This is a genomic window from Faecalibacterium sp. Marseille-Q3530, assembly GCF_017377625.1.
Lineage (GTDB): Bacteria > Bacillota > Clostridia > Oscillospirales > Ruminococcaceae > Faecalibacterium > Faecalibacterium prausnitzii_E.
The window spans coordinates 1-57,671 of the sequence record NZ_JAFREH010000007.1; the positions used below are offsets into that span (position 1 = coordinate 1).

Consider the following 57,671-nt stretch of genomic DNA (forward strand, 5'->3'; position numbering starts at 1 on the left):
CCGTTGCCGGAGCATCTGCCGGGCCGACAGGCCGTGGCCGCCCTGCACAGCCGCTGGGCAGCCGAAGAGGCAGCGCTGCGGCAGGTGGTGCCGGAGTTCTCGCTGAAAGCGGAGCTGCAGCACCCGGAGATGCGCCGTCTGATGCAGCTGCCGGGAATGCGGATGGCGGACGCCTACCGTCTGGCCCACTACGAGGACGCGCTGCGCCAGACCGCCCACGCCGTGGAGCAGGGCGTCGTGGAGCGCATCCGGCAGCGGGCGTCCCGCCCGGCAGAGAACGGCACCCGCCCCGGCAGCGCTGCCGTGACCGGGGCAGATGTTTCCCGCATGACCCGCGCCCAGCGGGAAGCGCTGGAACGCAAGGCCCTCCATGGGGAAGTCATCACGTTCTGAACGCAGCTCCTCTGGCAGGGGAGCGCGAATCGAAGAAGTCCGTATGTTACACCGCAAGAAAGAAAGGAAAACCGTATGAACGACACTGCAATGAAGTTCGACCTCCAGCTGTTCGCCGACCCTTCCGCCGCGCTGAACAATACCTCCGGCACCATGACCGCCGAGATGAAGACCTTCTATGAGAAGCGCCTCATCGACCAGGCCGAGCCGCGCCTCGTCCACGACCAGTTTGCGGATTACTACCCGGTGCCCCAGAACGGCGGCAAGACCATCGAGTTCCGCAAGTACGACAGCCTGCCCAAGGCCACCACCCCGCTGACCGAGGGTGTGACCCCCAACGGCCAGACCCTGAACGTGACCACCATCACCAGCGACCTGCACCAGTACGGCGGCTGGACCCCGCTGACCGATGTGCTGCAGATGACCGCCATCGACAACAACGTCGTGCAGGCCACCCGTGTGCTGGCCAGCCAGGCGGGCCGCACCATGGACAGCATCACCCGCGATGTGCTGGCGGGCGGCACCAACGTTCTTTACGCGCCCAAGCAGAGTACCGACGGCACCGAGACGGCCGTGACCAGCCGCGCCGGTCTGGACAAGACCTGCACCCTGACCCCGAAGCTGTTCTTCCAGGCGGCAGCCCAGCTGGGCGCGATGAACGCCGACCCCATCGGTGACAGCTACATCGCCATCATCCACCCCTATGCCGCCTACGACCTGAAGACCAGCCGGGAGTTCATCGAGGTGCATAAGTACGCCGACCCGGAGGCCATGTTCCGCGGCGAGATCGGCAAGCTGGGCAACATCCGCTTCATCGAGACCAGCGAGGCCAAGATCTGGAAGGACGCCACCTGCCCGGCCGGTCTGGCCGTGTTTGGCACGCTGGTGCTGGGTGCCCACGCCTATGGCGTCACCGAGCTGGAAGGCGGCGGTCTGGAGCACATCGTCAAGCAGCTGGGCTATGGCGACGATCCGCTGAACCAGCGCGCTTCCGTGGGCTGGAAGGGAATGCGCGCCGCCGAGCGTCTGGTGGAGCAGTACATGATCCGCATCGAGAGCGTGTCCAGCTACTCGGCCCATGCGGCGGCGAACTGACCCTCTCCTTTGGCGGGCTGGTTCTGGCCCTGCGGGACGAGAAAAACGCAAGACACAAAAACAGGCGGGCCCTGCGGACGGAGGGCAGAAAGGAGTTTCTATGAGCGAGAAAAAGGCAGTGCGCATCAAGCTGTTCAAGGACAACAGCCGCTATAAGGAGGACCTGTTCGTCAGCGTCAACGGCGTGAACTACAAGATCCGCCGGGGCGTGGAGGTGGAGGTCCCGCCCGAAGTGGCGGAGGTGCTGGAACACAGCCAGATGCAGGACGAGCGGACGGCTGCCCGCATCGCGGCAGCTGAAAACGCGGCCCAGTGACCTGAGAAAACAGCGGCCCGGCCGGGAACATCGCCCTGCCGGGCTTTTTTCAAAAACGAAAGGAGTTTTGCAATGACGGTAGAACAGGCATTGGCGCGCGCACGGGAGCTGCGGCCGGGGTGCAAGATCTCGGACGAGACCTGCCGCCGCTGGCTCTGCGAAGAAGATGCGCTGCTGCGCCAGCAGCTGTTTGAGAAGAGCGGGGCCGACGAATACGCCGCCGCAGGGGCCGACCTCGCGTGGAGCGGGGAGGCGCTGCCCGACGACACGGTGCTGCTGGCGCCGGTGCCCTTTGATGCGCTGTATCCGCACGTTCTGTGCGCCCGCATTGATGCGGCTCTGGGCGAGACCGACCGCTATGCCGGGGAGCAGGCTCAGTGCAGCGGCCTGCTGAGCGAACTGGCTGTCTGGCTGCGGCAGAAGCACCCGCCCCGCTGCCGGGCGCAGTGGCGCTGGTGAGGAGGTGGACGCGATGAGCGGAACGAGCCGTGCGGCGGCAGCGACCAGCCGCACCCTGCTGCGGGCCTTTGGCGGCCTGAACGAGACGTACAGCTGCAACGAGGCCGAGGCGGGCAGCAGCAAAAATTTCAGCAGCCGGGACTTCCCGGCGCTGAGCACCCGCATTCCCCGCCGCAGGCTGCGGAGCGTCGTGCAGATGAACGGCATCTACCACCTGAACGGTCTGCTGGTAGCGGCGGGGAAGAACCTCATCTACAACTCGGATGAGACCCCGCAGGAGGCCGAGTTTTTCTGGAATGCGGTGGCGGACAGCAAAAAGAAGATGGTGGGCATGGGCACCAAGGTCATCATCTTCCCGGACAAGATCGCCTTTGACACGCGGGACCGTTCGGTGACGAAGCTCGGCGCCGTGTGGGACAGCGGCGGTGCCGATGTGGTGCTGACCCCCTGCGATGCGTCCGGCAAGACCTATACCGTTTCCGGCAAGGGCACAAAGGAGCCGGAAAATCCGGCAGACGGGCAGCTGTTCCTCAAGGTGAACAACATCCAGAAGCCGTACAGCAGCGAGAGCGTGCTGGAAATCTACAACGAGGCTTCGGGCAACTGGTCGGCCATCGAGCTGAAGTGGTGCCGGATCGAGGCGGGCGGAATCGGGAAAGACTTTGCCGTCTGGGATACCGTGACGGTGAGCGGCGTGGAGGACGGCGATGACCTGCACTGGAAGGAGCTGAAAGGAGACCGCATCGTCACGGCGCGCGGCGACGACTGGGTGCAGGTGCAGGCCGAGCCGGGCGGCGATTATTTCTACGGGACCCTGACCAAGGGCCGGGAGATGCTCCGCTGGACCGGCATCGACGGCAAAGGCGCGACGATGGAAGGGAACACCGATGCCTTCCGGCTGGAACGCCGGGTGCCGGACCTGGACTATCTGACCGAGTGCGACAACCGGTTGTGGGGCTGTGCGCAGAATGAGAACGTCATCTACGGCTGCAAGCTGGGCGACCCTACCAACTGGTTCTCCTACCGCGGCATCGCAGAGGACAGCTATGCGGTCACGGTGGGCAGCGACGGGCCGTTTACCGGCGCGGCTACCTGCCTGGGGTCGGTGCTGTTCTTCAAGGAGAATGCTCTGCACAAGCTCTACGGCTTCAAGCCGTCGGATTTCCAGCTCAGTTCCCTGCGCTGCCGTGGGGTGGCCCGGAACGCGGCCGGCAGCCTCTGCGTGCTGAACGAGACACTTTACTATCTCTCGCCGGACGGTGTAATGGCCTGGGACGGGAGCATCCCCACCAAGGTGTCCGAAAAACTGAACACGGCCCGGCTCTCCAACGTGCAGACGGCGGTGGGCGGCGCGCTGGATGGCCGCTATTACCTCTATCTGGCGCGGGACAGCGGCCGGGAAGGAGACGCGCTCGAAGAGCGGCTCCTCGTCTACGACACCGAGCGGGGACTCTGGCAGGAGGAAGACGGCTGCTCCTACGCCATGGCCAGCACCGGCGGGCAGCTCTACCTCTGGGATGGGCACGACATCTGGGCCGCCGACCCCAGCCGTGAACGGGACTGGAAGACTACCGAGGGTGTGGAGGAGACGGTGGACTTTGAACTCATTACGGGTGCGTTCGGGATGGACGAGGCCGAGGACCGGTATCTCTCCCGGCTGACGCTCCAGATGGATGCCGTATGTGCCAGCACCGTGGAGCTGGCGATCTGCTACGACGACGGCCCCTGGGAGAAGCTGGCAGAATGGGCCGTGGCCGGGAAGCAGAAGCGGTTCGACCTGCACCTTGCGCCCCGCCGCTGCGGCATGTTCCGGCTGCGGCTGACCGGCAAAGGGCAGATCACTCTGCGCAGTCTGGCGCGCACCCTTGCGACGGCGCGGGGCAGACTTATGGAACAGGAGGCATGACAGGATGGCAAGCATTTCGGGCCTGAGCAAGCTGGGCCTGCCGAAGCTGAGTGAGAAGATGGACCCGGAGGATGCCCGCGCACTGCGGAACTACCTCTACCAGATGCAGGAGCAGCTGCAATACGTTCTGAGCAATCTGGACGTGGAGAACGTCTCGGACGAGCTGGGGGCCAAGCTGCGGAAACTGCAGTGAGAAAGGAGACTCTATGGCAAGCGACAAGAAAAAGAACTACTCCACCGAGGGGCTGAACAGCCGCCAGGAGGTGCAGGATGCACTGGCGTCGGCGGGGTATCAGCCCTCTGAGCAGGTGACGGAAGCGGAAGCGGCCCTGAAAGCGCAGCAGAGCGCTGCCCCCGGCGACTACCAGAGCCGGTATCAGGACCAGATCGACCGCACCCTGAACGACCTGAACGCGCGGAGAGCGTTCCACTACAACTACGCGCAGGACCCGCTGTATCAGCAGTATGCGCAGGCGTACACCCAGAACGCCCACAACGCCAGCGCCGATGCTGCCGCACAGGCTGCTGCGCTGACGGGCGGCTACGGCTCCAGCTATGCGGCCAGCGTGGCCCAGCAGGCCTACCAGCAGCAGATCGGGGCGTTGAATCAGGCCATCCCGACGCTGTATCAGCTGGCGCTGGACACCTACGACAGCGGCGGCGATGCGCTGGTCTCCCAGCTGGACCAGCTCAACACGCAGGAGCAGAATGCGCAGGGGCTGTATCAGCAGAAACTTTCGGACTATTACACCCGGCTGGAACAGCTGGGCAACGCCTACAACACGGCCTATCAGCAGGACTACGGCCAGTATCAGGACTACCTGAGCCGTCTGGACACCCTGTATGGCAACTACGCCGCGCAGGAGCAGGAGGCCGCTGCCCGGAAGCAGCAGCGGTTCAACAATGCGGTCGCGGTGCTGGGTCTCATCGGCGACGCGGTGCAGATCGCGCTCTCCGGTACCACGGGCCTCGGCTCGCTGGCGGGGTCGCTCGTGAACACAGGGTACAACATCTACGCGAACAACCGTGCCTATGAGGCAGACCGTGCGGATACGGCCTGGAACCAGCAGATGCAGGAAAAGCAGGTCCAGAACGCGCAGGCGCAGCAGAAGTACGACAACGACTTTGCGCAGCAGCAGTATCAGGACAAGCTCCGCCAGCAGCAGTTCAATAATCAGGTGACCAGCGAAAAGCTGAACATTGCCAAGGGCGAATGGGCTCTCAAGCAGTCCAAGGCGGCCCAGCAGGCCCAGAAAGCCAGCGCGGCAGCGGCCCAGAAAGCGGCAGCAGCGGGGGCTTCGGGCACGTCGGCTTCGGGCAGCGGGAACCTGAACGTGGGCAAGAGCGGTGTGCTGGGCAGCACGGCGGTGCCCTACACCGCCGCCCGCCTGCGCAGCCAGGGCCGGAGCGATGCCGCCATCCGGACGGAGCTGCTGAAGGAAGGCTACAGCAGCAAAGAAGTCGGGGAGATCATGAAACAGCTCAACAGCTGAAAAAAACCAGCCGCAGCGCAGAAGTGGGGGCTTCTGTGCTGCGGCTGGGGTCGTTTTGGAACGGTGGAAGCAGAGAAACGCGGGGCCGTGCTGTTCGAGTCCCACAAAGCGACCAACGTGGGGCCACGGTAGACATTCCTAATGGTCTAGGACCCGCGGGCTAAGCGACAGCCCGCAGGGCTGATCGCTTACGGTGCTTACGCACCGCCGCCCTGTTCGAGTCCCACAGAGAAACAGGAAAGAAAAAAGACCAAGAATCATTTGATTCTTGGTCTTTTTGATGAGAGGGTGCCTTGTGGGACTCGAACCCACGGTCTCCAGATCCACAATCTGGCGCGTTAACCGACTACGCTAAAGGCACCACATAATGCGCCCGAAGGGACTCGAACCCCCGGCCCACTGCTTAGAAGGCAGTTGCTCTATCCACCTGAGCTACGGGCGCACGTTGTTATCCCATTGGGTTCCTTATCTTGGGCAGGCCACCGTCGGAGGCGGGCTGCGAGAAATATAATACCATACCCATCGGGTTCTGTCAAGCAAAAAAGTGGATTTTTTTGAAATTTTTCGGCCGGATGGGTCGAGCAACTCTCAGAGCAGCCGCATTCCGACGATGCCAAGCGAAAAACCAAGCAGGGCACCGGCGATGACATCACGTGGGAAATGCACCCCGGCCAGCACCCGCAGCACACAGATGGCCACGGTGACAGCGACCATGACGCCGCCGACCGCCGGATAAAAAGAGAGCCACACGGCCGCCAGCACGGCCGCACTCAGCGCGTGGCGGGAAGGGAAGGACTGGCCGTGGGTCTCCTTTTCCACCAGCGGGGTGAAGCCGGGCTGCTCATACGGGCGGGGAAAGTTGAGCTTTTTGCGCAGCAGGGTGCCGCCCAGAAAAACGAACCCCGGCACCAGAATGGCGCGGGCGATGCACTGCATAAAATCGAGGGCGGTCTGGTCCAGCCCGCCCCGCAGCAGCCGGAACAACTGAAGGTTCAGCAGCACCAGCAGCACCGGGTAGCAGACGAACGGCACCGCCGGGAGCCAGTGGTTCAGCAGGATGACGAGGCGCTTTGCCGCCGGGTGGGTGTTCAGCCAGTGCAGGATCTTCTGATAGCGTTCCGGTGTCATGGTGCAGGCCTCCCTTGGTCAGAAACAGGTGTCGAGATATTCTTCCATATCGAACGGCTCCGGGGTGGAATCCTTGCGCAGGTAGAGCGGGTGGTGGGGGTGGCCCTTCTTGCTCCGTTTGCCGAAGGTGACCCACGGGATCTCCCGCTCACGGGTCAGGGCCACCATCTCCCGCATCAGGCCGGGCAGGTAATCCCGCTTTTCGATCAGGGTGCCCCAGGCCGCCCACATGGTCGGCTCGGTCTCGGCCAGCACGGCCCGGAGCCAGCGCAGGTTCTCGTCGCAGAGGGCGCGGTCGGGGACCTTGTCCATGTCGTTGGGGTCGGTGGCACGCTGGGGGTAGACGTTGAACATGATCCAGCTGTCGAAGCCGTTGGCATTGGCCAGCCGTTCCACGCTTTTCAGGGTGGGGTCCAGTGCGCCGGGCTGCGCGGTGCTGGGGTTGATGCCGATGCAGACCAGCGGGTGTCTGCCCACCCGGCCCAGCACATAGCGGTAGGGCAGGTAGGTGTGTGGCTCATAATACCAGATGCCGCCGGGGTATTCGCCTGCTTCCAGACGGGGAAGCTGTTCCGTTTGCATAGTCGTTACCTCTCAAAATACGCTCTTCTTTTCTATCGTACCTGAAAATTTGACTGAAATCAACTCCTTCGGGGGAGAAAATCTCCCACAAATCCAAATTTCATGGTATACTGTGCTTGGAGCCGTGTATGCTCCAAAGAGTGGAAGAAACCCTTCATTTCCCTGGAAGGAGTCTTGCTATGATAGAAGATTACAGAAATGCGCTGCGTGCGGGCCAGCGTGCTTACCGTGCCTGCGTCGCGCGGGGGCAGTCGCCTTATCTGAAAGTCCTGGATGAGATCCTGAACGGTGTGGACATCGTGGCGCAGGAGCCGCTGGGGCTGGTGGACATCCCCGCCGAGAGCATCGTGGGCACCAAGACCAGCGGCCGCCACACGGCGTTTGCCGCCAACTTCATGCCCCTGCTGGATGATGACACCGAGTTCGCCGTCAAGTGGTCGAACCTCTGCGATGCCCATCTGGAAGAGGGCATCCATACCCCCATCATCGCCTACGAATACCTGAACCGGTTCTATGTGCAGGAGGGCAACAAGCGGGTGTCCGTCCTCAAATATTATGAGGCTGTCACCGTCCCCGGCACCGTGACCCGGCTCATCCCGGCCCGGAACGATACGCTGGAAAATAAGATCTACTACGAATTTCTCGATTTTTACAAGCTGTCCAAGGTGAACAACGTGCGCTTCTCCAAACTGGGCGGCTATGCAAAATTGCAAACCCTGGTCTGCAAGGCGTCGGGCGAAGCCTGGACGGACGACGACCGGCTGAATTTTTCGTCGCTCTACACCATGTTCAGCCAGCAGTTCTATGCGCTGGGTGGTTCGGCGCTGGACCTGACGCCGGGTGACGCCCTGCTGGTCTACCTTTCGGTCTACCGCTATTCGGACGCCTGCCAGTCCACCCCGGCACAGGTGCGGGAGAACCTCTCCAAGCTGTGGGATGAGATCAGGATCCTGACCGAGCCCCATGCGGTAACGCTCTCGCTGGAGCCGAACTCCGCCAGCGAGCCGCTGCTGAGCAAACTGAACATCTTCAGCCAGAAGCCCAGCCAGCTCAAGGTGGTCTTCCTGCACGAATACGACGCCAAAACGAGCGCCTGGGTGCGCGGCCACGAAAAGGGCATCGAGGCCCTCAAGGCGGAATTTGGCGACCGGCTCGTCATCACCAACCGGGAAAACGTGTCCCCGGAGGTGGATGCGGAACAGATCCTGGAAGAAGTGGCCCACGACAATGCGGATGTGGTGTTCACCACCAGCATCCGGATGCGGCCTGCCTGCCTGAAGGTGGCAGCCCAGCACCCGAAGACCAAAATCCTGAACTGCTGCCTGAACACCCCGCACCCGCTGGTGCGCACCTACTACCCGCGCACCTATGAAGTGAACTACCTGCTGGGTATGCTGGCGGGCATCCTCTCCAAGACAGACCGGGTGGGCTATGTGGCCGCGAACCCGGTATACGGCACCCCGGCGGCGGTCAACGCCTTTGCGCGCGGGATGCGGGCCGTCCGGCCGGACGGCCATGTGGTGCTCCGCTGGGCCTGTGTGCCGGTGGGGGGCCAGCCGCTGGATTTCTCCGACCGGGAGGACATCACCCTGCTCTACGCCCGCAGCAGCAATGAACCGGCGGACAGCGACCGCGACTTCGGCCTCTGCCGCCGCCTGCCGGACGGCAGCCTGAAGCCGGTGGCGCTGCCGGTGTGGAAGTGGGAGACTTTCTACATCGGCATCATCCGTTCAATCTTCAATGGCACCTGGGGCAGCGAGGCCAGCGGCAAGGCAGTCAACTACTGGTGGGGCCTGCAGAGCGATGCCGAGCGGGTGGACTATTATGAAGAGCTGGCCGGCGGCACCCGCCAGCTGCTGAACATCATCGAGGAGAACCTGCGCAAGCATGAGCTGGCCATCTTCCCGTCGGGCGGGCTGTATGCGCAGGGGCATGTGAAAATGGTGCCGCAGGGGGATACCTACACGCCCAAAGAGCTGATGGAAATGGACTGGCTGGGCGAATGCGTGGAAGGCGCACTGCCGCTCTACGAGGACCTCAACGTCAAAACGCGCGGCCTGATGGAGATCAATGGTCTGGGCAGCCTGAAAGGGATGCCGCTGTAACGAGCAAAAAATTCAACAGAACGGAGCATTGCGGACGTGAAGATACTTGCGATTTCGGATACCCCCTCCAAAGCACTGTGGGATTACTGCACACGGGAGCGGCTGCAGGGGATCGACCTGATCCTTTCCTGTGGCGACCTGCCCAAGAAATACCTGGAATATCTGACGAATTTTACCTCGGCCCCGATCTTGTATGTGCACGGCAACCATGACGGCAGCTACCGCCACGATGAGCCGGGCGGCTGCATCTGCGTGGACGATGAGGTCTACGTCTGGAAAGGGCTGCGCATCATGGGGCTGGGCGGCTGCATCCGCTACAACCGGGACGAGGATGCCTACCAGTACACCGAGCGGGAGATGCGCCGCCGGGTGCGGAAGCTCTGGTTCAAGGCCCACCACGCGGGCGGCATCGACCTGCTGCTGACCCATGCCCCGGCAGGCGGCCTGAACGATGGCTTTGACAAGGCCCACAAGGGGTTCGACTGCTTCAACGACCTGCTGGAAGAGTACCAGCCCAGGTGGTTCGTGCACGGCCATATCCACCTGAATTATGATGCAAAGCTGCCCCGCGTTTGCAGCCGCGGCCGCACGACGGTCATCAATGCGACCGAGCGGTATGAGTTCGAGATCCCGGACCCGGACCCGCAGGCCCGGCACAAATTTTTCTGGAAAAATCCCGCCTTCCCGACGGAAGAATGAAAAAGGAGAAGCCCCATGGAACAAACAGAACAACTGGCCCGCCTTGACGCATTGCAAAAGAAACTCTACGCCTATGCCTGCGCGGAGAATTCCCTCTATCTGGACGCCGTGACGGTGGCCCCGAAGAACACCGCCGAGGGCCGGGGCGTGGCTCTCGGCATCCTGGCCGGAGAGCACCAGAAACTGTTGACCGACCCGGAGACGAAGCGCCTGCTGGACGAACTGGCTGCGGCGTCCGGCTCGCTCGATGCTCTCCACAAGCGCGAGGTGGAGCTGCTGCGCCGCGAGAGCGGGAAACTGGCTCGCATCCCGGCGGACGAGTATATGGCCTACACCGAGCTGACCAACCGCGCCAGCGATGTCTGGCACAAGGCCAAGGAGAACGATGATTTTGCTTCGTTCTGCCCCGTTTTGCAGGAGCTTGTGGATTACAACCGGAAATTTGCGGGCTACTACGATGCAGCCAAGGCTCCCTACGACGCCTTGCTGAACGAGTATGAGCGCGGGGTGGACACCCGGCAGCTGGACGCCTTCTTTGAGACGCTGCGGGATGGCATCGTGCCGCTTGTCCGGGCCATCGGCGAGAAGCCCCCGGTCGATGACAGCTTCCTGCATCTGGAATATCCGGTGGAGCAACAGAAGGCCTTTGCCGACTACATCATGGAGGTCATGGGCATCGACCGCGGCCACTGCGGCCTTGGCGAGACCGAGCATCCCTTCACGCTGGAGTTCAACAACAAGGATGTCCGCATCACCACCCATTACGACCTGCACAACGTGGCCTCGTCGATGTACTCCGTCCTCCACGAGGGCGGCCATGCGCTGTACGAGCTGGGTATCCGGGACGACTTGCAGTATACTTGCCTGGCCGGCGGTGTCAGCATGGGCGTCCACGAGAGCCAGTCCCGCTTTTACGAGAACCTCATCGGTCGTTCCCGCGCGTTCCTTGAGGCCATCTACCCCAGGGTGCAGGCGTTCTTCCCGGAGCAGCTGGGCGGGGTGAGTGCTGAGCAGTTCTACCGGGCCGTGAACAAGGTGGAGCCGAGCCTCATCCGCACCGAGTCGGACGAGCTGACCTACTGCCTGCACGTCATGGTGCGGTACGAGATCGAAAAACAGCTCATCGGCGGTACGCTGCGGGCAGAGAAAGTCCCGGCCGAATGGGCCCGCCTGTATCGGGAATATCTGGGCGTGGAGGTCCCAAATGACCGGGAGGGCTGCCTGCAGGACAGCCACTGGTCCGGCGGCTCCTTCGGCTACTTCCCGTCGTATGCGCTGGGCAATGCCTACGGCGCGCAGATGCTCCGCAGGATGGAGCAGGCGTTCGATGTGTTCGGGCAGGTGGCAAAGGGCGACCTCTCCGGCGTGACCGGCTGGCTGCGGGAGCATGTGCACCAGTACGGCCAGCTGCTGGAACCGGCCGACGTGGTCCGGAATGCCTGCGGCACCCTTGACCCGCAGATGTACCTCGATTACCTGACCCGAAAATACACAGAGCTGTACGCGCTGTAAGCTGTAAAGAACAAACACAAAAGCGGCACCGGATGCAGTTCCGATGCCGCTTTGTTGTTTCACAGTGGAGCCATCACAGTTGTGGGAACGGATGGGACACAGCCGCTCAGAGAGGGAGCTTGCCGCTGACTTTGTTCACGACGTAGTAAGCAGCTTCCTCTTCGGGCTTGATATACACCTTGCAGGACTGGACGCCGACCTTGTGGGTCAGGCGGTAATCGGCCTTGGCACGGTCTACCAGGTCGGTGATGTTGTACTGTTTGCCGCCGTGCTCAACGTAGACTTCCGGTGCCAGCGGCGGACGGCCGCGATGCGCCGTTTTGCCGGTCTTGGCAGTGGTTTTGGCGGCCTTGTCCGCTTTGGCCGTCTTACGCGCAGTCTTTTCCACAGCAGGAGCGTCTGCGGCGGTGGAGACAACGTTTTTTTTCTCAGACATGGATTCAACCTTCTTTCTCAAAAATATCTGCGCTGTATACAGCGCTGGAGGACCCCAATGAAAAGAATCGATTTCAAACGGTCACATACAATTATATAATAGTGACTTCGGAATCATTTGTAAAGAGGTTTTTCGAAAATAGGTCTGATTTCAGCAAGAATCTGCGTAAGAATCTGAAAAAGAATTACTCTTTGCATAGCTCTTCGGCACGGCGGACGATGGGGGAAAGCAGCGAAGAATCCCAATCTTCCGCAAGGACAAATAGATCGTCACAGATCTCCTTCCGGATGCGGTCGGTGCTGCGCCGCTGGGCAAGTGTGAACAGCGCAGCCAGGAGCCGCAGCTTCAGGGTGCGAAGCTCCTCCGGTGCATCCCACAGCCGGGCCAGGTCGTAGTTGTCGGTGTTGCCGCAGCGCATGGTGCAGGTGGCGCAGTTGGGCGCGACCCGGTGCTTCTCGGTCTCGACGATGTCCTGCATCCGGTGCAGAGCGTCCTCGGCGGCATCAGCCCTGGCCGCCTGCCGCAGTCCGGCGGCCAGAACGTGGTCGGTGTCTTCGGTCTTCGGTTCATTGACGGTGGCGCGCGCCAGACCAATCAGCGCGCCCAGCAAACGGTCCCGCTGGCGCTGTGCAGCCGTCGCAGGAGCAGAAAGCAGTGAATCCATAGATCCTCCTTTTGATCGGGGAATTCTCCCCGGAATGGTGCATTCAGTATACACGAAAAACCCGAAGCTGACCAGAGATCGGACCGTTTTGGAAAAAATATTTTTCCGGCTTGATTTTGCGGCAAAAATAGATTATAATATTACTGTTCTGTATGGAATCAGCCGGTGTGTCGGAATGGCAGACGAGGGGGACTCAAAATCCCTTGTGCTAATAACACGTGTGGGTTCGACCCCCACCACCGGCATAAAAAGGAAGCCCTCCAGCTTGTCTGGGGGGCTTTCTTTTTATCTGCGGCGTGTGAGCGGGTCGAACAGCACGACCCTGCACAGCAGGGGAGCAATCAGCCCTGCGGGCTGTTGCTCAGTGCGCGGGAGACCCCCACCACCGGCATTGCAAGCAGCTCGAAATCGAAGGGTTTTGGGTTGCTTTTCTTTTTCTGCTCAGTTTCTTATACTTTGGTGTGTTCTGGGAAGATGCGGAATCATTTTCAGTTGTTGACCCGCTGACAGCCTGGCACATTGCCTGCAAGTACCGGCTCCCTTGCGAAAACCGGCGCTTTTTTGCGGTTGCACTTTCCCCGGAAGATTATTATACTTATAAAAAAGGCCGGATGCTGCAAGGACAGGAGGAAAAGCGTATGGCACGGAACAAAACCGCGCAGGGCGGTATATCCCTGCGCTGCAAGGTCACGGCATGGCTTGCCGCGATTTTGCTGGTCACCATGCTTTCCACTGGCATTGCTACCATGGCAGGTCAGTGGACGGTACGCTCCTTTGATATGCTGCTGGCCGACAATGCCGTCTGCTACACGGTACAAAACGCCCTCAAGGACGAAGCACAGGCCTTTGCACGCTATGTGCGTCAGCCTACTTCTGAAACGGAGCAGGCCTATGCCGCTGCCTGTGCTGCTGCCGAGCAGAGCCTTGCGGCCCTGCCCTTCGATTACGTCCGCATCGGTGAAGAGCGCTATGCCCGTACATGGAACCTTTTGCAAGGGTATGCGGGCTATCGGCAGGAGCGGGATGCCTTTTTGCAGCTTTCGCCCTCGGCAGATACCTACATTGAACAGATGTACCATGTGATGGCGCTGCAAGACTACCTTGCCGAGTATGCGCTGCGGCTGACGCAGGCCACGCTGGAGCAGGAAAACACCCTTTACAGCAGCACAGCGACCCGCCTCCGGCATCTGCCGTGGCTGTATCTGGGGCTATTCCTGACGGCAGCCGCGCTGATGCTGCTGCTCATCCGGGTGCTGAGCCGCGCGGTGGTGCGTCCGCTGCTGCGGTTGGCACAGGCCTCCCGCAGCATTGCCGAGGGGGATCTTTCAAGCCCGGATCTTCCGGTGAAAAGCAACGACGAAGTGGGGCGGCTGACGGGAACCTTTAACCAGATGAAGCACGCCATGGCGCAGCAACTGACCACGCAGCAGGCCTTGCACCGAGAAGAGGTGCGGAACCTTGCACTGGAAAAAGATCTGGAGCACACCCGGCTGGAGGTGCTTAAAAGTCAGGTGAATCCGCATTTTCTGTTCAACACCCTGAACATGATCTCCTGCATGGCGCGGCTGGAGGATGCTTCCACCACCGACCAGATGATCGTGCATCTGGGCAATTTGTTCCGGCACAATCTGCGCACTAAGCGCCAGCAGATCACGCTGGAGGAGGAACTGGACGGGCTGGAGGACTACATTTATTTGCAGCAAATGCGGTTCGACGGACGCATTACCGTAGAGAAAAGCATTCAGGTGCAGCCTGCGGCGGTTTTGGTGCCGTCCTTTATGCTGCAGCCGGTGGTGGAAAACGCTTACTCGCACGGACTCAAGTCCCGCGAGGAAGGCGGACGCATCCTGCTGCGGGCATGGATGCAGGACAAGGTGCTGGTGCTCACGGTCGCGGACAACGGCAATGGGATGACCCCAGAGGAACTGGACGCCGTGCAGGCAAAAATTGCCCAGAGCGAGCAGACCGGACGCAGCATTGGCCTAGGCAATATTTCCCGCCGTATCGGGATGCTGTATCCGGGCGGAAAAATGCAGATATACAGCCGCGCAGACTGCGGTACTGTGGTGCGGTTTGAGCTCCCGCAGACGCAGCAACCGGAAGAAAAGGAGGAGACGCTCTCGTGAAGTGCAAATTGCTGGTGGCAGAGGATGAATTGATCGAGCGCAAGGTGCTATGTCGGACTTTGCAGAAGTATCTGGGAGATCTGATCTGCCTGTATGAAGCAAAAAACGGCAGAGAGGCTCTGGAAATTTTTGCCCGCGAAGCGCCGCAGGTGGCGGTGCTGGACATTGAAATGCCGGGTCTCACCGGGCTGGAGGTGGCGCGCAAGATCCGAGAAACAGACAGAAATTGCGCCATCCTGTTTCTGACCGGCTTTGATAAGTTCGACTATGCACGGCAGGCGATCTCTGTACGGGCGATGGACTATCTGCTCAAGCCTTACAACGAGCAGGAACTGGTATTCGCGGTGGAGGATGCCATCCGGCAGGTGTCGGTGCCGCTGCCTGCCCGCCCGGCACAGCCCCCTGCGCCTGAACAGCCTGTCCGCCGGGAAGAGGACGAGGATATGCGTACCGCCATCATCCGTGCCGAGATCAGCCGCTTCATCGACGCCCACTATCGGGAGGATATCTCCATGCAGGATGCCGCCGCTGCGCTGCGCTACTCGGACGCCTACTTCTGCAAGCTGTTCAAGCAGTGCTTTAAGGTAAACTTCTCGGCCTACCTGAACGAATACCGGGTGAACAAGGCGCGCCAGCTGATTTTGGACCCGCGCCTGAGCCTGAAGGATATCGGCGCTGCTGTGGGTTACAGCGACGCCAACTATTTTACAAGGGTGTTCAAACGCCTGACCGGCCAGACCCCTTCGGAATACCGCGTAGCCGCAGCGGAAAAAGCGGCACAAGGATAAATCGAATCCAAAAGAAGCGCTCGTTCTTTCCTGCCTGTCAGCAGGAGAGGAACGGGAGCTTTTTGTTTTTGCCAGTTTTTTTCGTCCAAAAAACACAAAAATTGTACTTGGATACAACAAAGACAAAATCGTACTGCGTTTCACAAAATAATCCGGTTTCGCAAAAATGAACGAGTTGTTAAAATATAATCATAGAAAGAACGCGAAAAGAGAGGATGCCATTCATGAAGAGAAGAACGTTTCTGTCGCTGATGGGCGCAGCGGCACTGACCAGCAGCATGATGCTTACCGGCTGCGGTGCCGGCTCCGGTGACGACCGCAAGATCGTGCGCATCGGCCATGTGCAGTCCCAGACCCATCCGGATCATCTGGGGCTGGAAGCCTTTGCCAACTACATCAACGAGAAGCTGGGCGACAAGTACCGTGTGGAGGTGTACCCCAGCGAACTGCTGGGCTCCCAGACCGAAATGGTGCAGCTGACCCAGACTGGTGCCATCGACTTTGTGGTGGCGTCCACTGCCATCATGGAGACCTTCAGTGCCAAATACCAGATCTTCAACCTGCCTTACCTGTTCTCCAGCGTAGAAGCCTACCACGAGGCAATGGACGACCCCGAAGTGACAGACCCCATTTTCAAGACCACTTCCAAGGCCGGTCTGGAAACAGTGGCATGGCTGGATGCCGGCACCCGCAACTTCTACACCATCAAGACCCCCATCAACCAGCCCTCCGACCTGAAGGGTCTGAAGATCCGTGTGCAGCAGTCGCCCACCAACGTGGAAATGATGCGTCTGCTGGGTGGCACTGCTACGCCCATGGGCTTCGGTGATGTGTACACCGCACTGCAGGCCGGTATTCTGGATGGTGCCGAGAACAACGAGCTGGCTCTGACCGATAACGGTCACGGCGATATCTGCAAGTATTACTCCTACGATATGCACCAGATGGTGCCGGATCTGCTGGTGGCAAACTACGCCTTCCTGAACGAACTCAGTGACGAGGAGCGCGCAATCTTTGAAGAGGGCTTCCAGATCGTGAAGAGCACTGAGCAGGACGCCTGGGAGGATGCTGTGGCTGAGGCGAAAGATAAGGCCGAGAATGAGCAGCATGTCAACTTTATTTACCCGGACACTGCACCGTTTCAGGAGGCTATGGCCCCCCTGCACGATTCTGTGCTGGCAGCAAACCCGGAATTGCAGCCCATTTATGACCTGATCCAGCAGCACAACGCTGCCCATACTGCGGACTGAGGAGGAGCATCATGGAAAAACTGAGAAATACCCTGAACAAGGTGCTCAACCTGCTGGCAGGTCTGAGCATGACAGTCATGGTGGTGCTGACCACCTATCAGGTCATCGTGCGTTACATCTTCAACTCTCCCTCCACATGGTCGGAAGAGCTGGTGGGTTATCTGTTCGGCTGGAGCACCATGCTGGGTGCCACTATCGTCTCCGGCGAGCGCGGCCACATGAACATTCCCGTGCTGGTGGACCGGTTCAACCCCACCATGCGCAAGGCGTTCCACATCTTTGCTGAGGTCATCGCCTTCATCTTCTCTGCGACCATTCTGGTGTTCGGCGGTTTTCAGGTGTCCCAGCTGGCTATGGGACAGCAGACCTCCTCGCTGGGCGTTGCCGTGGGCGTGTTCTACTGGGTCATGCCCATCTGCGGCGTGATCATTCTGGTGTATTCCGTGCTGAACATTATCGGCATTGCAAACGGCTCCATCTGTCTGGATACCCCGGAGGATGCAGACTTTGCAAAGGTGGAAGCCGAAATGGCTGCCGATGCCGACAAGGAAAATAAGGAGGACTAAGCTGTGGCAATTCAAGCGTTACTCGTAATTCTGGCAGTGCTGCTGGTGCTGCTGTTCCTCGGCGTGCCCATCTCGTACGCCATTGCAGTCTCTTCCCTGACTGCCATTCTTTCTTCCATTGATCTGAATGTTGCCGTGCTGACCGCTGCCCAGCGCACCTTTGTGGGCATGAGCAAGTTCAGCCTGACCGCCATCCCGTTCTTTATTCTGGCCGGCAACATCATGAATCAGGGCGGCATCGCCAAGCGTCTGGTGGATTTCGTCATGGCCATTCTGGGCAAGATGCCCGGCGCACTGCTGGTGACCAACATCGGCACCAACGCCCTGTTCGGTGCCATCTCCGGTTCTGCTTCCGCTGCGGCTGCTGCTGTTGGCTCCATGATCCGCGACGGTGCTGACGAGCAGGGCTACGACCCCGCCGTGACCGCTGCCACCAACGCCGCTTCCTCCTGCTCCGGTTTGCTGATCCCGCCGTCCAACGCCTTGATTACCTACTCGCTGGCATCCGGCGGCACCTCTGTGGCTGCGCTGTTCATGGCCGGTTACATTCCCGGCATCATCTGGGCGCTGTGCTGCTGCGTGGTGGGCGTACTGCTGGCGGTCAAGCTGGGCTATAAAGGCACCCCCGGTAAGTTTGACTGGAAAAATCTCGGCATCTGCACCCTGCGCGCTCTGCCTTCCCTGTCCCTGATCATCGTGGTCATCGGCGGCATCATCGGCGGTGTGTTCTCTGCCACCGAAGGCTCTGCCATTGCCGTTGTCTATGCGCTGATCCTTGCTTTCTGCTACCGCTCCATCAACCTGAAGAGCCTGTGGAAGATCATCGTGGACTCTGCCAAGATGTCCGGCATGGTGGTGTTCCTTGTAGGCGTTTCCAACATTCTGGGCTGGGTCATGGCCTTTTTGCAGATCCCGGATGCTGTGGCGGCAGCCCTGCTGAGCCTGACCAGCAATAAGTACATCATTCTGCTCATCATGAACGTGATCCTGCTGGTGTCCGGCACCTTTATGGATGTGACCCCGGCCATCCTCATCTTCACCCCGCTGTTCCTGCCCATCTGCCAGAGCTTTGGCATGAGCACCATCCAGTTCGGTCTGATCCTCGTGTATAACCTGTGCATCGGCAACATCACCCCGCCCGTAGGCAACGCACTGTTCGTGGGCATCAAGGTGGGCCGCACCTCGCTTTCCAAGGTCATGCCGTACATGCTGATGTACTATGTGGCCATCATCGGCGGCCTGCTGCTGGTCACCTTTATCCCGGCAGTGTCTACCGCACTGCCGCAGGCAATGGGCCTGATGTAACTGAGACATTCCCTTCTTCTCCTAAAAAAGGCGGTGCCTGCTTTGCGGCGGGCACCGCCTTTTCCTGTCTCTTGCGCAAAGGCAGTCTTGTGCGCTATACTATCTGCAAAGGGAGGGAGACACCATGCGCAGACGGACTTTTTTAGCCGGGCTGGGCTTTGCGGCTTTGCAGCTGGCAGGCTGTGTCGCAAAGCCGCAGACCACACCGGACTATGTGCTGACCTATGCCGACAACCAGCCCGCCGGGTACCCCACTACGCAGGGCGCGCAGTATTTTGCAGACCTTGTGCAGCAGCAGACCGGGGGCAAGGTGGTCATTCAGGTCAAGGCGAACGGCGAGTACGGCTCGGAACAGCAGGTGTGGGAACAGCTTGCCATTGGCGGCGTAGATTTTGCCCGTGTGTCGCTCTCGGTGGCCACGGACGATCTGCCCCGGCTCAACGTACTGCTGCTGCCGTATCTCTACCGGGATGCCGACCATATGTGGCGTGTGCTGGATGGCAGCATCGGGGCTGAGTTTTTGCAGAACTTTACCGCACAGGGACGGGTAGGCCTGAGCTGGTACGACGCGGGTGCCCGCTCGTTTTATGCCCGTCAGCCGGTGCGCAGCCTGAACGATTTACAGGGCAAGACCATCCGCGTGCAGAACTCGCAGATCGTGATCGACATGATCCGCCTGCTGGGTGCAGTGCCGGAGACCACGGCGTACAGCGATGTGTACTCGGCGCTTGAGACCGGGCAGGTCGATGCCGCCGAAAACAACTGGCCGGCCTACTATTCCATGGAGCACTACAAGGTGGCGCGGTACTATATGGCCGATGAGCATAGCCGCGTACCGGAGGTGCAGCTGGCTTCCGGCCGCACATGGGATACACTGCCGGAGGAATACCGGCAGACCCTGCAAGCGTGTGCCCGGGCATCGGCGCAGTATGAGCGCCAGCTCTGGGCACAGGAGGAAACCGCCGCCCGCAAAGCAGCCCTTGCAGGCGGCTGCATCGAACTGCCGCTGCCCGAAGAAGAAATGCAGAGTTTCCGGCAACTTGTACAGCCGCTGTACCGGAAATACTGTGCCGACTATCTGCCGCTGGTGGAGGAGATACAGGCAGAGTGACAACAGAGAAAGGGACGAGTCAAATAAAAAGGCTCACAGCCAAGATCGCCCACCAGCTGGACCCCAGCCGTGCCACCTCCGGCGTGCGATACCATCGGCGAGCTGCTGGAAACGCAGGAGCACTTTTCCTCCACGCCCACTCCGTGGAACAGCAAACAAGCCAGACCCGCCGGTCTGGCTTGTTTGCAATATCAAAATAAATGTTTCCGCTGAATATACCCAAGGTGCAGCGGAGGACCTTCTGAATCAAAAACTCTCCCTTAGCTCACATATCCATCGGTCACGCTGATGATGTTGGCATTGCCTTCCAGACTTTCATACACGTTCACGACGGCATAGTGCATCTCAGCACCCGGATAAACCGTGGTTGCTTCGCACAGGATGCGGTAGTTCGTGCCTGCCACGGTCTGGGTGCTCAGCAAGGTCACTGGCACATAATCCACACCTACAAGGCCCTCGGTGGCCTTGTTGAACGCTGCCGTGGCTTCCTCTGTCATGGCGGGGGACTCCGCTTCCTGCCAGGTGCCCACAGCGCCTTCTTCATAGTCCAGATTTGTCAGGCACAGTGGATCGCCGATGTCCAGAATTTCTGCTTTGCTCAGCCAGCTGTGCTGCAGCGTGACCACCACATACTCTTCCTGTGCGCCCGGTACGACGACAGTCGCCTTGCACAGAATGCGATACTGGGTACCGAAGCCGGTGGTGCGGCTTGCCAGCAGGGCTACAGGTGTATAGGAAACGCCCTCCAGACCATCAAAGGCCTAATCGAACACTTTGCGGACTTTCTCGGTCAGTGCTGGGTCGGAAGCGCGCTTCCAACTGCTGGAAATACAGTTTTCCTCAGCCACAGCAGAAACTGGTTCCACCGTCTCTGCCGAAAGTGCGTATGCCTGTACCGCACCGCCTGCCAGCAGGGAAAGGGCCATCACAGCCGTCATGCAAACAGAAACCGTCTTTTTCATAGTATTGTCTCCTCTTCTTATTGTGTGTATCACTGCCGGGGTGTACACCCGGTTCTGTCGCTACATTCTGGATACGAATGAGCCGCCCTCGGAATTGCACGGGTTTGAAATATTTTTCCAAAAAAGCTGAGACTGCGCTCTGGAAGGATACAAAACACCCCCGGCACTCGTTTGACAGGAACGAGCACCGGGGGTGTTGCTGTATCAAAATTATTTCAGGTCGAACCGGACAATGACCAGCCGATACCACAGATACGGCACCATGTTCCAGATCATCCACAGTTCCATCAGGATGTAGTTGGGCAGGTCTTTCAGGCGGAAGGGGCGCTTGCCGAGCTGGCCGGAGCGGAGCAGGGCAAAGGCCTCGTGCATCCCTTTGTCCCAGGCCTCACCAAAGCCCTGCTTGTGGAATTTGTAGCACTTGAGCAGATAGCCCAGCGCCAGCGGGATGAAGTTGAGCAGGAGCATGAGCAGCGGCTCGTTCTTGAGCGGGAGCAGGATGCTGTTGCGGCCGCTCTGCTGGCTCTTGAAGGCGTTGTACTTGACGGCACCGGTGCTGGCACCGCAGATGTGGTAGCATCTGGCCGCAGGGCAGAGCACATTTTGATAGCCCGCGTTGTTGGCGCGCCAGCTGAGGTCCACGTCTTCAAAGTAGGCGAAAAAGTTTTCGTCGAAGCCGCCGATCTCGTCCAGGATGCTCTTGCGGTAGAGCGATGCGCCGCCGCAGGCCGAGAAGATGCGCTTCGTTTTGGTGTAGCGGCTGGCCCGGCGGCCGTCGCCGGTCTTGCAGGCAAAGCCCATCCATGTGACGTAGTCCCCGGCGTCGTCGGCCAGTTCGCGGTCGAAGTGGCGGATCATCAGGCTCTGCACGGCGAAGATCCGGGGGTCGGTCTCGGCGGTGCGGATAAGCTCCGCCAGCCACTGCGGCTCAGCGAAGGCGTCGTTGTTGAAGAGCACCACAAACTCGCTCTTGGCGCGGGCGATGCCCTGATTGACCGCATGGGAGAAGCCGGTGTTGCGGCCGTTCTCGATGAGGGTGAAGTTCGGGCGGGTGCAATAGCTGCGGGCCTGCTCCAGACTTTCGTCGGTGGAGCCGTTGTCCACGACGATGAGTTCAAAATCCTGTTCGGTCTGGGCATAGATGGACTCGATGGAGTCCCTGAGCCAGCCCTTGCCGTTGATGTTGGGGATGACGATGGTTGCTTTCATATCTACCTGCTCCTGCAAAGTTTCGGTTTCGTTGGTCCTGCTTGAAAGTATACCATAATCTGCACAAAAAGAAAACGGAAAGAACAAACAGACTTTTGTACGAAAACCACAACAGACAAAAGTGCCTTTTGTGCAATCTGCTCCTGAATTGTGACCAAATCGTGTAAAATATGAGAAAAAAGCTGAACAACTGTTTACAAAAGAGTAACAAGCTGGTATACTTTACGGCAGTGAATAACGACGCGATTCAAGGGAGATGGAACAACGTGGAAACTGCACCGCATCACGCATGGAAAAAACTGTCGGCGCTGCTCATGACGCTGGCGCTGATGATGACGCTTCTGCCTGCGGCTCTGGCCGTGGACTTAAACGTTGACGCCGGGTTCTACTTCAAGCAGAGCCGGGGCGGCACCTGCACACTGGCTTCGGCCGCGATGATGCTGCGCCGCCGCGCTTACTTTGATGGTCTGGACGGATGGGTCGATGTGACCGAGAACAGCATCAAGAGCACGGCGTGGGCCGGCGGTCTGTCCCACAGTTTTACATACAATGCGATGCACGTTGGCTACGCCACCCTTCCTTCCGGCAAGGCGGCCAAGACTGAAGCCCTCATCCGAATCTTGCAGGAGCACCCGGAGGGCATCGTCCTGTATGACCGCAGCCAGCCCCACGCGGTGCTGCTGACCGACTACACGAACGGCGTCTTCTACTGCTCAGACCCGGCGAACGGCGTTTCTGCGGGCCGTGTGCCGCTGTCCAGCGCCAGCATCTCGATCGCTGGGGCGTCCTGCTACTGGTACATCACTTCCGATGCCAACGACGACGGCATCGGTCTGGAAGAGCTGGAGGCCGCAGTCGTGGCCGAGGAGACGGCTGCGGAGACGGCCACCGAGACCACCGTGGTGGAACAGACCCCCACGACGGAGACGACGACCCAGAGCAGCGCGTTGAGCTGGCTGGACAGTCTGTTCCAGTAAAAGATACCGAAAAACCGCCGGGTGCAGATCAGATGCACACGGCGGTTTTTTGTCGGCGCGGCGCGGCTCACTGCCGCAGCTGGGTGCCGGGGAAGTAGTGGGCGAGGATCTGCGAAGCCGTCTGCCCCTGCTCGGCCAGCGCTCTGGCTCCCCACTGGCTCATCCCGACCCCGTGACCGTAGCCTCTGGTGGTGAAGAAAAAGCTGCCGTTCTGATACTGCACCGTGAAGCAGGCGCTCCGCAGGCCCAGCGCCTTCCGCAGCGCCGGGCCGGTCACGGTCTGGCCGCAGACGGGCAGAGAGGCTACATAGCCGGAGGGGGTGAGGGCGGCCTCTCCGAACCAGCCCTCCGGCGCGGAGAGGTCGGGCGCGAGGCCCAGCCCGGTCAGGAGCTGCTGCAGCTGTGCGGCAGAGAACGAGACGGTGTAGATGTAGTTGTCGGCGTTCTGGTCGGTGCTGCTGTCCACCGGGATGAGATAGGGGACGGCGGTGCCCCAGACGTTCTCGCTGGCTTCGGTCTGCCCGTTGGAGATGGCAAAATAGCTGGTCCCGGCGGGGGCATCCTCATAGTAGAGCACCTGCGTCAGGACCGAATCCACCAGAGCCGAGAGCCGGGCGTAGTTGGCCTCATAGGCCGTGCCCCAATAGCTGCGGAGAACGGCATCGGTCAGATAGCCCTGCCGCCGGGCCGGGTCGGCGGTGAGCCAGCCTGCGGCGGGGTCCTGTGCGTGGTCCCGGCAGTAGAGGGCGTAGCTGTGGGCCGCGATGGCCTGGGCTTTCAGCGCCTCGTCCGGCCAGGTGATGGGCATTTCCGCCGCCACGGCCCCGATGAGGTAGTCCCGGCGGGGCACCGACACGACCGCGCCATCGCTCTGGTCGGCAATGAGAAAGGTCTCGCTGTCCCGGTCGGAGGGCGGCAGAGAGGCGGCATCGGGCGTTTCCGGTTCCGGGGCCGCGGCGGACGACGCCGGTGCCGCAGGCCCCAGCACGGTTTTGGCCAGCCGGTATCCGGCCAGCGGCAGCAGACTGCCCAGCACGAACAGCACGGCACAGAGCAGAAAAAAGGAACGTTTCATAGCAGCCCCTCCCGGACAGGCAGTTTCGTTTGGGCCAGTGTAGCAGGAACATGCGGAGAAAAAGCGCAGATTTCATCTTCTTCTTGAATTTATTTCACAAAAGCGCTATGATAGATATGTGCCATCAGCGCGGATGGCAGGGAAAGGTATAAGAAATTCGAAACAGAAAGGGGAACCTGCGCATGAACTATCAACATGCAGAAGTGGCAACGCTGGACCCGCAGACGATGCAGACACTCTGCGAAGAGTACATTGCCAACAACTACATCGACCCGGAGACCAGTGAGCGGCTGGGGGTCAAGCGCGGCCTGCGCAATCCGGATGGCACCGGTGTGCTGGCAGGCCTGACCAACGTCTGCGACGTCGTCGGCTACAAAAAGGACCAGGAGGGGCATGTCATCCCCATCCCCGGCAAGCTGATCTACCGCGGTGTCAACATCGAGGAGATCGTGGAAGAAGCCTACCGCAACGACCGCTTCGTCTTTGAGGAGGTTATCTGGCTGCTGCTGTTCGGCAGCCTGCCCACCCAGACCCAGCTGGACGATTTCTGTGCGCTGCTGGCCGAGCACCGTGCACTGCCCGATGGCTTCATGGACACCATGAACGCGCCTTCGCCCAACGTGATGAACAAGCTGCAGCGTTGTGTGCTGGGCCTGTATTCCTACGATGAGCACGCCGAGGACCTGAGCCTGGAGAACATCCTGAACCAGAGCATCAACCTCATTGCAAGCATGCCCACCATGATGGTCAACGCCTACCAGATGAAGCGCCGCTATTACGATAAGCAGAGCATGTTCTTCCATCTGCCCAAGCCCGGCCAGAGCACGGCGGAGCACATCCTCAGCACCTACCGCCCGGACCAGAAGTTCACCCACGAGGAGGCCAAGCTGCTGGATATGTGTCTGCTGGTCCACGCGGACCACGGCGGCGGCAACTGCTCCACCTTCACCACCCGTGTGCTGTCCTCTTCGGGCACCGACACCTATTCGGCCATCGCGGCGGCCATCGGCGCACTGAAAGGCCCCAAGCACGGCGGCGCGAACCTGATGGTCAACCGCCAGCTGCAGGATATCCTGAAGCATGTCGAGCACCCCGACGATGACGACGAGGTCCGCGAGTATCTCCGCCGCATCCTCCGTAAGCAGGCGGGCGACGGCTCCGGCCTCATCTACGGCATGGGCCACGCGGTCTATACCATGAGCGACCCCCGCGAGGTCATCCTGAAGAACCGCGCCAGACACCTGGCCTACGAGAAAGGCTTTGAGGAAGAGTACAACATGCTGTGCAGCATCGAGCGGCTGGCCCCCGGCATCTTCGCTGAGGAAAAGGGCAGCACGAAGCCCGTCTGCGCCAACGTGGACCTGTTCAGCGGGCTGATCTACAACATGCTGGGCATCTCCGAGGACATCTACACCCCGCTGTTTGCCATTGCTCGTGTGCCGGGCTGGTGCGCCCACCGCGTGGAGGAGGTCATCTTCGCCAACCGTATCATCCGGCCCGCCTACAAGTATCTGGGCGTGCGCCAGAAATATAAACCGATCGAGGAACGCTGATGAATCCATTACTCACACTTGTTTTTGTTGTAGGAACGGCACTGGCCCTTGGACGGGGCCTGGATCTGGGCTTCTGGACCGACCTGGAAAGCGGCCTGTGCATCGCCGGTTCGGTCTGGCTGCGGTATGCTGCGCTGGGCATCGCGGTGCTGGTGAGCCTGTTTGCGGGCCGGAAGCTGGCCTGTGAGCCGAAGAACTTGCAGGACCACTGCAAACCGTCCGGCATCGTCACGGTGATGGCAGGGGCATTCTTTACTGCCGCAGGATTTTTGCGCTTCGCCGTTGGAATGACTGGCGCAGGCTCGTTTGTTCGCGCGATACTGGAAATTCTGTGTGGCCAGTGGCTGGCCGGGCTGGCGAAGAGCTGGCTGCGGAAGGACTGGCAGCCGCCCACAAAGAGCATGGCCTCCGGCATCTGGGGCACACTGGTGTTCTACTGGTGCGTTCTGAGCCGCTTCATGGAGAACAGCTCCAGCTGGCACCGCGTCTCACCCACGGCGCAGGTCTGGGTGTTGCTGGGGATGCTCGTCTTTCTGTCCAGTCTGGTGCGGGCGCTCTGGATGCCCGAAACGTCGGATGGGAAAGCCCTGTGCGCCTCCGGTCTGGCAGCCTTTGTCCTCGGCTTCTGCTGGGAGCTGCCCCAGACCCTGACGCTGGCGATGCCCTCACAGTTCGTCCTCACGGCGCTGCCCTCCATCTTTTTTGGTCTGGGCATGGCCTGCCTTGGGACGCTGGGCGTGTTCTGCACCGTGCGCACCGCAGGGCCTGCGGCCAGAAAGAAGTAAAGGCCAGCACTCTGTTGGCTGAATTGCTGAAAACCGGCCCAGATAAGGGACAAAAATCATACAAAAGCCAAAAAGTGAACAAACGAGTTGTTAATTTTTTAGCAGACACTTGAAACTTTTCGCGTTTTGGACTACAATAAAGATACCGTGAGATTATCCGATGAAAAAGGGTAAGAACATTTAGGAGGTATTATTAACATGGCTGTTAGAGTTGCTATCAATGGTTTTGGTCGTATTGGCCGTCTGGCTTTCCGTCAGATGTTTGATGCTGAGGGTTACGAGGTCGTCGCAATCAACGACCTGACCAGCCCCAAGATGCTGGCTCACCTGCTGAAGTACGACACTGCTCAGGGTTCCTTCTGCGGCAAGATCGGCGAAGGCAAGCACACTGTCGAGGCTACCGAGGATTCCATCATCGTCGACGGCAAGGAGATCAAGATCTATGCCGTTAAGGACGCAAAGGATGCTCCCTGGGGCGAGCTGAACGTTGATGTCGTTCTGGAGTGCACCGGCTTCTACACCAGCAAGGAGAAGAGCATGGCTCACATCCAGGCTGGCGCAAAGAAGGTCGTCATCTCTGCTCCCGCAGGCAACGACCTGAAGACCATCGTCTTCTCCGTCAACGAGAAGACCCTGTCCGCTGAGGATCAGGTCATCTCCGCTGCTTCCTGCACCACCAACTGCCTGGCTCCCATGGCCGACACCCTGAACAAGACCTATCCCATCGTTTCCGGCATCATGACCACTGTTCATGCTTACACCGGCGACCAGATGATCCTGGATGGTCCTCAGCGCAAGGGCGACCTGCGCCGTGCTCGTGCTGGCGCACAGAACATCGTCCCCAACAGCACCGGTGCTGCCAAGGCCATCGGCCTGGTCATCCCTGAGCTGAACGGCAAGCTGATCGGCTCTGCTCAGCGTGTGCCTGTTCCCACCGGCTCTACCACCATCCTGGTTGCTGTCGTCAAGGGCAAGGACATCACCAAGGAGTCCATCAACGCTGCAATGAAGGCTGCTTCTTCTGAGTCCTTCGGCTACAACGAGGATCAGATCGTCTCTTCTGACGTCATCGGCATGCGTTACGGTTCTCTGTTCGACGCTACCCAGACCATGGTCGCTAAGATCGACGACGACACCTATCAGGTTCAGGTCGTGTCCTGGTACGACAACGAGAACTCCTACACCTCTCAGATGGTCCGTACCATTAAGTACTTCGCAGAGAACTGCTAATCGCGCAGCTGCGTTAAAAATTGGATGATTTGTCGGCTGGAGTTTGTCTTGCTCAACTACGAACAAGCCTGATTTGGTACGACAACCATATCTAGCGATTTTTCACCCTTTCTTTTGTGGTCCGCCATGAAGGAAAGGGTGTTTTTTTATGTGTTTGAAAGATCTCCGCGATGAATTTATCTACGACTGTGAATGCCGCCATCTGGCTAAAGGATCCCTGCGCAATTATAAGGCTGCGACCTGTTTTTTGCTGGAATATCTGGAGCTGAAGCAGATCACTGAGCTGGAAGACGTCCGTCCCCGCCACATCCGGGACCTGATGAAGGAAAAGCAGGATGCGGGCAGTACGTCCCGCTATATCAACGACCTGCTCAAGGTGTGGCGCACATGGTTCAACTATCTAGTCAATGAGGGCTATCTGGAGGAGCGGGACAATCCGGCCAAAAAGGTAAAGTGCCTCCGTCAGCCCCGGACGATCATCGATACCTTTACAGCGGCTGAGATGAAGCGGATGATCCAGTTCTACGACGGCAAGGACTTTCTGGACGTGCGGAACAAGACCATCATCATGCTGCTGTTTGATACCGGGATGCGCTGCAACGAAATGATCCTGATGGAGCCGGAGGATATCAAGCAGGACTATATTCTGGTCAAGCATGGCAAGGGCAGCAAGGAACGGGTCGTGCCCAAATCGCCCGCACTCTCCAAGCAGCTCGTCAAGTACTGCACACTCCGGGATGGCTACCTGAAAGAGCGCCCTAGCCAGCCAGTTCCTGAACGCGATCGGAGAAGAAATCCGCGACCTTGGATGCCCGGCGGATCGTGCTCTGGACTGCTCTGGGCCCGCGCAGATTTTTGTCGGCAATGGGCGTGTAAATCTCTTTCTCTACGGCTCGCAGGCGGTCTTCATCCTCGGCAATTAGCGTCAGGGCTTGTGATAGAATCATGTAGGCGTTCATGTTGCGGGTGATCCCGACGTAGCGCAGTACGTCATTGATACGGGCGGACAAATCGGAAGTAACCATTTTGATACCATTCCTATTACATATATTTGAATCAGTTCCATCCTGTTCGAAATAAATGTAACGCAGAATATGCCAAAACTGGCGAAAAGCGTCCAAATGCGTCGTTAAGTGCTGAAATGCGTCGCAACAGCACGGCGTTGTGAATTGGCAGGGGTATAGCAGGGGATAGGAGCACGGCAGCAGAGTGCTTGACTATGGTATATACAGTCTATAAGGGCGTTCGCTTTGGGCTGGGTGCTGTAGCGGCAGATTTCCATGACACCGCGCAGATTGTACACGATAGTTTCACGATTCTCCGTATGATTTCCGACCTCCGTAATCAATTTGATTACGGAGCTCAACAGGTCAAGACGTTCTTTGTTGTGCTGATAGAATCGCCATACACGACCTTGTGCAAAACAGTATGCACCGGTCACGACCTAAGTTCAGATGAGATCAGTCAGACTGACCCCATCAAGAAAGATGTGCGCAGTTTTGAGCAGATGTAGATGGTGGACAAAAATGTTCTCTGTGCACACAAGTGGCTACGCTCAAAAATGAGCTGTCCTCCATGTTCTCCAAAGGTCGCAAATCACGACCTTATACATCTACCTTGTTTCGGGTGGTGGCATTTCCGACTTTCCCTTTTTCCTTGTATTCTGGGGAAGGATGCCTTGTTTTAGGGGATGCGCACTATAATTCCGTCGTATTTCACGACGCAAATAGATATACTCAAAAGTGGTGAAACCATAATCAAACCGAAAATCCGCCGGGATGTGTGCTGGCTGATATTAAACGCGGCTCTTTAAGTTCACTTTCTGACTGAATACTGTATAAAATAGAAGGAGCCCTGCTACTCGTGTCTGAGCGGCAGGGCATTTGTGTTGGAGTTGGTTATTAAATTACGGCGGTTTTATGTTATGCCCCAGGACGTGCTGTGTTAGAGCTCAAAAATCTCAGTCGTGATTCTGGTCTGGTTTTCACCTAAAAGTTTACCATAAGCACGGTCAGAAATTCGTTTGAACTCTTCAGCTCGTTCTCTCGTCTGATAACTGAGTTCTTGTAGAATAGAGTTATTATCGTGATCGATAATTTTGACGATGAACTTATTATTCTTAGCCATACCTTTTCCTTCCATCAGGCTGCAATTTCGGCGATGAAGTTCAGGATGATGAATACCATCAACCCCAAACCGATGAGTGTAAGTATGGGGCCACAACCAATATTGCCTCCGTCGCTTTTATTGCTCATCATGCTGTACATCATATAATGGTCAAACTAATCGTGGTCACATTTGCGGCTCATAATAGCTTCTCCTGCGTTTTGAAGTGTGTTTACTTTTGCATTTTAGGTTTGCTGTACCTGAAGTCTACAAAACAATGTGTCCAATAAAGTGGATTTACAAGTGCACTTTTAAAATGTGGAGCTTTTTTGCTGCTGGGCGCACGAATTGATGGATGACCGCACTGTCGCAGGCAAAAGTCTCCGGTAAGGCCTCCGGTGGCGGAGCTCCTCTCACTCAGTCAGGCCCAACAGATAATCAGTGGACACCTGATAGAATTGGGCGAGCTGAATCAGATGGGGGATCTCAGGGCATTTGTCGTGCTCCAATGCGTAGACTGCCCGGCGGGTCACACCCATGGTTCGTGCAAGATCGGTCTGGGTATAGCCGTGCGTCAGGCGTAGGTGCTGCAAGCGTTCTGATATGATAGTCATGGCGGTGCTCCTTTCTATAATAATAGGCGTCCTCTCACAGCCCGGCGAATCTCTGTCTTTACGAGTACACTTTTATCGCAAGTCAAAAAATTGCGCAACATCAAAACAGCATTTCTGCGACATGCAATTCAACGATGTTGCTGTCGCATTAAAAAGTTGAATTGCTATAAAACCGGCACTACTCTCACTCGTGCCCTCGCTCTCTGTCCTGCTATGATTTAATCAGCCTTTACGAACAGCTCCATGCAGTCCGCACAGATGACCCGCACTTCCTTGGTACTCCGGATGATGGTACCGCACTTGGGACATACCCACCGCCGGGTACTGCTCTTTGCTTTGGGAGGTTTCGGTGCTCCGGTCTGACTGCTGCCGGGTGCCTTGCTGCCTGCTCCGGTGCCTGCCATATCCGACCATGCCAGCCGCTCGCCCATCTGGATATCCTGCCAGCCTTGGAAGATGATGAAGTCCAGCAGCTCTTCGGACGGACTTGTGATGGTCCAGCCATACTTTTCGTGGTGGTCGACGGTCAGCCCGTGTGTCTCTGCCTGCTCCTTAAAGCGTCGGTTGTGGTATACCCCGTTGTTGCTGGTGTCCTTGATGCCGGTCTCCATGCAGTATTCGTGCACCATCTCATGCAGCAGGGTGGAAGCGGTCTCCTCGATGGGACGGTCAAGGGTAGCCGACGAAATATTGATCTCGTATTTGTTCTCGCCGCCTGCCTGCCAGACCTTGGAACAGGTGATGTGACCATAGGCGGACGGGGTCTTTTTCAGGCTGATGATGGGTTCGGGCAGCTTGCCTGCAAAGTAGTGTTTGTTGAGCTCGCGGAACATCTTTTCCAGCTGACCAGCAGCGCGGGAGGTTTTGACAGTCTGTTTCATGATTTCTTGAACCTTTCTTGATAAAAAAGGCCGGGACAGGTATAATATTGGTGTAGCCCGCCCCGGCGGGTGTGTTGGGCTCTGTACAGCGCAAACTTTGGTAGGTGGGCGCTGTATGGGGCTTTTCTTTTCAGGTGATGCTCAGGCGGGTGCCGGTGACCGTTTTGCTGTACTGGTCATACAGGTCAGGAGCTACGGCCTTGATGGCTTTGCTGTCCAGTCGGGTGCTGGAGAAATCGGACAGGCGGACTTTGTGGCAGCCTACTTCCAGATAGTTGGTGGAGCGCTCAGCCAGTGCCTCGCGGATCTGGATCTTCAGCTGTTCCTGTTCAGCCTGTGCAGCCTCGATCAGTTGGGCGGCCTCCTTGTACTGTTCGACAAGGGCCAGTAAAACGTTGATGCTCATGTGTGTGCCTCGCTTCAAATCGTTGGTGAATGGACGGATGTGAGAACCGGTGTTCCCGATGGCATGAGTATAAACTATTCACGGGAATAGGCAGCGGATGCTATAATAAACACTATAATGTACTGGAGGAAAAATCAATGGCAAAGACGAGTGCAGCACAACAGCGTGCAGTTCATAAATATGTGAAAAATAATTATGACCGTTTGGAGCTATCAGTGCCCAAAGGAGAAAAAGAGACTATCCAGCAGGCAGCGAAACAGGCGGGGCAAAGCGTAAACGCCTATATTTACGAAGCGCTATGCGCCAGAATGCAGCAGGAAAACGCCATGTTAGACACACCGGGGGTGGTTAAAAATCTGGAAGGGGACACTGACCCGGTAGAATGAGATAGTTGTTCCATCTCCCCAGACTGAATTGAATCTAGCAGCAGAAGGCCTCTGTTTTTCACAGAAATGTGATCGGCAGGGGCCTTTTTAGCACAAAAAATAACCTGACCTATGCAAAAGAGCACAAACCAGGTGGTGCGCTGCATTGATGGTTAATTATACCTATATAAAATAGGAAAATCGGGGGAGAGAGTAAAAATTATATAGTGTAATGCGATACGTCTAGTCTGAACCCGTGACCAATGCAACGGTATGAGCCAGTTTTTTAGTGCGAAGTGATGCTCTATTTAGCGGTTGTCATTACATTGAAACTGCTATTTCACCCGACAGTGCCATCCAGCGCGCTATGGACAACTATATGACCACACATTTTTCTGCTGATGATTTCATCTGGAGCTTTCAGGCGAAACTGGGCAATGTGTGGAAAAGATTAGGTTGAGTCGAAATTTTTTCTAAAACACAGATGGATACAATTCCTCGGATTTCTATTGATTCCCAAATGTAACCATGATAGAATAATAAGAGAATTCAGACGGCCACGTAGAAGAACTGGTATCCTCCGTTTTTGGATGGGAGATACGCCTTGATTGCGGGTAAGGAGGTGAATCATGTGGGCTTGTGTCTGTTTGCGAACAATAATGTGATAAATCATGCGGAAAACCAAATGATAGACCACAATAAAAAGCCCACTGCTGTTTACCTTGCTGGCATGATGCGCAAAGGTGAAAATGAAGTGGGCTTGTTAGGGTTTTACAAAAATGTAAAAATTTGCACTCCGATAGTACTGTGCACGTGGAGCTTGAGCTGCAGTGTGATGTTCTGGTTCTTGTTGCGGTCACATTGCATTTGAAATGACCTTGGGCGAAACCGTCGTCCGAGGGCTTTTGTCTACCTGGAAATCAGGAGGTAAACGGTCTGTACGTCTTGGGAAAAGAGGAACGGCTATCTAAAAGGAAGGTGCTTGCGGGAACGGTGTGAGCTAAAGGGATTACTTTAAAACGAATAACGATAAGAAACGTATAGACAAGGATTTATGTGAGGAAAAAATGGCTACGAATACGACTGGAATTGAGAAGAAAGTTGAAATTGACCGAAAAGAGAATCTGCACGCCCATCGGCTGTACTGGTTTGTCCGCCGTGCGCAGGATATTGTTCTGTCGTCGGTGGCGCTGGTAGTGCTGTCACCTGTTATGTTGATTACAGCAATTGCTATTGTGGTGGATGACCCATCCGCGGGTCCAATCTTCTCGCAGGAGCGTATTGGCCGCGACGGAAAGCCCTTCAAGTTCTATAAGTTCCGCTCCATGTGCCCCAATGCAGAGGCAAAACTGGACGACCTGCTGGACCAGAACGAGATGGATGGCCCGGTTTTCAAAATCAAGGATGATCCGCGCATTACTCGTGTGGGTAAATTTATCCGCAAGACCAGCATTGATGAACTACCGCAGCTGTGGAACATCCTGAAAGGCGATATGAGCATTGTTGGCCCCCGCCCTGCACTTCCCCGCGAGGTGGAGCAGTACGGCGACTACGAAAAGCAGCGTCTATATGTGACTCCCGGACTGAGTTGTTATTGGCAGATTGCCCCGCACCGGAATGATTTGTCTTTTGAAGAGTGGATGGATCTGGATGTGAAATACGTCAAGGAGCGTAGCTTCTGGGTGGATTGGAAGATTATTTTTAAGACATTCAAAGTGTGCCTGCTGGGGCATGGGGAGTAAGGTGGCCTGCAAAGGTAGGAAAGATACTGGTAAAGAAATGTTGGCTGATATACCGGAGCAAAGTAGAAATATGATTGATGCACCGAAATGGTACGACAGCAAAGAAAAATACTTAGGCAGGTGGGGCTTATAATCACACTTTATAAATACAGCGATTGCGGAAAAGATGAGGAGTACTTGAGGGATGAGGAATAAAAAAATCAGAATACTGCATGTGGCGCAAGCCGCTGGCGGAGTAGATCGCTACATCCGAATGCTTCTCAAGTATTTGGACAAAGAAAAGTTCGAGAATATATTGGTTTGCTCACAAGATTTCCATGAGGAAGACTACAGAGGTTTGGTAGACTCTTTTGAACAGGTCGAAATGATCAGAGCTATTGGAGGCAATGATTTAAAGGCAATTAAAGAGGTAAGAACTCTGATAAAGAAATATAACCCCGATATCGTTTATGCTCACTCCAGTAAGGCGGGGGCTATTGCTCGTATTGCAGATATTGGTTTAAAGAACCACTGTGTATACAACCCACATGGCTGGGCGTTCAACATGCGCTGCTCGGCAAAGAAAAAAGCAATATACACAATGATAGAAAAAATTGCAGCACCGTTCTGCGATAAAATCATCTGCATTTCAGATGCAGAAAAACAGTCAGCACTGGATAAGAAAATATGCAAAGAGGATAAGCTGCAAGTCATTTTTAACGGTGTGGATATCGAGGCCTATGAAAGTGGGGAGCATGGTGCTATTAAGAGGAAAGATCTGAACATTCCAGAAGACGCATTTGTTGTTGGCATGGTAGGACGAATGAGCCCACAGAAAGCACCAGATGTCTTTGTTAAGATGGCAAAGCAAGTGAAAGATGAAGTTCCCAATGCACACTTCATTATCGTCGGCAATGGAAATCAGGAAGACGAAATCAGAAAGTATGCGGAGGACAATGGTTTTTCGAACAGCCTGCATATTACAGGCTGGGTTGATAACCCGATGAGCTATGTTGAACTATTTGATGTGGCCTGCCTATTGAGCCGTTGGGAAGGCTTTGGATTGGCACTGCCTGAATACATGATGGCAGGCAAACCAATTGTAGCAAGTAGAGTGGATGCCATTCCCAATATAATCCGGAATGGAGAAAATGGTCTGCTTGTTGAAGTGGATGATGATATTGGAGCAAGTAATGCTGTGCTACGGATTTATCAGGAAAAAGAATTGAAAGATAAATTATTAGCACAGGGGATGGAAGACGTACATAACAGATTCAATGCTCGGAGAGTGTCAGAGGAGCACGGGAAACTGTTTGAAAATATGTAAGAAATGAAGCAGGGGAAGAAATCGGTATGAAATTTTTTGTAACAGGCGTTGGCGGTCAGCAGGGACATGATGTAATGAACGAGCTGCTGAAGCGTAGCCATGAGGGTGTAAACTCTGATGTTCAGGAAAATTATAGCGGCGTGGCAGATGGTTCTGCAGTAACGAAGGCACCGTATGTTGCACTGGATATTACAAATAAAGAGGCAGTCGGGAAGGTTATAACAGAAGTGAATCCAGATGCAGTGATCCACTGTGCAGCATGGACTGCGGTGGATATGGTAGAAGATGACGATAAAGTGGCGAAAGTCCGTGCCATCAATGTAGGTGGTACACAGAATATTGCAGATATTTGCAAGAAACTCAACTGCAAAATGACATACATCAGCACAGATTATGTGTTTGATAGTCAGGGGACGGAACCTTGGAAACCGGTTTACAAGGACTATAAGCCTTTGAATGTGTACGGACAGACGAAACTGGAAGGTGAACTGGCGGTCAGCCAGACGCTGGAAAAGTATTTCATTATCCGCAGTGCTTGGGTGTTTGGTTTGAACGGTAAGAATTTTATCAAGACTAGTGCATAAAAGGGGTAAATAATAAAAACATCAGTAATGGTTGCAACGCTAGTAATTAGAAGCTGTGAGTGGCGAAAATTAAGAGGCAGCTTTAGAAAAGTCTAAGCGATTAATTTGTGATAAAGTAACCGAGAAGAAAAAACAGTTAAACTGAAGAAGGCTACGGCTATAAATAATATAGAAAAGGATGTAATGTTTTACTATGAAAGAATATTTGGTTTCAGTCATTGTGCCAGTATATAATGTGAATCTATATCTAAAGCAGTGTGTGGATAGTATTCTATCACAGACATATAAAAAATTGGAAATCTTATTAGTTGACGATGGATCAACAGATAACAGTGGAATGATTTGTGACGACTATGCAAAAATAGATCAAAGAGTAAAAGTTATTCATAAAAAAAATGGTGGCTTATCCGATGCGCGTAATGTTGCGCTTGATATATGTAGAGGTGACTATATTTCTTTTGTGGATAGTGATGATTATCTCTCACCATGTTTTTATGAAATTTTAATGGGAGTGATGAACTCTGGAAACTGTGATCTTGTTGCTTTAAAGGGAGGACCAAGTTTCTGGGATGGAGAAGAAATTCCAGCTTTGGCAAAAGATAAAGATGAATTCGCCGTTCGTTATTTAAATTCCCATGATGTTTTGGAGAGAATGTTATATCAGGAAATTGCAACGGGTGCCCCATTCAAACTTTACAAGAAAGAAGTCTTTGACAATATTCGTTTTCCTGTTGGATATCTTTACGAAGATGTAGCAACAACTTATAAGCCTTTCTTTAATGCAAAAGAATGTGCAATTGTAGAAGCGGATATTTATGCGTATAGAAAGAGAAGAGACAGTATTATTCGACAGTCTTTTTCTCCGAAAAAAATGATTTGTCTTGATATTTTTGATCAATTAGTCAATGACAAACAATTAAAGGATGCTGGTTTGCAAAAAGCAGCAGAGTCAAGAGTATATGCAATGACATATTCGGTTTTTCTGCAGGTCCCTAAGAATGATAAAAAAACGCAAAGAATTATATGGAATAAATTGAAAACCGTACAAAAAGATGTGATGTTTGATACTTCTAAAATAATGAGAAAAAAGAATCGCTATGCAGCATTTGTGTCATTATTAGGTATGAATATCTCTTATATAATAGGAAGAAAGTTTGGACAAAAAGACTCTATGTCTTAATGGTTGGTTAAGGTGAATGGCCGTGAGTCAATGGAATGAGAACATGAAAAATAGCAAGGTATTAATTCTAAAAGATAATTATAATTCTTTCGAGCAGTATTATTTGGATAAGCTAAATGAATGCGGCATTGATGCTGAGTTTTACTATACTTCATCCTCTATGTTGAGGAAGGCTTTTACGCACTACGCATTGCCGTTCGAGTCGTTATGGTATGGGGGTTGGAAAAACAACCTTGATACATACGATTGTATCATTGTTTTTGACTCATTGCATTCCGCGAATTTGCTGAAATATATACGAAAAAAATATAGAAAGCGACTTATTTTCTGGCACTGGAATCCAATAAAAAGGGATAAAGATATATCTATTTGGGCAGAAACTAAGAAAATGTGCGAGCATTGGACATTCAACCCAAGTGATGCCGAGAGATATGAAATGAATTTGAATAATCAGTTCTTTTTTTATCAGAATCAAGAAGACGTTTCTAAGGGAGAATCAGCTTTTTTTGTCGGTACTGATAAGGGAAGATATGAAAAAATTGTGGCCATTTCAGATGATTTGAAAGGCATGGGCATTGCTATAGATTTTCATGTTATTAGTATGAATGGCAATGATACACGTAAATACATTGAAAAAACATATATGGAATATAGCGATGTGATGTCGCATATTCGAAAATCAAAAGCGGTTGTTGAAATAGTGCAGGATGGTCAGAATGGTTTAACAGCACGAGCACTGGAAGCAATGTTTTTTGAAACGAAGTTAATAACAAATAATAGAGCGATTCGCAATTTCAATTTTTATAATTATAATGATATTTTCATTATTGGTGAAGATAATAACGATAGATTGGATGCTTTCTTGCACACTCCATTTCAGCCGATAGAGAAAAAAGCTCTTTATCAATATGATGCGAATGGATGGCTCGATAATTTTATGAGGAGAAAGTAAATGATTATTACACAGACCCCGTTCCGCATGTCTTTTTTTGGCGGCGGAACAGATATGGAGAGCTTTTTTAAAGAACACGGTGGTGCCGTTTTGTCTACCACATTTGATAAGTACTGTTATGTGAATGTGCGCCATCTGCCGCGTTTCTTTGACTATTCAACAGAACTGTCTTATTCCAAGACCGAACGCGTGACCTGCATTGAGGATATTCAGCATCCTGCAATTCGTAATGCGATGAAGATGCTGGATATGCATGAAATTCGTCTTACATATGAAGCAGATCTCCCGGCGCGTTCGGGTCTGGGTACTTCAAGTTCCTTTGCGGTTGGAATGCTGAATGCCTTTTATGCGCTGAAAGGCAAGTATGCCGACAAGAAAAAATTGGCAGATGAAGCTATTTACCTGGAGCGGAATCTGTGCCAGGAGGCGGGCGGCTGGCAGGATCAGATTGCAGCATCGTTTGGAGGCTTTAACCGCATCAACTTCAATGCGGACGGTTATAAAGTTCTTCCTGTGATTATTTCTCCAGAGAGAAAGAAACAACTTAACCAGAATTTGATGATGTTCTTTACCGGCTTTACTCGCTTTTCTTCCGATGTACAGAAAGCAAATGCAGCAGGTAAAGTCGATAAAACGGCACAGCTAAAAGAAATGCTGTCGCTTGTGGATGATGCTGAAAAAGTCTTGACAGACAGAGAAAAAGATTTGGATGATTTTGGTAGAATGCTGGATCACACATGGAAGCTGAAGCGTCAGACAGGATCTGCGGTGTCCACAAATAGTATTGATGAACTATACGCAAAGGGTATTGCCGCAGGTGCCTTGGGTGGAAAACTCCTTGGTGCTGGCGGTGGTGGATTTCTTGTATTCTATGTACAGCCGGAACGACAGGATGCTGTTCGTTGGGCGATGCGCGACCTACTCTATATTCCGTTCAAATTTGAAGATGGTGGAACGCGTGTAATCCATTATACACCGGAAGACTATACACCGAAGGATTAAAAACATGAAAGTTGTGATTATGGCAGGTGGGAAGGGAACTCGTATTTCTTCTGTAGCGAGTGATATTCCTAAGCCGATGATAAAAATTGAAGGAATCCCAGTACTGGAGCGAGAAATTGAATGTCTGAAAAACCAAGGATTTAATGACATCATCATGACAGTAAGCCACTTGGGAAATATTATCATGGATTACTTTGGTGATGGTTCTGGAAACTCTCCGGTAACAGGTAAGCCGTTTGGCGTACATATTGAGTACTATTTTGAAAAAGAACCACTTGGCAATGCAGGTGCTTTATTCAGAATTAAGGATAAGTTGACATCAGATTTTCTTCTTCTAAATGCGGATGCGATGTTTGATGTGGATTTCAATCGCTTTGTTGCTTTTCATCGGAAACATAGCGGATTGGTTACGCTCTTTACACATCCGAACAGCCATCCCTATGATAGCGGACTGATTGTTGCGGATAAAAATGGCGCAGTCGAAAGGTGGTTGGCCAAGGAAGATGTACGGCCACAGTACTACAGAAATCGTGTGAATGCAGGATTACATGTTATTAATCCTGAAGTATTAGAGCTGGTCGGTATTGATGCCGATTCGGTTGGGAAGATTGGCGAGGATGGTAAGCCTGTAAAAGTCGATTTGGATCGTCAGTTGTTAAAACCGCTTGCAGGAACAGGAAAGATGTTCTGCTATGACAGCCCTGAGTATGTTAAAGACATGGGTACTCCAGATCGGTACTATTCCGTATGTAAAGACTGCAAAGAAGGAAAAATTTCGGCAAAAAATCTAAAACATAAGCAGAAAGCAATCTTCCTTGATAGGGACGGAACAATCAATAAGTATGTTGGATTCCTTAGAAATATAGATGAGTTTAAGCTGATTGATGGTGTGGCAGCAGCAATCCGTAAGATCAATGAATCAGGCTGTCTTGCTGTTGTCGTGACAAATCAGCCGGTTATTGCTCGCGGCGAAGTATCCTTTGAAGAATTGGAAGAAATTCATAACAAGATGGAAACACTTCTTGGAAAAGAAGGTGCATATCTTGATGCGATTTATTACTGCCCACATCATCCTCATAAGGGGTATGAGGGAGAACGTCCGGAACTGAAGATAGACTGTAATTGTCGTAAGCCGAAACCAGGAATGTTACTCAAAGCGGCAGAAGATTTTAATGTTGACTTGTCACAGTCATGGATGATTGGCGATGGAGAAAACGATGTTAAAGCGGGTATCAATGCTGGATGCAAGACTGCGCTTTTGAGCGATAATGATGAAAATTATGGACAGACCGAGACAGTGAAGTCGTTGGGCGAATTTATTAGCCGTATGATGTGAAGATTGGAGTTTGTGGAGGAAGAAAAAGTGAACGAGCTAAAAGAAAACATCGCGAAGCATATTGAGATTCTCTGTGAGAGATATCCGGCACTAGAGTCAATTAAGAAAGAAATTGTAGAAGCATATTTTTTACTGGAAGAATCTTATAAGAATGGCGGTAAATTGCTGGTTGCTGGAAATGGTGGTTCTGCTGCGGATGCGGAACACATTGTTGGCGAATTAATGAAAGGATTCAAACTCCCTCGAAAACCAGACGCAGATTTCGCAGATAAACTTGTTAAGGAAAATAAGGAGCTTGGAACTGTTCTGGCAGAAAACCTGCAAGGTGCGCTGCCTGCTATTGCGCTGGATGGACATCCGGCATTGTCTACTGCGTACATGAATGATTGCGAACCGCTTCTGTGCTTTGCTCAGCAAGTAAATGGCTACGGCAAAGCGGGAGATGTATTTTTAGGCATTTCTACAAGCGGTAATAGCAAGAATGTGCTATATGCTGCGATCACCGCACATGCAAAAGGTATGAAGGTAATCGGTCTGACTGGTGCAAAGAACAGCAAACTGGAGCAGATGAGCGATGTGTGCATTAAAGTTCCGCAGACTGAAACTTATATGATTCAAGAATTGCATATGCCGGTTTACCACTGCCTGTGCTTGATGCTTGAAGATGGATTTTTTTTGGAGAAATAACCAGATGAAGATATTATGGCTTTCGCTGTGTCCACCCTATAAAGAAGTAAAACATGCAGGGGGACAAGCACTTTATAAACATGTTTTATCTTTCTTAGAACATAAAGGAGTTGAAATCAAAATGGTTTCTTTATGTAAAAAGGAAGAGTATGAATATGTTCGACCGATGGGATGTAATTTTTCTATTGAGTTGATTCCTGATGAAGCTGGTAAACTTTCAGTTTTGGACTATGAAAGCAGATGGAATCCGTGGCATAAATTTGGTGGTTATCTTTCAAATAGCCGCTGGCATAAGCTAAAAGAAAAGATAATAGAGTTAAAAAAAGAAGGATATAGTCCGGATTTGATTATTTTCAACTGGACTGAAATGTTGGCACTGAATAACTTACTGCGAAAATTGTATCCAAATGCAAAATATGTAGCAATCGAGGAAGATGTAGCCTTTGTGAAAAGAAAACGGCGCTGGGAACTTAGTACTAATGCCATTGCAAGGCTTTTTCATTACATAAGATTTAAAACATGCGTAAAAAAGGAAAAAGCATGGTTGAATGCGATGAACTTAATTGCAGTGTACAGTAATAAAGACAAAGAAAGATTGGAGAGCATCGACATAGACGGTAATAATGTCTTTGTGTTTTCACCAGTATTTGCAGATAAGAGCAATCTTATCTGGAACAGAAAAAATAACGATATTCTTTTCTGGGGAGCAATGTCGAGAAAAGAAAACTTTGATAGCGCACTTTGGTTCATTCGAAATGTTATGCCCTTACTAGATAACTTGAAGTGTAGATTTGCCATTGTTGGTGCAAATCCGCCAGAAGACCTAATGAAGGAAGCATCGGATAGAGTGATTGTTACAGGATTTGTCGATAGTCCGAACCAATACTTCGAAGATTCAATGTGCATGGTTGTGCCGTTGGTTATTGGAGCAGGAATCAAAATCAAGGTCTTAGAGGGATTATCAAGTGGTATTCCTGTCATTTCAAATGAAATCGGAATAGAAGGCATTGCGGCACAAACTGGAAATCAGTATTTACACGCAGAAACAGCTGTAGAATTTGCTGAGGCAATTAAGAAAGTTAATTCAGATAAAGGATTATCTGAACAGTTATCGAAAAATGCAAAAAGAATGATTGCCACAAATTACAATGAGCAAAGAAGCACCGAACAGTTTATAGCACTCTGCAAGGAGTTGGTTTGATGGAAAAGGTTGGAATAATTTTACTGAACTACTGCAATTATAATTTGACGATTGACTGTATTGAGAGTATTAGACAATCAACATATCAGAACTATGAGATTATTGTGGTTGATAATAATTCACCTGACCATTCAGGAAAAAAACTGTCTAAGCTAGATGGCATTCGTTTTTTACAGATGGAAGAAAACCTTGGTTTTGCAGCCGGCAACAACAGAGGAATAGAAGTGGCTTTATCTGATGGATGCGAGTATGTGATGCCGTTGAATAATGATACGGTGATAGATCCTAATATGATTGAAACGCTGGTTTCAAGAGCCGATGCAAACACGATTGTAGTTCCAAAGATGTATTATTTCGATGTGAACGGACGAAAAGATATACTGTGGTACGCCGGTGGAATGCTAAAATACAAGAGCTCTGATGGAATCCATATTGGTGGCAGGCAAGAAGATTCAAAGAAGTATTCAATTGAAAGAGAAGTTACATTTGCAACTGGTTGTTGCATGATGATACATAAAGCAGTTCTTGAAAAAGTCGGATTGTTACGTGAAGAGTATTTTATGTATTGTGAAGATACAGATTATTCGATTCGTTTAAATAAAGCAAATATAAGAATTCTATACGTGCCAAGCGCAAAGCTTTGGCATAAAGTAAGCTCCTCCAGCGGCGGTGAAATGTCGAAGTTTATTGTGTATTATGTCGTAAGAAATAAGATATACTGCGCAATCGTCAATAAGTTGGGAATCAAAACATATATATATATAATAGCTGAGACATTATATCGTGTATTAAAAGCCAAGTGTGGGAAATATTATATTAATTACACTGTTGCTCCAAAGGCACTCGTGCATGGACTGATAAAGAAAATGGGAAGAAATGATGAACTATAATATAAAAATACGAAAAAAGGATGTGTCAGCATGGAAAATGTTGATGTTATTTATGATATCTGTATACGCACAAGATACGTATTCAATGTATTTGTATTATGCGGCTGTCATTATATTGACCGTGAAAAATGTAGTTTCATGGCTAATGGTAAAAGCATATATCAAAAATAAGTGGCTTTCAATTTTTGTGGTTATAGCTTTTGGAGTGACAACTTTATCATTCGTACTTAGAAGAGTTTCTTGGATAGAAGAAGCGAAAGCGTTTTGCTATGTGCTTATTTTAATAGATGCATTATTTATTTATAACCAAAGACCTGAAGTGTATGAAAAAGGAATGAAAATGATTTTGGGTATCATTGTTATTTCTGCATTATACGGAATCATTGAGGCATTAGTTAGTTACAATGTATTTGAACAATATTTTGTTGCGGATTATATTCGTGGATATTATGGAACAGCATTATATAGAATAGCATCGATATTTATGCATCCAATTGTATGTGGACAAATTCTTTTAATAGGGTTCTGGTTGGTGGCTTTTTTTTATGATAGGTGGAAGAGAGTAAGTTGCTTAATTATTATTGCTCTTGGAATTTACTATACAAAGTCTCGAAGTATTTGGGGAGGACTTGTATTTTCAATTGCAATTTTAGTGCTAGTAAAAATGATTGAATTTTTTGTGAAACTTTTTGTGAAACATAGAATTCAAAAAAGAAAATTACTTTATATTCCTTTTACTATGGTATGTATCTATTTCTTATATAAAATGGGTATGTTTGACACTATTATTAATAGCATTTATGAGCGCATATTGGCGGCGAGTGGATCAACATCAGAGCTTGCAAGACAATCAATGTCGATGTACACGCTTAATTATATGATTCATGATGCTAGTGTGCTTCAAAAAATATTTGGATACGGAATGAATTCATCTAAATCATGGATATATAAATCTGGCGCATTTGTGAATGCTTATGATGCCATAGATAATTCATACTTAACAATTATGTATGAATTTGGATTTGTTGGATTAATAACAGTTGTAATTCTAATTGTAAAAAAGATTATTGAATGCTTTTGTAAAAACAAAAGCACAACTAAACTAAATAGTGCCTCTATTATGGCGATTGTGGCATGTGCAGTTCCGTTCTACTTCTATGATTTTTATGGCTGGCTTCCAATATATATTTTGTATATATATTGCGTTGTATCGAGCAAGGCTTCAACTTATCACATAACAGAGTGTAGAGAAAATGAAAAAATCACTAACAATTAATGCGGCCTTAAGTTCTTTGCGAACACTGACTACTATTATATTTCCATTAATAACATATCCTTACATTACAAGAGTTTTATCTGTTGAGAATATTGGAAGAGTTAATTTTGGACAATCAGTTGTAAGTTACTTTGTGCTGTTGGCCGGCTTTGGGATAAGCACTTTTGCAATTCGAAATGGATCGCAAATTCGAGAAAATAATGAGCAGTTAAATTTATTCGCAAACCGTGTATTTACAATAAATATAATTACGACAATTATATCATGTGGACTTCTAGTGATTGTTACGATTTTGCCAACTAAAGTGGCTACGTATAGAACTATCATTTTGCTTCAGGGGCTTACAGTGGCAATATCTCCTTTAGCAGTAGATTGGCTTTACACAATAGAAGAGGACTTTGGATACATAACCTTACGAAGTATTGTGATTCAATTATTATCCGTGGTTCTTATGTTTACATTTGTTAAAAGTGAAAATGATGTCTATCTGTATGTGGCTTTGACCTCTATGTCGACAAGCTTGGGCAATATTTTCAATTTCCTGCATTCTAAAAAATATGTGAAGCTTAAATTGGTTTCAGATACTCATTGGAATGAATATAAGAGCTCAATCCTTTTGTTCTTTGTAAATAGCATAGCTACAACTATTTACATAAATTCAGATACTACAATCTTGGGTATTTTAAAAGATGACTATTCAGTTGGATTGTATAGCGTGGCAGTTAAAATTTATACGATAGTCAAGCAGGTTTTTAACGCTGTAATTGCTACAACAATTCCAAGACTTGCGTATTTAAGAAACAATGATGTTCGTGGATTCGAAAGACTCACGAAGACTATGATATCAATGGCAACGGTATTTACGATTCCTGCGGCAGTTGGGATTATTATACTGCGTAAAGAGATCATAACTTTGATTTCGGGTAGTAGTTATTTAGAAGCTGCACCAACATTATCAATTCTAGCTGTTGCTATTTTCTTTGGCGTTTTGGCCAATATATTAGCAAATGGAGTTCTTATTTGCATGGGGCGTGAAAAATATGTAGTAAAAGCAACGATAGTCAGTGCAATCGAAAATGCAACTTTGAATTTTATTTTTATCCCTATTTTCTCCCAAAACGGTGCGGCATTTACAACGCTTCTAGCTGAAATGACGGTTTTTGGCATGTCGCTTTACTATAGCCGCGATGTTATCATTCGAATGGTAGATGGTTCCGAATTCAGAAATGCCATTTTGGGTAGCGTGCTAATGCTTCTTGTTTCTTGCCATCTGATGAATTTATTGTCAGAGTGCGACTTGATAATTAGAATTGCAGCTGTAATAGTTGTATGTTCGGGAGTATACACACTTGTGCTACTTGCTTTTAAGGATAAAGTGCTAAGAAATGTTATTTCGCAGGTTAAGAAGAAATTGCATAAAAAAGAAGATTAAGGGATAGTTATAAGTGTTGAAATGAGGTTGAATAAAGGTGAGAGCGGGGTATAATTTTGAGAGCAGAGCAGAGCAGAGCAGAGCAGAGCAGAGCAGAGCAGAGCAGAGCAGAGCAGAGCAGAGCAGAGCAGAGCAGAGCGATTATCATGGCTTGATGTATTAAAGGGAATAGGTATTATTTTGGTTGCGGTAGGACATATCTATTCCAATCGAATTGTTTTTAATTGGCTGTATTCTTTCCATATGCCGCTGTTCTTTTTGGCGGCAGGCTGGGTGTATAAAGAAAAAACAATTTTAACGGATATAAAGCGAAGAATCCAGACCATAGTTGTTCCGTATTTCTCGTTCGGATTACTGGTACTATTATACTGGCAGGTGATAGAGAGAAGATTCCGGGATTCAAATATGAGTTTCACGGACTCCCTGTTCGGTCTATTGTCTGGTTGCTATAATAATTTGGACTTCAATGTTCATTTGTGGTTCCTGCCGTGCTTCTTTGTGACAGTTGTTCTGTTTAATATACTGGTTATGAATTTGGGTGGCAGAAAAATTGCTTATGTTGTTTCTGCATTGATGAGTCTGATCTATATTGTTCTTCCGATGCCTGAACTCCCGTGGGGCATTAACCGCGTGTTCAAGTACATAGGATTTTATGCTGTGGGTGTGTTCTTGACAGGAAGAGAAACAAAGATTGCGGATAGAAATGTAGGAACTGGAGTGGCTGCGGTAGTTTTGCTTACCGTAAATTTCTTCTTATCTCTCCACAACTTAACCACGGGAATTATGTGGTTTGTGACGGCCCTTATTGGTGTGTTTGCGCTGATTTTGATTTCTCAGCTCATCAACGAAAATAAAATTTTGCAATATCTTGGTCGAATCTCTTTGATCGTTCTCTGCATCCACGGTCCCGTATATAGGATTGTGGTGAAGATTGTATCAATACCGTTGCACATGGGAACAGATGCTGTGAGAGGAAGCATCCTGCTTGCAATGATTGTCGTTACGGTTACAATGCTTATTTGCAGTGTGGCCTATGAGGTTGTTGTGCGCATTGCTCCATGGATGGTTGGAAAAAAGTCCCAATTTCAAATTGTGACAAATATTAAACATATTTTAGGAGGAAAAAATAAATGAAGTATTCACCGAAATTTTTCCATGATACGATGCCAGAATGGAAAAGAAAAAAAGATCCACTTGTTGCGCGAGTGTTTCACAGACCAATATCTTTTTTGTTTTCTAGCTTTTTTTGTGAAATAGGTCTTACACCTAATCAAGTGTCCTTTATTTCCTTGATTATTGCCTTTGCGGTATGTGGATGTTTCCTGACTGGAAATAAAGTATGGTACCTAATTGGTGCTATTTTAATGAATATTTGGTCGATTACTGATTCGGCAGACGGAAATATGGCAAGATCTGTTGGTGGAAAACCGTATGGTGATTTTATCGATGCAACCAGCAGCTATGCAATGGTTGGCTTTATTTTTCCGGTACTTGGCTGGGCGATTTACCGAGAAGGAGGACTTTTGGTACCTGCTGGTGCGGCTTGGATTATTCTCATTGGCGCATATACATCCTCTTGTGATACTATGGTAAGATTGTTTTTTCAAAAGATGAAAAACAATACATCTGAAATTCAAATGAAAGAGATTGCAGATGGCAAATTAACAGTACAAGAAGTTTTAGAAGAAGCGAATGCACCCAAAAGTACATTCATGAAGTTGTTTACAAGAGTGGATTCTGAACTGAGTATGGGTGGCTGGAACCTTGTTGCGATTCTGCTGTGTGTAATATTCGACTGCTTGGATTTATATGTGCTGTTTTATGCATTGTACTATCCAGCAATTTTTGTTGCATCAACAATCTATTTGATTAAAAAAACAGGCTGCTTAAAGAAATAACAAGAACATCACATAAACCAAAATGTTTGTTTAATGTAAGATAGCATAAACCATATTATTTGGTCTATACAGGATGTGAAAGGGCACAAGTAGGCTGCAGAGGTAAGAAAACTTGTGCTTTTTTATAATATGGGTGTTCATGAAAAATAAAAAAAGAAAAATCGTGAAAGAAAGGAAATAAAAAATAATGAACAAGCAAGAAAGTGATATCTTGAATACGCTTCTGCTAGAGCCTTTTATTAATCAAAGAATTTTGGCGGAAGTATCAGGTCATTCCTTGGGGGTGGTAAACCGTTCACTAAAGGAACTTATCAAAGCTGATTACTTAGATGAATCCATACGTCCAACAGTGAAGGCAATTACAGAATTCAAACAGAAAACCCCACAGCGAGCTATTATCTTGGCAGCGGGGTTTGGTATGCGTATGGTTCCAATCAACACAGAAATGCCAAAGGGTCTTTTGGAAGTTAATGGTGAGCCTCTGATTGAACGTATCATCAAGCAGCTTCATGAAGTGGGGATTGAAGAAATCTATGTAGTTGTAGGCTTCATGAAAGAAAAATACGAGTATTTGATTGATGAGTATGGTGTAGAACTCGTGGTTAATGCCGATTATGCATCAAAGAACAATCTGCATTCGGTCAGACTTGTAAAAGAACATTTGGAGAATGCTTACATTATTCCTTGCGATATTTGGTGTGACAGAAATCCGTTCCATCGGCATGAACTATATTCTTGGTATATGGTCAGCGATCTCGTTGATAACGAGAGTAATGTTCGCGTTAACCGAAAAATGGAACTGGTAACTGTACCGGAAAGTTCTGGTGGCAATGCAATGATCGGTATCTGCTACCTAGTAAAAGAGGATGCCGACATAATTGCGGAACGCATTGATGAACTTTGCAAAAATCAACGGTATGATGGAGCGTTCTGGGAAGAAGCACTTTATAACAGGGATCGGATGATCGTTACTGCCCGTGTAGTTCATTCTGCAGATGTTGTGGAAATCAATACTTATGAGCAACTCCGGGAAATCGACAGCGATTCTAACCAGTTAAAAACAGATGCAATTCAGGTGATTTGTGAGGCTCTGGATGCAAGGCCAGAAGCAGTTACAGATATTACGGTTCTTAAAAAAGGCATGACGAATCGTTCTTTCCTGTTTACCTGCAAAGGAAAAAAATATATCATGCGTATTCCGGGAGAGGGAACTGACCAGCTTATTAACCGTCGTCAGGAGGCGGCAGTTTATCAGGCCATTGACGGAAAACACATTTGTGATGATATTGCGTATATCAATCCGGAAAATGGCTACAAGATCACGGAATTTCTGGAAGGCGCAAGAGTATGCGATCCATTGAACTACGAAGATGTTAAGAAGTGTATGAAGCAGCTGCACGCATTCCATGACTTGAAATTGAAAGTAAACCACGAGTTTGATATTTTTGGACAGATGGAGTTCTATGAAACGCTGTGGGATGGGACTCCTTCTGTTTATAAGGACTATGAAAAAACAAAAGCAAATGTTCTGTCGTTAAAGCCTTATATTAATGCACATGCTGGAGAAAAAGTCCTGACACATATTGATGCAGTGCCGGATAATTTTCTGTTTGCGGAGAAAGATGGCAGGGAGGAAATCCGACTGATTGACTGGGAGTATGCAGGAATGCAAGATCCTCATGTGGATGTGGCAATGTTCTGTATTTACTCACTTTACAATAAGCGTCAGGTGGATCGCCTGATTGCTGCTTACTTTAAAGAAGGTTGTGATGATGCGACCAGAATCAAAATTTACTGCTATATTGCAGCCTGTGGTCTGTTGTGGAGCAACTGGTGTGAATATAAACGCAATCTTGGTGTAGAGTTTGGCGAATATTCGCTTCGACAGTATCGCTATGCAAAGGACTACTATCGAATTGTTCAAGAGGAACTGAAAAAGCAAGGGGAGAAAAAGTAAATGCCAAAAGTAGAAAGAGCTATTATTATGGCGGCAGGCTTAGGAAATCGAATGCACCCGGTGACGCTGACAACACCGAAACCGCTGGTTAAAGTGAATGGGGTGCGGATGATTGACACAGTCATTGATGGTCTGCATAAAAACGGAATTAATGAAATTTATGTTGTTGTCGGCTATCTGAAAGAGCAGTTTGTGACACTTGAAAAGGAGTATCCTGATGTTAAGCTGATTGAAAATCCATACTATGATACTTGCAACAACATCTCTTCACTTTATGTGGCACGAGAGTATATTGAGAATGCTATCATTCTTGATGGAGATCAGATCATTTATAATCCGGAAATTTTAGCACCAGAATTTGAACGCTCTGGTTATAACAGTGTTTGGACAGATGATGAAACGGATGAGTGGCTTCAGACTGTTGAAAATGGCATTGTTACGATATGTAGTCGGACAGGCGGAAAAGGCGGATGGCAGCTGTACAGTATTTCCCGCTGGACTGCAGAGGATGGGAAAAAACTGAAACACCATCTTGAAATTGAGTTTGAACAAAAGAAGAATCGACAAATCTACTGGGATGATGTGGCGATGTTCTGTTACCCGGAGGAGTATCAATTGGGTATCCGTCCTATGAATAAGGACGATATTATAGAAGTGGATAATCTGAGCGAGTTAATTGCTCTAGATGCCAGCTACAAAAAATATGCGGAGGGAAAGTAAATGAATACGAAAAAAGAACATGGAAAAATAGACTGGATGATAACACTGGTGCCTTTGGCAATCGTGATTGCATTATGTGTTCTATTCTTTTTGGTACCGGAACAATCGAATGCTGTACTGAGCCAGATCCGTTTTTTCTTTGGTGATACCTTTGGTACATATTACTTAGTAATTGGATTAGGAATTTTCATTCTTTCTCTGTATATTGCCGGTTCTAAGTACGGTAACATCGTCCTTGGCGAGCAGAATGAGAAGCCGAAGTATTCCTTCTTTGCATGGGGTTCGATGATGTTCACCTGTGGTCTCGCAGCAGATATTTTGTTCTATTCGTTCTCGGAATGGGTGCTGTATGCGACTGATCCACATCTGGCAGAAATGGGTAGCATTCAGGATTGGGCTGGTGTATATCCGCTGTTCCATTGGAGCTTTATTCCTTGGGGATTCTATCTGGTACTGGCCGTTGCCTTTGGTTTTATGCTTCATGTAAGAAAAAGAAACCGTCAGAAGTATTCAGAGGCTTGCCGTCCGATTCTTGGAAAGCATACCGATGGCTGGGCAGGTCGAATTATTGACCTGTTAGCTGTGTTTGCGCTTCTTGCTGGTACTGCCACCACTTTTAGTGTGGCAACACCGCTGATGGCAACCATAATTAGTGAGCTGTTCCATGTTGCCGTTAGTCGTACTGTGATTAACATTATCATTCTTCTGATTACCTGCGCTGTATATACATATTCTTTGTTGCATGGATTTAAGGGAATTAGTAAGCTGGCCAATATTTGTATCTATATGTTCTTTGGTCTGATTGCCTTTGTACTGCTGTTTGGTGGAGAGACACGGTATATTATCGAAACTGGTTTTTCTTCTCTTGGCAAGATGGTACAGAATTTCGTTGATCTGTCCACATTTACTGATCCGCTTCGTACATCTAACTTCCCGCAGAACTGGACGATTTACTATTGGGCTTATTGGATGGTTTGGTGTGTGGCCGCTCCGTTCTTTATCGGTAGCATCTCTCGTGGTAGAACAGTGCGTCAGACAATCCTTGGTGGCTATGTATTTGGCGTCGGTTCAACACTGACAAGTTTCATCGTACTTGGCAACTATTCTATGGGAATGCAAGTCACTGGAAAGGCTGACTTTATTGCACAGTATCTGGCAAGCGGAGATCTGTATGGCATGATTGTGTCTATCATCAAAACAATGCCGGGTGCACCTGTTATCATGGTAGTTGTGTTGCTGACGATGATTGCCTTCTATGCGACCTCTTTTGATTCGATTGCATTGACAGCATCCTGCTACAGCTATCACACACTGGAGGATGGTGAGCAGCCGAACAAGGGCATTCAGTTGATGTGGTGTATTCTGCTTATTTTGCTTCCGATTGCTTTGCTGTTTGCAGAAAGCTCCATGAACAATCTTCAGTCGGTTAGTATTGTTGCTGCATTTCCGATTGGTGCTGTAATCGTGATGATTGCAATCAGCTTTATGAAAGATGCTAAAAAGTACATGGAAAGTTTGGAAGCTAAAGAGATGGATGAGATTTCGGAATGACTAGCAAATCGGAAGAGACAGTAGTATAATTTAAAAGGTAAGTGTGATTAGAACCAAAAGCTAATCATCTTCCTCCTCATCAACTCCGTCCCACCATATGTACTTCACTTCACATTCATCAAATCCACTCCAATTTAACCTTTGTCCGCAACGGTCGCAAAAGAGCTGGTACTCACGCTCCATAGTGGTTCCGCACCATGGGCACTTTGAAAATTCCGCGCCCCACCTATACGAGCATACAATTTTCACTTTCCAAGGCCATCGGTAAGTAGGAGAGAGCAGAAGCTCATATAGCATCCGTGTGGGCCGTACATCCCAATTCCAGTTATCATCGAACCAATCTAATTTATACACTTATTATCAAATAAAAACTGGAGGTACACAACAATGCCCAGAACTAAAGGAAGCAAAAATAAACCGAAAATCTCTACCGACATCGCATCCCAGATCGCAGAGAAGCAGTCTTCCATTGCTTCCCTGATGGCGGAGACTGCTTCCATCACGGCCAACATCGACACTTTGAAGGCTGACCTGAAAGAGAAGAAGACTGCGCTAAAGGTCACCCAGAAGGAGCTGGCCAAGCTGGAAGCCAAGAAAGCGGCAGCTGATCAAAAGGCCGCCGAAGCAGCGAAGAAGAGCGAAGCAGAGGATGTGCTGAAAAAGCTGTTAGCAAGTGGCGTGAGTGCAGACGAGATTCTCGAAAAATTGAAATAATCTTTTCAAAATCCAAAACCGTGTGGACGGAGTTACAAAATCCCATCCATACGGTTTTCTAATGGAACGATTGCTTCATATCGAACAAAACGCATCCGTTTCTCACTCCAAGCCTCAAAATCACTTCCGGTGAAATTTCAGCAAAAGAGGCAGCAGAGGAGCGTATCTGGGCAGAGCAAACGCCCCCGGCGGCAGCTCCGGGCCCCGGACGCTCCGAACTATGTGTTCCATGAAAATAGACTTTCAAATATGAGAAAAATGCAGACCGGATGTGAAATTGGCGAAAACTTTGCAAATAACGCTAAAACGTGATATAATCGTGGTACGAACATGCTGTGATTGGTACGACAACAGGAACTTGAGTTCTACACCCTTCCTTTTGCGGGTCTCCGTGAGAGGAAGGGTGTTTTTGTTATGTGAGCTCCATCATAAACCACGCGCCCCTTCCGATGTGGTCTGCCACAGGGAAGGGGCGCGTTTGAATGCGGGATATTTTATTTTTTGCTATTTCCAACCCGCATCTTGAAATCCTCATACCCGAACTTTACAAGCTCGCGGCAGGTGCCGGAGGCATCCATCGTCCAGATGGGCGGAAGGGGCATGCCGTTGAAGGTATTGTTCTTGCAGGTGGTGTAGATGGCCATATCCCCGAAGAAGAGACGGTCGCCCTCGGTGAGGGGGGCGTCGAAGCTATAATCGCCGATGACATCCCCGGCCAGGCAGGTCGGGCCGCCGAGTCGGAAGGTGACGGCCCTTTCGCCGGGGTCGCCTGCGTTCAGCAGGGGCGGGCGGTAGGGCATCTCGATGACGTCCGGCGTGTGGCAGGCGGCAGACAGATCCAGGATGGCAAGGCTGGTATCGCCGTTGCGCAGGGTGTCCAGCACCGTGGTGACGAGATAGCCTGCGTTCAGCGCCCAGGCCTCGCCGGGTTCCAGATAGACCTGTACGCCGTACTTTGTCTGCGTCTCGGTGATGCAGCGCTCCAGCGTGGGCAGGTCGTAGCCGGGGCGGGTGATGTGGTGTCCGCCGCCAAAGTTCAGCCACTGCATCCGGGGCAGCAGGTCGCCGAAGCGGTCTTCCACGGCGGCCAGCGTCAGGGCCAGCGCGTCGGAATCCTGCTCACACAGGGTGTGGAAGTGCAGGCCGTCCAGCAGACCCGGCAGGGCCGGGTCTGCCTGCACAGCGGCGTCCCACTGGGCACGGGTGGTGCCCAAGCGGCTGCCGGGGGCGCAGGGGTCGTAGATCGCGTGGCCTTCCTGGGTCGAGCATTCCGGGTTGATGCGCAGACCGACGCTCTTGCCCGCCGCTTTGGCTGCCGGGCCGAATCTGGCCAGCTGGCGGGGCGAGTTGAAGACGATGTGGTCGGCGTAGTGCAGCAGCTCGTCGAATGCGTCGGCCCGGTAGGCAGCGCAGAACACGTGGTTCTCCTTGTCGGGCAGCGTTTCCCGGCCGAGGCGGCTCTCATAGAGGCCGCTGGCCTCGGTGCCCGCCAGATAAGGCGCCAGCAGGGGATAGAGGTCGAAGTTCGAGAACGCCTTCTGTGCCAGCAGGATCTTGCAGCCGGTGCGCTGCTGCACCCCCAGCAGAAGTTCGCCGTTGCGGCGCAGCTGGGCTTCGTCCAGCAGATAGCAGGGGGTGGGCAGGGCAGACAGGGCGGTCTCGGAGAGGTTCGCCAGCCCGGCAAAGGGCGGGCGCGTGTCCCGCAGCCGCATCAGTCCACCAGAGCCGGGGCGTGGCTCTCAGAACGGGGCAGGCCGTACTTGTCCAGAGCGTCCAGATACGGGTCCGGATCGAACTCTTCCACCGTGTGGACACCCTTGGTGGTCCATTTGCCGGTCAGCAGCATGAGGGCACCGCACATGGCAGGCACACCGGTGGTGTAGCTGATGGCCTGCGAGCCGACCTCGCGGTAGCACTCCTGATGGTCGCAGACATTGTAGATATAGTAGGTCTTTTCCTTGCCGTCCTTCTTGCCGGTGAAGATGCAGCCGATGTTGGTCTTACCCTTGGTGCGGGGGCCGAGGCTGGCGGGGTCGGGCAGGAGGGCCTTGAGGAACTGGATGGGCACGATCTCCTGCCCGTTGAACTCAATGGGCGTGGTGGACAGCATCCCCACGTCCTCCAGGCAGCGCATGTGGTCGAGGTAGCTCTGGCCGAAGGTCATGAAGAAGCGGATGCGCTTGGCCTCCGGGATGTTCTTGGCCAGAGACTCGATCTCCTCGTGGTGGAGCAGGTACATGTCCTTTTCGCCCACCTGATCGAAGTTGTACTCCCGCTTGATGCTCATGGCCGGGATCTCGACCCAGTGGCCGTTCTCCCAGTAGCTGCCGGGGGCCGAGACCTCGCGCAGGTTGATCTCCGGGTTGAAGTTGGTGGCGAAGGCGTAGCCGTGGTCGCCGCCGTTGCAGTCGAGGATGTCGATGGTGTCGATGGTGTCGAACTCGTGCTTCTTAGCGTAGGCGCAGTAAGCCTGGGTCACACCCGGATCGAAGCCGCTGCCCAGCAGCGCGGTCAGGCCGGCTTCCTCAAACTTTTTGGCATAGGCCCACTGCCAGCTGTAATCGAAGTAGGCAGAGAAACCGGCCTCCTTGCAGCGCTTCTCGTAGATGGCGCGCCACTCCGGGTCGTCCGTGTTCTCCGGCTCGTAGTTGGCGGTGTCCATATAGTTGACGCCGCAGGCCAGGCAGGCGTCCATGATGGTCAGATCCTGATAGGGCAGGGCGATGTTCATCACGAGGTCGGGCTGGTAGCTCTTGATGAGGGCGATCACTTCGTCCACCTTGTCGGCGTCCACCTGGGCGGTGGTGATCTGGGTGGCAGTCTTGGGGGCCAGCTCAGCCGCGAGCTTGTCGCACTTGGACTTGGTACGGCTGGCGATGCAGATCTCGGTGAACACTTCGGGGACCTGGCAGCACTTGTGGATGGCGACGGAAGCCACGCCGCCGCAGCCGATGATCAGAACTTTGCTCATGGTAGGTTTCTCCTTTGTTATCATATATCGCAGCGCAGAGCGAACGCCTGCGCGTGGTTTCGTCAGACCTGGAAGCCGGGCCAGCCCTTGTCGAGCGCGATCAGCAGCTCCCGCAGGACTTTGCAGGCCGTGGCCGTGGAAACGCCGGTGGTGTCCAGCGTGGGGGCCAGCTCGTTGAGGTCGGCACCGACGATGTTCGCGCTGGTCACGGTGCGGATGGCATCCAGCAGCTGCAAAAAGCTCACGCCGCCCGCTTCGGGGGTGCCGGTGCCGGGGAAGCAGGAGGGGTCCAGACAGTCGAGGTCGATGGTCAGGTAGACCGGGGCCTTGCTGGCACAGAGCTGCTCGGTCAGTTCGGCAAGGCCGGTGAAGTCGAACTTGTGCATCTCGGTGTGCTGGGCTGCAAACTCGAACTCGGCGCGGTCGCCGCTGCGGATGCAGAACTGGTGGATGTGCCCGTCGCCGACCAGCTCGTGGCAGCGGCGGAGGACACAGGCATGGCTGAGCCGGGCACCGAGGTAGTCGTCCCGCAGGTCAGCGTGTGCGTCGAAGTGGACGATGTGCAGGTCCGGGTACTTCTTTACGGCGGCCCGCACGGCCCCCAGCGTGACCAGATGTTCGCCGCCCAACAGGAGCGGGAACTTGCCGTCCTTCAGGACCTCTTCGGCGCGGGCTTCGATGTCGGCCAGCGCCGATTCGCTGGAGCCGAAGCAAAGCTCCAGGTCGCCGCTGTCGAAGACGTCGAAGTCGGTCAGGTCGGCGTTCTGATAGGGGCTGTAAGTCTCCAGACCGTAGCTCTCGTGCCGGATGGCGGCCGGGCCGAACCGGGCACCGGGGCGGTAGCTGGTGGTGGAATCATAAGGCGCACCGTACAGCACGATGCTGGCGGCGCGGTAGCTGCTGTCGCAGCCGATAAAGGTCTCAACGTTGGGTTGCATCAGTGTTCCTCCACTTCCCGCAGCATCTCTTCGAGGAAGGCGGGCAGATAAAATGCGCCGACATGGAGCCGGGCAGTGTAATAGCGGGTGCGCATGTTCAGCGCCTTCCATGCGTCGGCGTCGAGGTCGTCGATGGGGTGATATTTCTTGCTGGCAAAACCGAACAGCCAGTACCCGGCGGCAAAGGTGGGGATGTGTGCCTGATACACCCGGCTGATGGGGAAGGTGGACGCGATGCGCTTGTGGCTGCGCTGCATGGCGCTGGCGTCCTCGGCGTAGAAGGGGCTGCCCTGCTGGTTGACCATGATGCCGTCGGCCCGCAGCGCATTGAAGCAGCTGCCGTAGAACTCGCGGGTGAACAGGCCCTCGGACGGGCCAAACGGGTCGGAGGAGTCCACGATGATGAGGTCGTATTCTTCTTCGCACCGGCGGATGAACTTGAGCGCGTTCTCAAAGTAGATGTGCACCCGGCGGTCGTCCATCCGGCAGGCGTTGCCGGGCAGATAGGCGCGGCAGGCCTCCACGACCTGCGGGTCCATCTCCACCAGGTCGATCCGCTCCACCCGGTCGTAGCGGGTCAGCTCCCGCACCACGCCGCCGTCGCCTGCGCCGATGACGAGGATGTCCCTGGCCTCCTTGTGCACGGCCATGGGCACATGGACGATCATCTCATCGTAGATGAACTCGTCCCGCTCGGTCAGCATGACGTTGCCGTCCAGCGTGAGCACCCGGCCGAACTCCGGGGTCTCGAAGATGTCGATGCGCTGATAGTCGCTCTGCTTGGAGTAGAGCTGCTTATTCACCCGGATGCTGTGTTTCACATCCGGGGTGTGAAATTCCGAAAACCAAAATTCCATGTTTTCCTCCTCAGGCCAGAACGTTCAGGTGTAAAATGTCGGGGTCTTCCGGGCCGGTCATACTGCAGCCCTTGGCCTTGGCGTACTCGATGTAGTTCAGGATCTCCTTCGTGATGCGCTCGCCGGGGGCCAGAATGGGGATGCCCGGCGGGTAGCACATGACGAACTCGCTGCAGACCATGCCCACGGTCTCGCGCAGGGGCAGGCTCTTTTTGGGCGCATAGAAGGCCTCCTGCGGGCTGGTGGCCACCACAGGGTCGATGTATTCCTGGCTGAGCAGGCCGGTGCCGTCGGTGCGGTAGCGGCGCTTGATCTCGGCCAGTGCGCTGACCAGCCGCTCCACTTCCTGCGGGCGGTCGCCGATGGAGAGGTAGGCCAGG

At 52.3% G+C, this 57,671-nt stretch carries 54 protein-coding genes, 3 tRNA genes and 4 pseudogenes (1 of these 61 running past the window's edge); 41 read left to right on the forward strand and 20 right to left on the reverse strand.

From position 1 onward, the window contains the following. The 7 genes and pseudogenes from J3350_RS07325 to J3350_RS07355 form a co-directional block, all read left to right on the forward strand. Positions 1-393: pseudogene (locus J3350_RS07325) on the forward strand (ribosomal-processing cysteine protease Prp); the annotation flags it as partial. 75 nt (positions 394-468) lie between these two features. Further along, positions 469-1,488: a N4-gp56 family major capsid protein gene (locus J3350_RS07330; protein ID WP_242700182.1), complete on the forward strand. Its 1,020-nt coding sequence runs from the start codon at positions 469-471 to the stop codon at positions 1,486-1,488. A gap of 100 nt (positions 1,489-1,588) precedes the next feature. After that, positions 1,589-1,804, forward strand: a complete 216-nt coding sequence (locus J3350_RS07335) for a hypothetical protein (protein ID WP_097791897.1) — start codon at positions 1,589-1,591, stop codon at positions 1,802-1,804. 72 nt (positions 1,805-1,876) lie between these two features. After that, a complete protein-coding gene (locus J3350_RS07340) occupies positions 1,877-2,263 on the forward strand; it encodes a hypothetical protein (protein ID WP_207686174.1) in 387 nt (128 codons plus the stop codon). Between the two features lie 13 nt (positions 2,264-2,276). Further along, a complete protein-coding gene (locus J3350_RS07345; protein ID WP_207686175.1) occupies positions 2,277-4,169 on the forward strand; it encodes a hypothetical protein in 1,893 nt (630 codons plus the stop codon). Between the two features lie 4 nt (positions 4,170-4,173). Next, the gene (locus J3350_RS07350; protein WP_097791894.1) at positions 4,174-4,362 is read left to right on the forward strand and encodes a hypothetical protein; all 189 of its coding nucleotides are present in this window, start codon (positions 4,174-4,176) and stop codon (positions 4,360-4,362) included. Positions 4,363-4,375: 13 nt separating this feature from the next. Then, positions 4,376-5,662: a cell envelope biogenesis protein TolA gene (locus tag J3350_RS07355; RefSeq protein WP_207686176.1), complete on the forward strand. Its 1,287-nt coding sequence runs from the start codon at positions 4,376-4,378 to the stop codon at positions 5,660-5,662. 287 nt (positions 5,663-5,949) lie between these two features. Here J3350_RS07355 and J3350_RS07360 read toward each other — a convergent pair. From J3350_RS07360 to J3350_RS07375, 4 genes are all read right to left on the reverse strand, one after another. Next, a tRNA-His gene (locus tag J3350_RS07360) sits at positions 5,950-6,023 on the reverse strand. A gap of 7 nt (positions 6,024-6,030) precedes the next feature. Beyond that, positions 6,031-6,104 (reverse strand) — tRNA-Arg (locus J3350_RS07365). A gap of 146 nt (positions 6,105-6,250) precedes the next feature. Further along, a complete protein-coding gene (locus J3350_RS07370) occupies positions 6,251-6,790 on the reverse strand; it encodes a phosphatase PAP2 family protein (RefSeq protein WP_207686177.1) in 540 nt (179 codons plus the stop codon). 18 nt (positions 6,791-6,808) lie between these two features. Further along, complete coding sequence (locus J3350_RS07375) at positions 6,809-7,372, reverse strand: DUF1643 domain-containing protein (RefSeq protein ID WP_207686178.1); 564 nt, start codon at positions 7,370-7,372, stop codon at positions 6,809-6,811. Between the two features lie 179 nt (positions 7,373-7,551). On the opposite strand from J3350_RS07375, the gene J3350_RS07380 reads away from it, so the two are divergent. The 3 genes from J3350_RS07380 to J3350_RS07390 are packed head-to-tail and all read left to right on the forward strand — an operon-like array spanning position 7,552 to position 11,688. Then, entirely contained in the window at positions 7,552-9,477 is a 1,926-nt protein-coding gene (locus tag J3350_RS07380; RefSeq protein WP_207686179.1) for a BMP family ABC transporter substrate-binding protein, read from the forward strand. A gap of 36 nt (positions 9,478-9,513) precedes the next feature. Further along, the gene (locus J3350_RS07385; protein ID WP_207686180.1) at positions 9,514-10,176 is read left to right on the forward strand and encodes a metallophosphoesterase family protein; all 663 of its coding nucleotides are present in this window, start codon (positions 9,514-9,516) and stop codon (positions 10,174-10,176) included. Positions 10,177-10,191: 15 nt separating this feature from the next. After that, positions 10,192-11,688 carry a carboxypeptidase M32 gene (locus tag J3350_RS07390; RefSeq protein WP_207686181.1) on the forward strand — a complete coding sequence of 499 codons (1,497 nt, stop codon included), beginning with the start codon at positions 10,192-10,194 and terminating at the stop codon, positions 11,686-11,688. A 106-nt stretch (positions 11,689-11,794) separates the two neighbouring features. On the opposite strand, the gene J3350_RS07395 is transcribed toward J3350_RS07390, so the two are convergent. Together J3350_RS07395 and J3350_RS07400 are read right to left on the reverse strand one after the other, a co-directional pair. Next, complete coding sequence (locus J3350_RS07395; RefSeq protein WP_097793145.1) at positions 11,795-12,124, reverse strand: DUF6465 family protein; 330 nt, start codon at positions 12,122-12,124, stop codon at positions 11,795-11,797. Between the two features lie 184 nt (positions 12,125-12,308). Continuing rightward, positions 12,309-12,788 (reverse strand): hypothetical protein, encoded by a 480-nt coding sequence (locus tag J3350_RS07400; RefSeq protein ID WP_207686182.1) that lies wholly within the window; start codon positions 12,786-12,788, stop codon positions 12,309-12,311. A gap of 161 nt (positions 12,789-12,949) precedes the next feature. On the opposite strand from J3350_RS07400, the gene J3350_RS07405 reads away from it, so the two are divergent. The 7 genes from J3350_RS07405 (at position 12,950) to J3350_RS07435 (ending at position 19,934) form a co-directional block, all read left to right on the forward strand. Further along, positions 12,950-13,033, forward strand: a tRNA-Leu gene (locus J3350_RS07405). A gap of 393 nt (positions 13,034-13,426) precedes the next feature. Beyond that, positions 13,427-14,914: a sensor histidine kinase gene (locus J3350_RS07410; RefSeq protein WP_207686183.1), complete on the forward strand. Its 1,488-nt coding sequence runs from the start codon at positions 13,427-13,429 to the stop codon at positions 14,912-14,914. Continuing rightward, on the forward strand, positions 14,911-15,702 hold the full coding sequence (locus J3350_RS07415) for a helix-turn-helix domain-containing protein (protein WP_207686184.1): 792 nt from the start codon (positions 14,911-14,913) through the stop codon (positions 15,700-15,702). The genes J3350_RS07410 and J3350_RS07415 overlap by 4 nt, the downstream gene beginning before the upstream one ends. A gap of 215 nt (positions 15,703-15,917) precedes the next feature. Next, a complete protein-coding gene (locus J3350_RS07420; protein WP_207686185.1) occupies positions 15,918-16,952 on the forward strand; it encodes a TRAP transporter substrate-binding protein in 1,035 nt (344 codons plus the stop codon). Between the two features lie 11 nt (positions 16,953-16,963). Further along, the gene (locus tag J3350_RS07425; protein WP_005939311.1) at positions 16,964-17,518 is read left to right on the forward strand and encodes a TRAP transporter small permease; all 555 of its coding nucleotides are present in this window, start codon (positions 16,964-16,966) and stop codon (positions 17,516-17,518) included. 3 nt (positions 17,519-17,521) lie between these two features. Continuing rightward, positions 17,522-18,823: a TRAP transporter large permease gene (locus J3350_RS07430; RefSeq protein ID WP_097792684.1), complete on the forward strand. Its 1,302-nt coding sequence runs from the start codon at positions 17,522-17,524 to the stop codon at positions 18,821-18,823. Positions 18,824-18,947: 124 nt separating this feature from the next. Further along, positions 18,948-19,934: a TRAP transporter substrate-binding protein gene (locus tag J3350_RS07435; RefSeq protein ID WP_207686186.1), complete on the forward strand. Its 987-nt coding sequence runs from the start codon at positions 18,948-18,950 to the stop codon at positions 19,932-19,934. Positions 19,935-20,194: 260 nt separating this feature from the next. Here J3350_RS07435 and J3350_RS07440 read toward each other — a convergent pair whose 3' ends face one another. The 3 genes from J3350_RS07440 to J3350_RS07450 all read right to left on the reverse strand — a co-directional run bounded on the left by J3350_RS07440 (position 20,195) and on the right by J3350_RS07450 (position 22,105). Continuing rightward, a complete protein-coding gene (locus J3350_RS07440; RefSeq protein ID WP_207686187.1) occupies positions 20,195-20,563 on the reverse strand; it encodes a hypothetical protein in 369 nt (122 codons plus the stop codon). A gap of 132 nt (positions 20,564-20,695) precedes the next feature. Then, positions 20,696-20,896: a hypothetical protein gene (locus tag J3350_RS07445; RefSeq protein ID WP_207686188.1), complete on the reverse strand. Its 201-nt coding sequence runs from the start codon at positions 20,894-20,896 to the stop codon at positions 20,696-20,698. A gap of 210 nt (positions 20,897-21,106) precedes the next feature. Then, on the reverse strand, positions 21,107-22,105 hold the full coding sequence (locus J3350_RS07450; protein ID WP_207686189.1) for a glycosyltransferase family 2 protein: 999 nt from the start codon (positions 22,103-22,105) through the stop codon (positions 21,107-21,109). A gap of 266 nt (positions 22,106-22,371) precedes the next feature. On the opposite strand from J3350_RS07450, the gene J3350_RS07455 reads away from it, so the two are divergent. Then, entirely contained in the window at positions 22,372-23,082 is a 711-nt protein-coding gene (locus J3350_RS07455; protein WP_242700183.1) for a hypothetical protein, read from the forward strand. Positions 23,083-23,149: 67 nt separating this feature from the next. On the opposite strand, the gene J3350_RS07460 is transcribed toward J3350_RS07455, so the two are convergent. After that, on the reverse strand, positions 23,150-24,157 hold the full coding sequence (locus J3350_RS07460; RefSeq protein ID WP_207686190.1) for a SpoIID/LytB domain-containing protein: 1,008 nt from the start codon (positions 24,155-24,157) through the stop codon (positions 23,150-23,152). Positions 24,158-24,339: 182 nt separating this feature from the next. Here J3350_RS07460 and J3350_RS07465 point away from each other — a divergent pair, with 182 nt between their 5' ends. From J3350_RS07465 to J3350_RS14130, 4 genes and pseudogenes are all read left to right on the forward strand, one after another. Beyond that, complete coding sequence (locus J3350_RS07465; RefSeq protein ID WP_097791884.1) at positions 24,340-25,710, forward strand: citrate synthase; 1,371 nt, start codon at positions 24,340-24,342, stop codon at positions 25,708-25,710. Continuing rightward, on the forward strand, positions 25,710-26,495 hold the full coding sequence (locus tag J3350_RS07470) for a hypothetical protein (protein ID WP_207686191.1): 786 nt from the start codon (positions 25,710-25,712) through the stop codon (positions 26,493-26,495). The genes J3350_RS07465 and J3350_RS07470 overlap by 1 nt, the downstream gene beginning before the upstream one ends. A 198-nt stretch (positions 26,496-26,693) precedes the next feature. After that, entirely contained in the window at positions 26,694-27,725 is a 1,032-nt protein-coding gene (gene gap, locus J3350_RS07475) for a type I glyceraldehyde-3-phosphate dehydrogenase (protein ID WP_207686192.1), read from the forward strand. 319 nt (positions 27,726-28,044) lie between these two features. Beyond that, a pseudogene (locus J3350_RS14130) lies at positions 28,045-28,449 on the forward strand (tyrosine-type recombinase/integrase); the annotation flags it as partial. A 34-nt stretch (positions 28,450-28,483) separates the two neighbouring features. On the opposite strand, the gene J3350_RS14135 reads toward J3350_RS14130, so the two are convergent. The 5 genes from J3350_RS14135 to J3350_RS07500 all read right to left on the reverse strand — a co-directional run bounded on the left by J3350_RS14135 (position 28,484) and on the right by J3350_RS07500 (position 31,732). Continuing rightward, positions 28,484-28,750: a sporulation initiation factor Spo0A C-terminal domain-containing protein gene (locus tag J3350_RS14135; RefSeq protein WP_370569283.1), complete on the reverse strand. Its 267-nt coding sequence runs from the start codon at positions 28,748-28,750 to the stop codon at positions 28,484-28,486. Between the two features lie 919 nt (positions 28,751-29,669). Then, entirely contained in the window at positions 29,670-29,852 is a 183-nt protein-coding gene (locus J3350_RS07485; protein WP_207686194.1) for a hypothetical protein, read from the reverse strand. A gap of 392 nt (positions 29,853-30,244) precedes the next feature. Continuing rightward, the gene (locus tag J3350_RS07490) at positions 30,245-30,445 is read right to left on the reverse strand and encodes a helix-turn-helix domain-containing protein (RefSeq protein ID WP_207686195.1); all 201 of its coding nucleotides are present in this window, start codon (positions 30,443-30,445) and stop codon (positions 30,245-30,247) included. 218 nt (positions 30,446-30,663) lie between these two features. Then, positions 30,664-31,326 carry a SprT-like domain-containing protein gene (locus J3350_RS07495; protein WP_118658304.1) on the reverse strand — a complete coding sequence of 221 codons (663 nt, stop codon included), beginning with the start codon at positions 31,324-31,326 and terminating at the stop codon, positions 30,664-30,666. A gap of 130 nt (positions 31,327-31,456) precedes the next feature. Continuing rightward, complete coding sequence (locus J3350_RS07500; protein ID WP_207686196.1) at positions 31,457-31,732, reverse strand: hypothetical protein; 276 nt, start codon at positions 31,730-31,732, stop codon at positions 31,457-31,459. A 137-nt stretch (positions 31,733-31,869) separates the two neighbouring features. Between J3350_RS07500 and J3350_RS07505 the strand changes: the two genes are divergently transcribed. From J3350_RS07505 to J3350_RS07595, 19 genes and pseudogenes are all read left to right on the forward strand, one after another. Then, positions 31,870-32,118, forward strand: a complete 249-nt coding sequence (locus J3350_RS07505; RefSeq protein ID WP_207686197.1) for a hypothetical protein — start codon at positions 31,870-31,872, stop codon at positions 32,116-32,118. Positions 32,119-33,164: 1,046 nt separating this feature from the next. Next, positions 33,165-33,839: a sugar transferase gene (locus J3350_RS07510; protein WP_207686198.1), complete on the forward strand. Its 675-nt coding sequence runs from the start codon at positions 33,165-33,167 to the stop codon at positions 33,837-33,839. 184 nt (positions 33,840-34,023) lie between these two features. After that, positions 34,024-35,145 (forward strand): glycosyltransferase family 4 protein, encoded by a 1,122-nt coding sequence (locus J3350_RS07515; RefSeq protein WP_207686199.1) that lies wholly within the window; start codon positions 34,024-34,026, stop codon positions 35,143-35,145. A 26-nt stretch (positions 35,146-35,171) separates the two neighbouring features. Beyond that, positions 35,172-35,720: pseudogene (locus tag J3350_RS07520) on the forward strand (NAD(P)-dependent oxidoreductase); the annotation flags it as partial. Positions 35,721-35,922: 202 nt separating this feature from the next. Further along, positions 35,923-36,909: a glycosyltransferase gene (locus tag J3350_RS07525; RefSeq protein WP_207686200.1), complete on the forward strand. Its 987-nt coding sequence runs from the start codon at positions 35,923-35,925 to the stop codon at positions 36,907-36,909. A 43-nt stretch (positions 36,910-36,952) separates the two neighbouring features. Further along, positions 36,953-37,861 carry a hypothetical protein gene (locus J3350_RS07530; protein WP_207686201.1) on the forward strand — a complete coding sequence of 303 codons (909 nt, stop codon included), beginning with the start codon at positions 36,953-36,955 and terminating at the stop codon, positions 37,859-37,861. Then, on the forward strand, positions 37,862-38,863 hold the full coding sequence (locus tag J3350_RS07535; protein ID WP_207686202.1) for a kinase: 1,002 nt from the start codon (positions 37,862-37,864) through the stop codon (positions 38,861-38,863). It abuts the gene before it with no gap. 4 nt (positions 38,864-38,867) lie between these two features. Next, positions 38,868-40,199: a D-glycero-beta-D-manno-heptose 1,7-bisphosphate 7-phosphatase gene (gene gmhB, locus J3350_RS07540; RefSeq protein WP_207686203.1), complete on the forward strand. Its 1,332-nt coding sequence runs from the start codon at positions 38,868-38,870 to the stop codon at positions 40,197-40,199. Positions 40,200-40,226: 27 nt separating this feature from the next. Continuing rightward, positions 40,227-40,886: an SIS domain-containing protein gene (locus J3350_RS07545; RefSeq protein ID WP_207686204.1), complete on the forward strand. Its 660-nt coding sequence runs from the start codon at positions 40,227-40,229 to the stop codon at positions 40,884-40,886. Between the two features lie 4 nt (positions 40,887-40,890). Further along, a complete protein-coding gene (locus J3350_RS07550; RefSeq protein ID WP_207686205.1) occupies positions 40,891-42,087 on the forward strand; it encodes a glycosyltransferase in 1,197 nt (398 codons plus the stop codon). Beyond that, entirely contained in the window at positions 42,087-42,977 is an 891-nt protein-coding gene (locus J3350_RS07555) for a glycosyltransferase family 2 protein (RefSeq protein WP_207686206.1), read from the forward strand. Before J3350_RS07550 ends, J3350_RS07555 begins: the two co-directional genes overlap by 1 nt. Beyond that, positions 42,964-44,253, forward strand: coding sequence for an O-antigen ligase (locus J3350_RS07560; protein ID WP_207686207.1), 1,290 nt, complete (start codon positions 42,964-42,966; stop codon positions 44,251-44,253). The genes J3350_RS07555 and J3350_RS07560 overlap by 14 nt, the downstream gene beginning before the upstream one ends. Further along, complete coding sequence (locus J3350_RS07565) at positions 44,231-45,685, forward strand: flippase (protein ID WP_207686208.1); 1,455 nt, start codon at positions 44,231-44,233, stop codon at positions 45,683-45,685. The genes J3350_RS07560 and J3350_RS07565 overlap by 23 nt, the downstream gene beginning before the upstream one ends. A 156-nt stretch (positions 45,686-45,841) precedes the next feature. Beyond that, positions 45,842-46,819 (forward strand): annotated as a pseudogene (locus J3350_RS07570) (acyltransferase family protein); the annotation flags it as partial. Continuing rightward, positions 46,816-47,583, forward strand: a complete 768-nt coding sequence (locus J3350_RS07575) for a CDP-alcohol phosphatidyltransferase family protein (RefSeq protein ID WP_207686210.1) — start codon at positions 46,816-46,818, stop codon at positions 47,581-47,583. The pseudogene J3350_RS07570 and the gene J3350_RS07575, both read left to right, overlap by 4 nt. Before the next feature lie 187 nt (positions 47,584-47,770). Beyond that, positions 47,771-49,540, forward strand: coding sequence for an NTP transferase domain-containing protein (locus J3350_RS07580; RefSeq protein ID WP_207686211.1), 1,770 nt, complete (start codon positions 47,771-47,773; stop codon positions 49,538-49,540). Then, positions 49,541-50,260 carry an NTP transferase domain-containing protein gene (locus tag J3350_RS07585; RefSeq protein ID WP_207686212.1) on the forward strand — a complete coding sequence of 240 codons (720 nt, stop codon included), beginning with the start codon at positions 49,541-49,543 and terminating at the stop codon, positions 50,258-50,260. It begins immediately after the preceding gene. Next, complete coding sequence (locus J3350_RS07590; protein WP_207686213.1) at positions 50,261-51,811, forward strand: BCCT family transporter; 1,551 nt, start codon at positions 50,261-50,263, stop codon at positions 51,809-51,811. A gap of 387 nt (positions 51,812-52,198) precedes the next feature. Next, the gene (locus J3350_RS07595) at positions 52,199-52,525 is read left to right on the forward strand and encodes a hypothetical protein (RefSeq protein ID WP_207686214.1); all 327 of its coding nucleotides are present in this window, start codon (positions 52,199-52,201) and stop codon (positions 52,523-52,525) included. Between the two features lie 494 nt (positions 52,526-53,019). Here the strand turns inward: J3350_RS07595 and J3350_RS07600 are convergent, their stop codons facing one another. The 5 genes from J3350_RS07600 to J3350_RS07620 form a co-directional block, all read right to left on the reverse strand. Beyond that, the gene (locus J3350_RS07600) at positions 53,020-54,237 is read right to left on the reverse strand and encodes a carboxynorspermidine decarboxylase (protein ID WP_207686215.1); all 1,218 of its coding nucleotides are present in this window, start codon (positions 54,235-54,237) and stop codon (positions 53,020-53,022) included. Beyond that, positions 54,237-55,496 carry a saccharopine dehydrogenase family protein gene (locus tag J3350_RS07605; protein ID WP_097793184.1) on the reverse strand — a complete coding sequence of 420 codons (1,260 nt, stop codon included), beginning with the start codon at positions 55,494-55,496 and terminating at the stop codon, positions 54,237-54,239. The genes J3350_RS07600 and J3350_RS07605 overlap by 1 nt, the downstream gene beginning before the upstream one ends. A 62-nt stretch (positions 55,497-55,558) precedes the next feature. Continuing rightward, positions 55,559-56,434 carry an agmatinase gene (gene speB / locus J3350_RS07610; RefSeq protein WP_207686216.1) on the reverse strand — a complete coding sequence of 292 codons (876 nt, stop codon included), beginning with the start codon at positions 56,432-56,434 and terminating at the stop codon, positions 55,559-55,561. Next, positions 56,434-57,291 carry a polyamine aminopropyltransferase gene (gene speE / locus J3350_RS07615; protein ID WP_207686217.1) on the reverse strand — a complete coding sequence of 286 codons (858 nt, stop codon included), beginning with the start codon at positions 57,289-57,291 and terminating at the stop codon, positions 56,434-56,436. Before speE ends, speB begins: the two co-directional genes overlap by 1 nt. A 10-nt stretch (positions 57,292-57,301) precedes the next feature. Next, on the reverse strand, positions 57,302-57,671 hold the 3' portion of the coding sequence (locus tag J3350_RS07620) for an aminotransferase class I/II-fold pyridoxal phosphate-dependent enzyme (protein WP_097793187.1). It continues 1,097 nt past the right edge of the window; 370 of the gene's 1,467 nt are visible here — the last part of the coding sequence; the start codon falls outside the window, past its right edge; the stop codon is at positions 57,302-57,304.

Bases quoted from the DNA above. Each gene is read 5' to 3' on its own strand.
- J3350_RS07330 (WP_242700182.1), top strand. From the start codon at position 469: ATGAACGACACTGCAATGAAGTTCGACCTCCAGCTGTTCGCCGACCCT.
- J3350_RS07335 (WP_097791897.1), top strand. From the start codon at position 1,589: ATGAGCGAGAAAAAGGCAGTGCGCATCAAGCTGTTCAAGGACAACAGC.
- J3350_RS07340 (WP_207686174.1), top strand. From the start codon at position 1,877: ATGACGGTAGAACAGGCATTGGCGCGCGCACGGGAGCTGCGGCCGGGG.
- J3350_RS07345 (WP_207686175.1), top strand. From the start codon at position 2,277: ATGAGCGGAACGAGCCGTGCGGCGGCAGCGACCAGCCGCACCCTGCTG.
- J3350_RS07350 (WP_097791894.1), top strand. From the start codon at position 4,174: ATGGCAAGCATTTCGGGCCTGAGCAAGCTGGGCCTGCCGAAGCTGAGT.
- J3350_RS07355 (WP_207686176.1), top strand. From the start codon at position 4,376: ATGGCAAGCGACAAGAAAAAGAACTACTCCACCGAGGGGCTGAACAGC.
- J3350_RS07370 (WP_207686177.1), bottom strand. From the start codon at position 6,790: ATGACACCGGAACGCTATCAGAAGATCCTGCACTGGCTGAACACCCAC.
- J3350_RS07375 (WP_207686178.1), bottom strand. From the start codon at position 7,372: ATGCAAACGGAACAGCTTCCCCGTCTGGAAGCAGGCGAATACCCCGGC.
- J3350_RS07380 (WP_207686179.1), top strand. From the start codon at position 7,552: ATGATAGAAGATTACAGAAATGCGCTGCGTGCGGGCCAGCGTGCTTAC.
- J3350_RS07390 (WP_207686181.1), top strand. From the start codon at position 10,192: ATGGAACAAACAGAACAACTGGCCCGCCTTGACGCATTGCAAAAGAAA.
- J3350_RS07395 (WP_097793145.1), bottom strand. From the start codon at position 12,124: ATGTCTGAGAAAAAAAACGTTGTCTCCACCGCCGCAGACGCTCCTGCT.
- J3350_RS07400 (WP_207686182.1), bottom strand. From the start codon at position 12,788: ATGGATTCACTGCTTTCTGCTCCTGCGACGGCTGCACAGCGCCAGCGG.
- J3350_RS07410 (WP_207686183.1), top strand. From the start codon at position 13,427: ATGGCACGGAACAAAACCGCGCAGGGCGGTATATCCCTGCGCTGCAAG.
- J3350_RS07420 (WP_207686185.1), top strand. From the start codon at position 15,918: ATGCCATTCATGAAGAGAAGAACGTTTCTGTCGCTGATGGGCGCAGCG.
- J3350_RS07425 (WP_005939311.1), top strand. From the start codon at position 16,964: ATGGAAAAACTGAGAAATACCCTGAACAAGGTGCTCAACCTGCTGGCA.
- J3350_RS07435 (WP_207686186.1), top strand. From the start codon at position 18,948: ATGCGCAGACGGACTTTTTTAGCCGGGCTGGGCTTTGCGGCTTTGCAG.
- J3350_RS07445 (WP_207686188.1), bottom strand. From the start codon at position 20,896: ATGAAAAAGACGGTTTCTGTTTGCATGACGGCTGTGATGGCCCTTTCC.
- J3350_RS07450 (WP_207686189.1), bottom strand. From the start codon at position 22,105: ATGAAAGCAACCATCGTCATCCCCAACATCAACGGCAAGGGCTGGCTC.
- J3350_RS07460 (WP_207686190.1), bottom strand. From the start codon at position 24,157: ATGAAACGTTCCTTTTTTCTGCTCTGTGCCGTGCTGTTCGTGCTGGGC.
- J3350_RS07465 (WP_097791884.1), top strand. From the start codon at position 24,340: ATGAACTATCAACATGCAGAAGTGGCAACGCTGGACCCGCAGACGATG.
- J3350_RS07470 (WP_207686191.1), top strand. From the start codon at position 25,710: ATGAATCCATTACTCACACTTGTTTTTGTTGTAGGAACGGCACTGGCC.
- gap (WP_207686192.1), top strand. From the start codon at position 26,694: ATGGCTGTTAGAGTTGCTATCAATGGTTTTGGTCGTATTGGCCGTCTG.
- J3350_RS14135 (WP_370569283.1), bottom strand. From the start codon at position 28,750: ATGGTTACTTCCGATTTGTCCGCCCGTATCAATGACGTACTGCGCTAC.
- J3350_RS07485 (WP_207686194.1), bottom strand. From the start codon at position 29,852: ATGGCTAAGAATAATAAGTTCATCGTCAAAATTATCGATCACGATAAT.
- J3350_RS07490 (WP_207686195.1), bottom strand. From the start codon at position 30,445: ATGACTATCATATCAGAACGCTTGCAGCACCTACGCCTGACGCACGGC.
- J3350_RS07495 (WP_118658304.1), bottom strand. From the start codon at position 31,326: ATGAAACAGACTGTCAAAACCTCCCGCGCTGCTGGTCAGCTGGAAAAG.
- J3350_RS07500 (WP_207686196.1), bottom strand. From the start codon at position 31,732: ATGAGCATCAACGTTTTACTGGCCCTTGTCGAACAGTACAAGGAGGCC.
- J3350_RS07505 (WP_207686197.1), top strand. From the start codon at position 31,870: ATGGCAAAGACGAGTGCAGCACAACAGCGTGCAGTTCATAAATATGTG.
- J3350_RS07510 (WP_207686198.1), top strand. From the start codon at position 33,165: ATGGCTACGAATACGACTGGAATTGAGAAGAAAGTTGAAATTGACCGA.
- J3350_RS07515 (WP_207686199.1), top strand. From the start codon at position 34,024: ATGAGGAATAAAAAAATCAGAATACTGCATGTGGCGCAAGCCGCTGGC.
- J3350_RS07525 (WP_207686200.1), top strand. From the start codon at position 35,923: ATGAAAGAATATTTGGTTTCAGTCATTGTGCCAGTATATAATGTGAAT.
- J3350_RS07530 (WP_207686201.1), top strand. From the start codon at position 36,953: ATGAAAAATAGCAAGGTATTAATTCTAAAAGATAATTATAATTCTTTC.
- J3350_RS07535 (WP_207686202.1), top strand. From the start codon at position 37,862: ATGATTATTACACAGACCCCGTTCCGCATGTCTTTTTTTGGCGGCGGA.
- gmhB (WP_207686203.1), top strand. From the start codon at position 38,868: ATGAAAGTTGTGATTATGGCAGGTGGGAAGGGAACTCGTATTTCTTCT.
- J3350_RS07550 (WP_207686205.1), top strand. From the start codon at position 40,891: ATGAAGATATTATGGCTTTCGCTGTGTCCACCCTATAAAGAAGTAAAA.
- J3350_RS07555 (WP_207686206.1), top strand. From the start codon at position 42,087: ATGGAAAAGGTTGGAATAATTTTACTGAACTACTGCAATTATAATTTG.
- J3350_RS07560 (WP_207686207.1), top strand. From the start codon at position 42,964: ATGATGAACTATAATATAAAAATACGAAAAAAGGATGTGTCAGCATGG.
- J3350_RS07565 (WP_207686208.1), top strand. From the start codon at position 44,231: ATGAAAAAATCACTAACAATTAATGCGGCCTTAAGTTCTTTGCGAACA.
- J3350_RS07575 (WP_207686210.1), top strand. From the start codon at position 46,816: ATGAAGTATTCACCGAAATTTTTCCATGATACGATGCCAGAATGGAAA.
- J3350_RS07580 (WP_207686211.1), top strand. From the start codon at position 47,771: ATGAACAAGCAAGAAAGTGATATCTTGAATACGCTTCTGCTAGAGCCT.
- J3350_RS07585 (WP_207686212.1), top strand. From the start codon at position 49,541: ATGCCAAAAGTAGAAAGAGCTATTATTATGGCGGCAGGCTTAGGAAAT.
- J3350_RS07590 (WP_207686213.1), top strand. From the start codon at position 50,261: ATGAATACGAAAAAAGAACATGGAAAAATAGACTGGATGATAACACTG.
- J3350_RS07595 (WP_207686214.1), top strand. From the start codon at position 52,199: ATGCCCAGAACTAAAGGAAGCAAAAATAAACCGAAAATCTCTACCGAC.
- J3350_RS07600 (WP_207686215.1), bottom strand. From the start codon at position 54,237: ATGCGGCTGCGGGACACGCGCCCGCCCTTTGCCGGGCTGGCGAACCTC.
- J3350_RS07605 (WP_097793184.1), bottom strand. From the start codon at position 55,496: ATGAGCAAAGTTCTGATCATCGGCTGCGGCGGCGTGGCTTCCGTCGCC.
- speB (WP_207686216.1), bottom strand. From the start codon at position 56,434: ATGCAACCCAACGTTGAGACCTTTATCGGCTGCGACAGCAGCTACCGC.
- speE (WP_207686217.1), bottom strand. From the start codon at position 57,291: ATGGAATTTTGGTTTTCGGAATTTCACACCCCGGATGTGAAACACAGC.